The following is a 57671-nucleotide window of genomic DNA, read 5'->3' as shown; positions in this document are numbered from 1 at the left end:
ACCGCGCAGGGCGATCAGGCCGGCCCGGCGGACCAGATCCTCCAGATCCGCGCCAGTGAAGCGTTCCGTCCGCCCGGCGAGCGAATCCAGGTCGACATCGTCGGCCAGCGGCATCTTCTTGGTGTGGATCGAGAGGATGTGCCGCCGCCCGGCCTCGTCGGGGACGGGGACATAGATCAGCTCGTCGAAACGGCCGGGCCGCAGCAGCGCCGGGTCGACCAGCGTCGGACGGTTGGTCGCGCCGATGACGACGACCGACTGCAATTCCTCCAGCCCGTCCATCTCCGCGAGGATGGTGTTCACCACCCGCTCCGTCACCGCCGGTTCGCCAAGGCCGCCGCCCCGCACGGGAACGAGACTGTCCAGCTCGTCGATGAAGATGACGGTCGGCGCCACCTGCCGCGCGCGGGCGAAGAGGCGGGCGATCTGCTGTTCGCTCTCCCCATACCATTTGCTGAGCAGGTCGGACGATTTGGTGGCGATGAAGTTCGCCTGCGCCTCGCGCGCGACGGCCTTCGCCAGCAGCGTCTTGCCGGTGCCCGGCGGGCCGTAGAGCAGGAAGCCCTTGGCCGGACGGATGCCGATGCGGCGGAAGGCGTCGGGGTCCTTGAGCGGAAGCTCCACCCCTTCCTTCAGCCGCATCTGCGCGTCGCCCAGGCCGCCGATGTCGGACCAGCCGATATTGGGCGCCTGCACCATCACTTCGCGCATGGCGGAAGGCTGGACGCGCTTGATCGCGGCCATGAAATCCTCCCGCGAGACGGAGAGTTCCTCCAGCACGTCGGGCGGGATGATCCCATCCTCAAGGTTCAGGCGCGGCATGAAGCGGCGCACGGTTTCGATCGCCGCCTCGCGGGTGAGCGCCGCAAGGTCGGCGCCGACGAAGCCATAGGTCATGCGCGCCAGTTCGGTAAGGTCGACCCCCTCGGCCAAGGGCATCCCGCGGGTGTGGATGCCCAATATCTCCCGCCGGCCGCGTTCGTCGGGGACGCCGACGACGATCTCCCGGTCGAATCGGCCGGGGCGCCGCAGCGCCTCGTCGATCGCTTCGGGCCGATTGGTCGCGGCGATGACGACGAGGTTGGTGCGCGGTTCAAGGCCGTCCATCAGCGTCAGGAGCTGCGCGACGAGGCGCTTTTCCGTCTCGCCCGTCACCTGCCCCCGCTTGGGCGCGATGGAATCGATCTCGTCGATGAAGAGGATCGACGGAGCGGCCTTGGCCGCTTCCTCGAAAATCTCGCGCAGCTTCTTTTCGGATTCGCCATAGGCCGACCCCATGACTTCCGGCCCGTTGATGAGGAAGAATTCCGCTTCCGATTCATTGGCCACCGCGCGGGCGAGGCGGGTCTTGCCGGTTCCCGGCGGGCCGTGGAGCAGCACGCCCTTGGGCGGATCGACGCCCAGCCGCTCGAACAGTTCGGGATAACGCAGGGGCAGCTCAACCATCTCGCGCAACTGATCGATGGTTTCGGCCATGCCGCCCACATCGTCATAGGTCACGTCGGCGCGGCGCAGGTCGCGCGGCTCCTCATATTCGGCGCGCAGCTCGACTTCGGTGTCGGCGTCGATATGGACAACGCCCTTGGGGAGAGTCGACACGACGACCAACCGGATTTCCTGAAGCGCATAAGCGGGCGCGGCGAGCATCTGGCGTAACTGGGGCGGCATGTCGCCGGGGGGCACCTGCTGCTGGCCCGAGGTCGCGACGATATCGCCTGCCGTCAGGGGACGCTGGTAGAAGACGCGCTTCAACGCATCGGGATTGCCCTGAAGCCGCAGGTTGTTTTGTGCAGGTGCGAAGATAACGCGCTGGGCAGGGCGCGGTTCGACCTTGCGGATCTGCACGAAGTCGCCGGAGCCGACACCCGCATTGGCGCGCTGCAACCCGTCGAGGCGAAGCACGTCCAGCCCCTCATCCTCCTTGTAAGGCCGCACCACCCGCGCCGGAGTCGCACGCTTGCCCACGATTTCGATCACGTCGCCTTCCGCCAGCCCCAGATCGGCCATCACCGCCAGCGGCAGGCGCGCAAGGCCGCGCCCCGCATCCTCCGGCCGTGCATTGGCTACCTGAATCCTGCGTCCTGCATCTTCCTGCTCGGCCATCGGCACCCTCGCTCTTGTCTCCTGCGTAACGAGATAGGAAATGCGCGGGCAAAGGAAAAGGGCGCATTGCCCGTTCCCGCAGAACAAAAAAAGGGCCGGCCCAAAGGCCAGCCCGGAAAGTTTATAGGAGAGGATGCCTGAAAGGCCTTCCCTATGTGCGCTGCAACAGTTACCTTCGCAAGTGCGAAAGAGATCGTGCCGATTGCAAATAATGCATCTTGCCGGTTGACGGATTCTCCGGATCATTGGAGGGAGGGAACATGAAAGCGGCTGAAACTGCGCGGGAGCGGGATGACGCGGCGCGGCAGGCGGCTTTTTCACTGTTTTTGATGGACTATGCGTAGACTGCCGCCCCTCACGGCCCTGGAGGCCTTCGTTCAGGTTGCCCGCCTCGGCTCCGTCAAGGCGGCGGCGGAGGAGCTTGCGCTGTCCACGCCGGCGCTCAGCCGCCGGGTGCAGGCCCTGGAGCGCTTCATCGGCCGCCCGCTGTTCGACCGCAAGCATCAGGCGCTGGAAATCAACGCCGACGGCCAGCGGCTGCTGGACGATATCGCGCCCGCACTCGATTCGCTGAGCCAGGCGCTGGAGAATATCCAGAGCGGCGGCAACCAATTGCGCCTGCGCCTGGCCGTCATGCCGCTGTTCGCGACGCAGCGGCTCTTCCCGCGGCTGGGCGAATTGCGTCAGATGCACCCGCAACTGCATATCGACATCGAAACCACGCCCTATGCCGTTGCGCGGCTGGGCGAAGGGCTGGACGCCGCCATCGTGCTGGCGAAGGACATCGATCCGGCGCTCTACGCGCATGAACTGGACCATGACGAAGTCTATCTGATCGGGCGGAAGGCGCTGCTGGAGCCGCCCCATCCGCTCAACGCGCCGGAGGAATTGTCGCAGCATACGATCCTGCTGCATCGCGACATGGCGCTGGCCTTCGACGCGTGGAAAGAGGCGGTCGGGCTGCCCGACCTGCAACCGCTGGCGATCGACAATTATGATTCGGGCCAGTTGATGCTGGAGGCCGCCGCGCAGGGGCTGGGCGTTGCCGTCATGCACGCCAGCCATTTCCAGCAGGCCGCCGACAACCGCCTGGTGCGCCTGTTCCCCGTGACGGTCGAAAGCCCCTATCGCTATTTCTTCGTCTGCCGCCCGCGCGCTTTGCAGACGCGGGCGGTCCGCATCTTCCGCGACTGGCTGGTTTCGGCGGACATCTAAGGCGCGGGCGGCTGGAAAATTTGTTTGATGGGGGTTTAACCCTCTTCGCGTTCTGCCGTTCTCCATTGCATGAACGCACTATCCTCTTCTTCCGCCGGTCCGCAGCAGGGGCTTACCGATCGCCTGACGCGATGGGCGCGCGGCCTGTCCGGAAAAGCCGAAGCGGCGGACGACTCTCCGCCCGAACAGCGGGTGCGCGCCGGGACGGCCGCCAATCGGGAAGTCGTGCGCCGGCGCAAGCTGTATGACGATATCGGCGACTTCCTATTCGTTCACGATCTGGACCTCACGCCGGTCAATTTCTCGGTGGCGCTCGATTATCTGACCGGCACGAACATCGGCATCGAAAAGGCGGTGAAGGCCGTCATGATGGAGCGGGGCCAGGTCACCAACGGCTGGATCGAAACCGTGATCGCCGAACAGCGCGCCGACGAGATCACGCCCGAAGCGCTGGCGGCCATGCTGGACAAGGTGGAGGAAAGCCTGAGCCTGTTCACCGGTCTGATGCACGAATCGCGCAGCAGCGCCAAGGATTATGGCGCCGCGTTGCAGGAACAGGCCAAGGATCTCGCGTCGGGCGGCGACGCGGAAGCGGTGCTGGCCCGTCTCGTCAATCTCACCCGGTCGATGGTGGAAAAGACGCGGCAGGTGGAAACCCAGCTTCGCGATAATCAGAAGCAGACGCAGGCCCTGAAATCCAGCCTGGAAAGCGCGCGCCAGGCCGCCGAGCATGACTTCCTGACCGGCCTGCCCAATCGCCGCGCCTTTGAAGGCGCGCTGCGCGAGGAGCTGACGCTGGCGCGCGAACAGGGCGAGCCGCTCGCCATCGGCTTCTGCGACATCGATCATTTCAAGATCATCAACGACACGCATGGGCACGACACGGGCGACCGGGTGCTGAAATTCGTGGCGGGCCTGCTGACGAAGATTTCCAACGACCGCTGCCATGTGGCGCGCCATGGCGGGGAAGAGTTCGTCATGCTGTTCCGCGGCAAGACGGCAGCCGAAGCCTGCGCGCTGGTCGACAAGGTGCGCGAGGATCTGGCGGGCCGCAGCCTCGTCAACCGCGTCAACGGCGAGAAGATGGAGCAGGTCACCTTCTCGGCGGGCGTTGCCGACGTGCTGGAATATGAACATCCCCGCGCCGCGCTGCGGGCGGCGGACAGGGCGCTCTATCTGGCCAAGGAACATGGCCGCAACCGCGTCTATGTGGCGGTGGATACGGACTGATCCGTTTTCGCCCGCTCCTAGAAGTCCGGCTTCTCATAATGGGGCGGCGGGGTGATGACCTCCATCCGTTCCGACAGCAGCGGACGGAAGGACGGGCGCGACTTGAAGCCGGCATACCAGCGCTTCACCGTCTCATGCCCCGCCCAGTCGATGCCGCCCAGATAGTCGGCGACCGACAGATGCGCGGCCGCCGCGATGTCGGCGAGGCTGAGCGTGCCCCCCGCCATCCAGGCGCGATGATCCAGCAGATAATCCATATAGTCCATATGGACATTGGCCCGCTTCATCGCCTCCCGCAGGACGCGGGCCTCGGGCGGCGCCCGCTCGATGAGGCGCTTCTTCATCCGTTCGTGGATCAGCGGCCCGACCACGTCGCCATAGAAATTCTGGTCGAAAAAGGCGGTCAGCCGCCGCACTTCCGCCCGGCCCGCCGCCGTGCCGGAGATGAGCGGGAATTTTTCCACCGTCTCCTCGAAATATTCGCAGATCGCCTGGCTGTCGATCAGGGTCAGGCCCTTGTCCGCCTCCACCATGACGGGCGTGGTCCCGGCGGGGTTGAGGTCCAGGAACTCGTCGCGCATGGCCCACGGCGATTCGCGCACCAGGTCATAACCCACGCCCTTCTCGCCGAGCAGCAGGCGGACCTTGCGGGAGAAGGGACAGAGCGGAAATTGGTAAAGCTGCCACATGCCCTGTCTGTTAGGCGCGCGGCCGGCATTGGGAAAGCGGCAAAATAGGGAAATCCTGTAGCGTTTGCGAAACGATATACCGGAAAAGCGGGGCCGATCCGTCTTCCAGTTTTCGCCGTCCCGCCCTACTTAGGACGAAAGCGATACCCGCGATGAGGAAAGGATGCCCATGTCTGACGATTTCTTCCCGGTTCCCGCGGCATGGGCGAAAGACGCGCTGTTCGACCTGGAAGGGCGCGCGGCGGACTATAAGCGCTCGGTCGAGGACAGCCATGCCTATTGGCTGGAACGGGCGAAGCGGCTGGACTGGATCACCCCGCCCACGCGCACGGATGAAAGCAGCTTTGCCGAGGCGGATTTCGGCGTCCGCTGGTTCGCCGATGGGGAATTGAACGTCAGCGCGAACTGCATCGACCGCCATCTGGCGGCGCGCGGCGACCAGACCGCGATCATCTGGGAACCCGATTCCCCCGACGAAGAACCGCGCCGCTACACCTATAGGCAGTTGCATGAGGAGGTATGCCGCTTCGCCAATGTGCTGAAAGGCGCAGGCGCGAAGAAGGGCGACCGGATCACCATCTACCTGCCGATGATCCCGGAGGCGGCCTTCGCCCTGCTCGCCTGCGCGCGGATCGGAGCGGTCCACAGCGTCGTCTTCGGCGGCTTTTCGCCCGAAGCGCTGGCCGGACGGATCATCGATTGCGATTCGACGCTGGTCGTCACCGCCGACGAAGGACGGCGCGCGGGCAGGACGGTGCCCTTGAAGGCCAATGTCGATGCGGCGCTTGAGGAATGCACCAGCGTCAGGCATGTGGTCGTGGTGAAGGCCACCGGCGGCGCGGTCGCGATGAAGGACGGGCGCGACCGGTGGCTGCATGAGGAAGCGGCGCGGGTTTCCGCCGACTGCCCGCCCGAAACCATGAATGCGGAAGATCCGCTGTTCATCCTCTACACGTCCGGCTCGACGGGCAAGCCCAAGGGGGTATTGCACACGAGCGGCGGCTATCTGCTCTGGGCCGCGCTCACCCATGAGCTGTGCTTCGATTACCGGCCCGGCGACATCTGGTGGTGCGCGGCGGATATCGGCTGGGTCACGGGGCACAGCTATATCGTCTACGGGCCGCTGGCGAACGGAGCGACGACGCTGATGTATGAAGGCGTACCCAACTGGCCGACGCCCAGCCGCATCTGGGAAGTGGTCGACCGGCATCGGGTGCACACCGTCTTCACCGCCCCCACCGCGCTGCGCGCGCTGATGCGGGAGGGCGACGCATATGTGACCCGTACCAGCCGCCGTTCGCTGCGCCTTCTGGGCACGGTGGGCGAGCCGATCAATCCGGAGGCGTGGCGCTGGTATCATCATGTCGTGGGCGAGGATCGCTGCCCGATCATCGACACCTGGTGGCAGACCGAAACCGGCGCGGCGATGATCGCGCCCATGCCGGGCGCCACGGACCTGAAACCCGGCTCCGCCACCCTCCCCATGCCCGGCGTCGTGCCGCAGATCGTGGACGGCGAAGGGCAGGTGCTGCATGGCGCGGCGGAGGGCAACCTCGTCATCGCGCAAAGCTGGCCGGGGCAGATGCGGACCGTCTGGGGCGATCATGACCGCTTCTTCCAGACCTATTTCACGACCTTCCCCGGCAAATATACGACCGGGGACGGCGCGCGGCGGGACGCGGACGGCTATTACTGGATCACGGGACGCGTGGACGACGTCATCAACGTGTCCGGGCACCGCATGGGCACGGCGGAGGTCGAAAGCGCGCTGGTGCTGCATGAAGCGGTGGCCGAGGCGGCGGTGGTCGGCTTTCCGCACGACATCAAGGGACAGGGCATCTACGCTTATGTGACGTTGAATGCCCATGAGGCGCCGAGCGAGGATCTGCGCAAGGCGCTGAGCGCATGGGTGCGGACCGAGATCGGCCCGATCGCCACGCCCGACGCGATCCAGTTCGCGCCTGCCCTGCCCAAGACGCGCTCGGGCAAGATCATGCGCCGCATCCTGCGCAAGATCGCGGAAGGCGAAACGTCGGCGCAGGCGCTGGGCGACACCAGCACGCTGGCCGATCCGTCGGTGGTGGACAATCTGGTGGCGAATCGGGTGGGAGGATAGGAGAACGACTGGCGAGGCGGCCCTAAACCATCTCGCCTGTCAGCAGGCGGGGCAGCGCACCGGATTCGCCCCGCGCTTCGGCCATGAAGCGATTCTTGAGCAGCCCGGTGCGCTGCACTGCGGCGAGACCGGCGCGGCGGATGGCCGAGGGAATGCGGCCGGGAATGTCGAACAGACGGACAAGGCCGTCCATCGCCACGCTGACCGACAGGGAATCGAGGCTCCGCCAGCGCTGATAGCGTGCCAGAAGCTGCGCGTCGCCCGGATCGAGGCCAAGGCGCATCCCTTCCACCAGCACTTCCACCAGCGCCGCGACATCGCGGAAACCAAGGTTCAGCCCCTGCCCTGCGATGGGATGGATGGCGTGGGCCGAATCGCCCACCAGCGCAAGGCGCGTGTCGGTGATCCGCGCCGCATGATGGAAACCCAGCGGATAGGAGGATCGCGGCCCCGCCAGCGAAATCTCGCCCAGGAATCCGCCCATGCGCTTTTGCGCTTCGGCGAGCCATGCGCGTTCGGAGAGCTTCATCATCGCGGGCGCCTGCTGCGTCGGCACCGTCCACACGATGGCCGAACGCGTCCCCGGCAGCATCGGCAGCAGCGCGAAGGGGCCGCCGACATAGAATATCTCATAGGCCGTGTTGCCGTGCGGCACGGCATGATCGATGGCCGTCACCATCGCGACATGCCGGTAGTTCCAGCGCGTCGTGCGGATGCCCGCCGCTTCGCGCGTGGGGCTGTTGCGGCCCTCCGCCGCGACCAGCAGCGCGCCGCGCAATGGCGCGCCGCTGGCGAGCGTCAGCGTCACGCCGTCCGCGTTGCGATCCACGGCCACGGCGCGGTCGGGCTGGAAGCGGGTGAGGTTTTCCGCCTTCTCCGCCGCCTGGGCGAGCGCCACGCGCAGGTCGCGATTGGGGAACATGACGCCCATCACGCCGTCATCCGCATCCGGCGCGAAGTCGAGGGCGCCGGGCTGCAAGCCGTCGCTGACCCAGATGCGATCGATGGGGCACCCCTTGTCCGCCAGCAGATCGGCGACGCCGATGGCGGACAGCATCGCATGGCTGGTCGAGGAAATGGCCGACACGCGCCCGTCGAAACCGGCGGCGGTGGTTTCGACCGGATCGGCGGGGTCGATGACGGCGCAGCGCACGCCATGGCCCGAAAGAGCGATGCCAAGGGTGAGGCCGACGAGGCCCCCGCCCAGAATCACGACGTCAAAGCGTTGCATGAGGGCCTGTCTAGGCGGTCGGGCGGCGGAAGGGAAGCGGGCGCGATCCTCCCGCTTCCATTCGCCCTGCGCCTGTCGGATCGCAGGTCGGCGAAGCCAAGGGCCATTCTTTTCTTTTTGGGATTGGATAGCTTGCAAACCCGCGCTGCGATGACGGAGGAAAGAGGGCCTGCGCAACGCCCACTTCCGGCCAAACCCGATATCCACTGCGGGTGTGCAGGCTGCCCATCCCCAATCCAGTATCGAAATCCCGCGCGAAACCGCTATGAACTTGCCTTGAAGGCCGCATCGGCGTAGGTGCGGCCCCTATTTTGACCTGTTCGAAGGAGACTCGTCGTGGCGGCGAAGTGGACGCCGGAAAGCTGGCGTAGCCAAGAGGGCATCCAGATGCCCGAATATCGGGACACGGCGGCGCTTGCCGCGGTGGAGGCCCAGCTTGGCCAGTTTCCCCCACTCGTCTTCGCCGGCGAGGCGCGCAGCCTGAAGGCGGAGCTTGCCAAGGTCACGGCGGGCGAGGCGTTCCTGCTGCAAGGCGGCGACTGCGCGGAAAGCTTCGCGGAGTTCCACCCGGACAACATCCGCGACACCTTCCGCGTACTGCTCCAGATGGCGGTGGTCCTGACCTTCGCGTCGAAGCTGCCCGTCGTGAAGGTCGGCCGCATGGCGGGCCAGTTCGCCAAGCCGCGTTCGGCCGGGACGGAAACCATCGACGGCGTGGAGCTGCCCAGCTATCGCGGCGACAATGTGAACGACATCGCCTTCACGGCGCAAGCCCGCGAACCCGATCCGCAACGCATGATCCGCGCCTATAACCAGTCGGCCGCGACGCTCAACCTGCTGCGCGCCTTCTCGACCGGCGGCTATGCCAGCCTGGACCGTGTCCATGGCTGGATGCTGGATTTCATGGGCCGCAGCCCGCTCGCCGCGAAATTCGATGCGGTCGCGGACCGGATCGGCGAAGCGCTCGACTTCATGCGCGCCTGCGGCCTGTCGCCGGAGACGGTGCCGCAGCTTGGCGGAACCAGCTTCTACACCAGCCACGAAGCGCTGCTCCTCCCCTTCGAGCAGGCGCTGACCCGGCAGGATTCGCTGACCGGCGACTGGTACGACACGTCCGCGCACATGCTGTGGATCGGCGACCGCACCCGGTTCGAAGGGTCGGCCCATGTCGAATATCTGCGCGGCATCGGCAATCCCATCGGCATGAAGTGCGGCCCCAGCCTGGAACCGGACGCGCTTCTCCGCCTGCTCGACCTGCTCAATCCCGCGCGGGAGGCGGGCCGCATCACGCTCATCACCCGCTACGGCCATGAAAAGATCGAGGCGGGCCTGCCCCGCCTGGTCCGCGCGGTGATGCGCGAAGGGCATCCGGTGGTCTGGTCCTGCGACCCGATGCACGGCAATGTCATCAAGGCGGCGAACGGCTACAAGACGCGTCCCTTCGACCGCATCCTGGCCGAAGTGCGCGGCTTCTTCGCGGTGCACCGGGCCGAAGGCAGCTTCGGCGGCGGCATCCATTGCGAGATGACCGGCCAGAACGTCACCGAATGCACCGGCGGCGCGGTGGCGATCACCGACGAAGGGCTGGCCGACCGCTACCACACCCATTGCGACCCGCGCCTCAACGCCGCGCAAAGCCTGGAACTGGCCTTCCTCCTTGCCGAAATGCTGAACGAGGAACTCAAGGAACGCCGCGCCGCCGCCTGAGGCAAGGGGATGGAGCAGCTTGCAAACCTGCGCTGAATAGCGGGTTTGGTGGTTGGCGGACGTAGCGCAGGCTTTCTATCTTCCGTCATCCCAGCGAAAGCTGGGGTGACGAATTTGGAAGAAAACAAAGCCGCCCTCTCCCCTCTTTCAACGCCGCCCGGCCGTCCTCCATGCGCTGATAGGACGCCAAGCGCATCGCCGCCGTTCCGGACGCTCCGCGCCTCCGCGCCTCCGCGTGAAAAAAGGCGCAACGGCATGAATGCCAGCCGGCACCTGCGCCCTCGCTCACCCCGCCAGAACCGGATGCTTCAACCGCAGCTCGTCCGTCAGCGCTTCCACCGCTTCGATTTCGCCGACGCTGCCGGTCGGGCTGACCGACCAGTTGCAATGCGGATGGGTTTCGCGTGGATAGAGCCGCATCGCCCCGATCCGCTGCCGCCAGCGGTGCCTGGCCCCGCCGCGCTCGCGCACCAGCCGCGCGACCATCAGGTCGATCATCTGGTCAGCCGTCATCCGGCTCGTCCGCCTTGCCCGACCAGCAGCCCGGTTCGTCCAGATAGGCTTCCAGTTCGCGCCAGTGCCGGTCCCAGCCGGGGCCGCGGCGGCTGGCGGGCACCTGCGCCTCCACCACCCGCCGCGCCCGGCGCACGGGATTGTCCTCCGGCACGCGCAGACGGTCGAGGATCGTCTTCACCTTCGGATCCTTGCTGTCGTCCATCGCCACCTTCCTTCGCCGCCTGCGCCGCTATAGCATCGCACCGGCAAGGGGAACCGCTTTCGCCGCTTATTTCTCCTCAGCCCAGGGATGAGGCCAGCCCCCGGAGATCGCTCTGGAAGCGTTCTTCCTCTCTCGCGCGCGCCTCGTCCTTGAGGCGCAGCAGATAGCTGGGATGAACCGTCAGCCATAGCGGCGTCCCGTCCGCCAGCTCCATGGGCGCGCCGCGCTCCTTGCCGACGGCTGGCGTCCGCGCGAGGAAGGCACGCCCCGCGCTCGCCCCCAGCGCCAGGATGACCTGAGGCCGGAGCAGGCGGCGCTCGGAATCCAGCCACCAGCGGCAGATGTCGATTTCGCCCGCCGTCGGGCTTTGGTGCAAACGCCGTTTCCCGCGCGGCACGAACTTGAAATGCTTGACGGCGTTGGTGAGATAGAGGCGCGCCCTGTCAAGCCCGGCCCGCGCGAGATGTGCGTCGAGAAGCCGTCCGGCCGGTCCCACGAAGGGCCGTCCCGCCTGTTCCTCCTTGTCGCCGGGCTGTTCGCCCACGATCATCAGCCGCGTCCTCGCCGGTCCCTCGCCGGGAACGGCGCGCGTCCCGTTGCAGCCGATGGGGCAGCGGCGGCACGCGCCTATGGCGTGCGCGATCTCCTCCAGCGTGGCGGGCGGCTCTTCCTCGATATCCTTGCCGCCTTGCCTGACCATATCGCCTCCAGCGCATCCCGCCTTTCATCAACGCGCCGTCCCGGCAATGGATGCACGGGATCGAGAAAGGCGCGGGCGCGCAACCGCTTCGATCGCCCGGTCTCCTACACCCGCCGGAACGGAAACGGGCTGACTGTCCGTTCATAGCCATGCAGGTCCAGCGCCCGCGTCACCGGCGGCAGGGCGCGATCCGGGCAACCCCGCCGCTCGCACAGATGGCAGGTCGGACCGACCTCCGTGGGCGCGTCCTTCTCCACGTCGATGCCGTCCGCATGGACCAGCCGTCCGGCATGTTTCGCCTCGCATCCCAATGCGATGACCGGGCGGCTCCGCGCCTCGGGGGCGCCATCCGACGGCAGCGCCAGGAAGAATGTGACGAAGCGCCGCCCCTCCAGCGTCTCGATCATCTGCCGCTCGACCCGGTCGGTCCTGCCGGCGTCATGCGCGTCCCAGCGCGGACAGGTGCCGCCCAGCCGCGCGAAGGGCCATGCCTCCCCGTCGAAGCGTTTGGACACGATCCCCGCCCGGTTGAGCTTCGCCATGAAGAAGGGCACGCCCCGCGCGCCCGTCCGGTTGAGGCTGGTCAGCCGATGGGCCAGTTGCTCGCCCGACACGCCGAAGCGCGCGCGAAGCAGCGGCAGGTCGTATCGGCTCTGCTCCGCTGCCTGCCGGAAACGGTCATAGGGCATGATCAGCGCGGCGGCGGCATAGTTGGTGAGCGCGATGGCGGCGAGGCGGCGGCTGTCCTCGTCCGGCGGGGCGGCGCGGTTGACCTGCGCGGCGATGCTCTCCGCCATCTCCTGCGAACACAGATGATAGGCGAGCGCGAACAGCCGTCCCGAAGCGGGCAGCCGCTCGCTCAGCAGCAGGCGGCGGCGGTGCATGTCGTAATGGCGCAGCGTTCCGGCAAGCACATCGGCCCGCACCGTCTGCACGCCCATGCCGTGCAGCGTCTTGAGCCGGGCGCGCAGGTCCGCCTGCATCACCGCCGGATCGTCGTTCATCTCCACGGCCAGCGCCTCGGCGGCGGCGTCCAGTTCCGCGAAATGATTGCCCGCCCGCGCGATCGTCTCGCGCAGCCAGTCGATCGGCGCCAGCAGCGGCGCGGGGCTTCCCCCCGCCTCCGTCCGTTCGGGCAGGCGGCGCAGGTCGGAAAGCGCCCGATAGAAGCGGGCGATGGCTTCGCTGACGCCCGGATAATTCTCCGCGACCTCCAGTACCTCGTCCTTGGCGATGCCGATGTCGCGCACCAGCGCGTCGGACAATATCTCGCCCAGCGCATGGGCCGCGCCTTCCTGCGTGCTCGCGACGAAATCGCGGATGTCGATGTCGTAGGTATTGGCCAGCCGCAGCAGCATCTGCGCCGTCAACGGCCGCTGGTTGCGCTCCAGATGGTTGAGATAGCTGGGCGACACCCCCAGCTCCTCCGCCATCCGCGTCTGGTTCAGCCCCAGTTCCCGCCGCAATACGCGCAGCTTGGGGCCGAGATAGAGCTTGCGATTGTCCGCCATACCGTCACATTGTCATATAATGACATTATGAACAAGACTTCCCATGACACGGCGTCCGTAATCGTCATTCCCTCCCTATCTCATTCGTGCTTTTCAAAGGGCATCAGCTTCACAAGGAAGGGAAAGACCATGACCGATACGCCGACAGCGCCCCAGCCCGCCCGCTCGCGCGCGGTCTTCTCGCAAGAGGATTTCAGCCTGATCCGCACCGCCATCGCCCATTATCTGCGCGAAGTTCAGGACAAGCCGGAATCGGTCAAATACGCCAATCTCTACCACCGCCTCGGCCGCGTGGCCTGACGGTTCGACCTTTGGGGGAGGGAAGGGCGCGGCGGGCAACCGACCGCGCCCTCATCCCTGTCAGAACAGCCGGGTCAGCTCATAGAACGCCCCGCCGATCAGCGCGGCGGCCGGCAGGGTGATGACCCAGGCGACGACGATGCTCGACGCCACGTTCCACCGCACCGCCGACAGCCGCCGCGAAGCGCCCACGCCCACGATGGCGCCCGTGATGGTATGGGTGGTCGACACCGGCACGCCCAGATGCGTCGCCATGAACAAAGTGATCGCCCCGCCCGTCTCCGCGCAGAAGCCCTGCGCCGGGCTGAGCCGCGTGATCTTCGATCCCATGGTGTGCACGATCTTCCACCCGCCCAGCAGCGTGCCGACGCCCATCGCCGCCTGACAGGAGATCACGACCCAGAAGGGGACATGGAAGCCGCCCTCCAGCATCCCCTGCGAATAGAGCAGCACCGCGATGATCCCCATCGTCTTCTGCGCGTCGTTCCCGCCATGCCCCAGCGAATAGAGCGAGGCGGAAACAAGCTGCAACCTGCGGAATACCCGGTCGGCGCCCTGGGGCGTGAACCGCCGGAACACCCAACTGATGATGAGCACCAGCAGCAGCGCCAGCAGCAGCCCGATGGCGGGCGACATGACGATGGCCGCGCTGGTCTTGAACACGCCGCTCCACACCACGGCGGAAAGCCCCGCCTTGGCCGTCCCCGCACCCAACAGCCCGCCGATCAGCGCATGGCTGGAGGAGGATGGAATGCCCAGCGTCCAGGTGATGAGGTTCCACGAGATCGCGCCCATCAGCGCGCCGAAGATCACCTGCGGGTCGATGATGCTTGCTTCGACGATGCCCTTGCCCACCGTCTCGGCGACATGCAGGCCGAAGAAGAGGAAGGCGATGAAGTTGAAAAAGGCGGCCCAGGCCACCGCATATTGGGGCTTCAACACCCGCGTCGACACGATGGTCGCAATGGAGTTGGCCGCGTCGTGCAGCCCGTTCAGGAAATCGAAGGCGAGCGCGATGCCGACCAATGCGACCAGCAGCGGAAAGGCGATATGCGCTTCCATGATAGGGGGGCTTTCGTCCGGGTCCGGTCAGGCGTGGTCGATGACCAGGCCGGAAATCTCGTTGGCGACGTCCTCGAAACGGTCCGTCACCTTTTCCAGATGGGCGTAGATTTCATTGCCCACGATGAAGTCCATCGGATTGCCCTGCCGCGCCTGGTTGTACAGCGCCTTGAGGCCCGCTTCGTGCAGCGTGTCGGCATGGCCTTCCAGCGTCACCAGCCGCTCGGTCAGGTCGTGCAGTCGCGCCGAATTGAGGTTGAGCGACCGCAGCAGCGGCATCGCTTCCGCCGTAATACGCGCGCATTCGACGATGAGCGCGCTCATATCCTGCATCTGGGACGTGAATTCCTTTACCTCGAACAGCGCGACAGCCTTGGCCGTCTGGTTCATCTGGTCGATGGCGTCGTCCATCACGCCGATCAGGCCGGTAATGGCGCTCCGGTCGAAGGGGGTGACGAAGATGCGGCGAACGTCCAGCAGCACATCGCGGATGATGTCGTCCGCCTCATGCTCGCGCTCGGCAATCTCCCTGATCTGGGCGTCCATGTCCGGACCGCCCTTCATCAGCCTGGCAAGGGCATCGGCCCCGGCGACGAGCGTGGCGGCGTGATCTTCGAACTGTTCGAAGAAACGGCCCTGCTTGGGCATCAGCGCGTGGAACCAGCGCAGCATTGCTATCCTTTCGGTTCGCTTTTCTTGAATCCACAGCAGCATCCGGAAAAACCAGCCCGGATCGCCGGGCGGTTCGCGGAAGGCGGCTATGATGGATTGGAGGTCGGGTTCGTCGACGGCCCTGGCCGCTTCCGCCACCGGGAACCAGCGCAGTTCGCGCTGCCCCTTTTCGGGCCATTGGGCCAGATGATCGGTAACGGCCAACGGGAAGACTTCGACGACGGCTTCCCGCGCGCCGCCCTTGCGCCGCCGCTTGTCATAGCGATAGCGGCCCAGCGGCGCGGGGCAGGCGATGCCGTGAATGCCCGCTTCCTCATAGGCTTCGACCTCGGCCGCGCGGTGGCCGGCCATGCCCTTGATCCGATTGCCCTTGGGAATCACCCACCGTCCCGTGTCACGCGACGTGATGAGCAGTATCCGCATCGACCCGTCCGGATCTGTGGCATAGGGGAGCGCGGCGATCTGGCGCATTACCAGATACGTCCTTTTCCAGTCCCTGTGCCCCTGCTCGACATGGGGCGCCTTGTAACGAAATCGTCACATAGCGCAATCGGCCCCTTCACACCGGGGCGAAGGGACCGCGCACGATCAGATCGACAGGCACGCCGTGATGCGGATGTCGCGCCCGGCAAGCGGCGCATAATCCTTGAGGAAGCTTGCATGACGCCGCGCTTCCACATCGAAGATGTTGTTGGCCGACAGGGTGATCGTCGTACGGTCATTATCCTTGAGCGGCTTCCACGACAGCGATGCGTTGACCAGAGTGAAGCCGTCGGTCGGCGTTTCCGTCTCGGCAATGCGATCCTGTTCGAAGCTATGCTCCACCTCGCCGCGCAGGCTCAGGCGATCGCCCTGCAACTCCAGCCCGCCCAGCAGGCGCAGCGGAGGGATGCGCGGCGCGGGGCCGGCCTCCTTGACGGTTGCACGGACGTAATCGGCCACGCCGTCCAGATTGACGGCGTAGCCGCCGATCTCGCCCAGCTTGACCGAGGCTTCCGCCTCGAAACCCCAATAGCGGGCGTTGGCCTGCGAATATCGGTAGCATGGGAATTCCAGATCTTCCCCGCCATTGACCGCCATGCAGGGCGCGTCATCGACCAGCACATCATAGATATAGCCGTCGAACCAGTTGTGATAGGCCGACAGCGATAACGTATAGCCCGGCCCCTGTCCGCGCAGCGTGCCTTCGACGCCCCAGCTCTTTTCCTTGCTGAAATCCGGATTGCCCAGTTCGAAAGCCTGCGTCCCGGCATGATTGCCGCGGGCGAACAGTTCTTCGGCGGACGGCGCGCGCTCGGTGCGGGACAGGTTCAGGCCGACGCGCCATCCGGCCGCGATCTCCCGGCTGATGCCCGCCGATCCGGAAAAGGCGTCGAAGGTCCGCCCATAGGCAGGATTGAACAGCGTCTCATCGGCGACCGCGCTGACCCGCGTATGTTCGTAGCGGCCGCCCAGTTCCACGCGGGTCGAACCGAAATCGAGCGATTGCAGCGTAAAGAGGCCGAATTGCTCGGTCCGGTTCCGGGGCAGGAATTTCTCTTCGCCTTCGACATGGAAGTCGCGGGCGAAGAATTGCGCGCCGATGGCGCCGTCCCAGCCGCCGCGCTTGGCCTGCACCAGTTCCAGCCGGGATTCGATGGACTGGTTGTAGAAGGTCGTGCCGACCTCGCCCGTATCCTCGATCTCCTGATGCTGATAATCGGCGAAGCCCGCGCGCAGGCGGATGGTTTCAAGAAAACCACCGTTCACCGGCACTTCGGCGCGCAGGTCGGCGCGATCCTGCTTCATGTGCAGGCGGACCTGTTCGGCTTCCTCCCCCGGCCCCAACGCATAACGCACGGGCACGCCATAGAAATTATCGCTATGAGTAACCGAAAAGCCCAGATTGCCGCCATCGGTGATGATGGCCGCACCGCCGGAAACCTCCCATGTCTTCGCCGCGCTGTTGGGCAATTTCCCGCGCAGGCGGGCCAGTTGCGCGATTTCCGGATCGCCGCTGGCGGCCGCCTGGGCACGCAGGGCGGGCGTCAGAATATAGCTGCCGGTGTCGAGATTGCCGGACCTCGAATAGCTGCCGTCGAAATGGACGACCAGTTTTTCCCCGATCGGCGCTTCGACCTCGCCCGATGCCGTGCGTTCATTCGCCGCGCTCCCATAGGTGGCAATCCCGTCGACATGGACGGGTTCATCCGGCACGCGGCGGGGAATGCGGCTGTCGACCACATTGACCACGCCGCCAATGGCCGACGAACCGTAGAGCAGGGCGGCGGGACCGCGCAGCACCTCGATCCGGTCGGCGGTCAGCGGATTGATGGCGACGGCATGGTCCACGGACGTATTCGATACGTCGAAGCTGCCGATACCATCGGTCAGGATGCGGACCCGCTCTCCCTGCATCCCGCGCAAGATCGGGCGCGACGCGTTGGGACCGAAGGACGTCGCGGAAACGCCGGGTTGGCGCGCCAGCGTCTCGCCGATGGTGGGCCGCAGCGCCCGCGTCAACGCCTGCCCTGTCACAACGGATGTGCCTGACAATATATCGCCCTGCCTCCGGGGGATAAGGGCCGTTACGACGATATCGGCGCGCGGATCGTGATACCCCCCCTCCCCGTCCTTTTGGCCGGGTGCGGATTGGGCGAAAGCTGGAAGAGCAAGGCAAAGCGCGGACAACGCGCAGCCGGCACGCAACGGCGTGAAAGGAAACATGCGTCTTGTCGTCCTTGAAAAAAAGGAGAAAGGGAGCCGCCTCTTACCATTATGATATAATATATCAATACAGGCATCATGTTTTTTTGAGACGACCCGCTTGTGTCCTCCAGGTGGTTCGTGAGCCTGATGGCGGCAGGTGGTCGGGAAAATGAGCGATCCGGGGAGGACGGCTCGCGTCGGGCGAAAGGCGCGAATCGGCGCCCGTGCACCGGAAAAGAGCGCCAAGCCACCCTTTGCACCGGCGGTGGGCGGACGATTGCACGGCCACATGCGCCGCCGCCAAATATTGTTCCAATGACCCGAAATGGTCACATGGGAACGATAGGCGCACATTCGCCAGAGCACTGACCCGGCGCGCGCAAGCGCCCGCCCCGCCGACCGCCACCCCTAGCTCAAGAACCGTGCCGACAGGCCGGTTCTCCGGCTTTCCCATGGTTTTTACGATGCGCCTGCCCTGCCGTGCATGTCCTCCTCCACTGGCGGCGAATGTGCCGAATGCGGCGAAAGCGCGAAAAAATATAACGGCCTGCTCTGTCACAGGACCGACATACAGCCCTTCTAGTCGCGCCCCGTCACATCACCGGGGAGCCCAGAATGAACATTTCATCCGTTAGATATTTCCGCTCAGCCGCCCTGTTGGGCCTGCTCCTTTCCACGGCTATGCCCGCCGCCGCGCTGGCCCAGGACGCAGCGCCCGCCGCAGCCGAAGGGGAGGGCCTGGACGCCATCGTCGTCACCGCACAGAAGCGCGAGACCAACCTGCAAGACACGCCGATCGCCATTTCGGTGCTCAGTAACGAAGCGCTGACCGATCGTCACATCCAGTCGCTGATCGATCTGAGCGCCGGGGCTATCCCTTCGCTCCGCGTTGCGCCCTTCTTCTCGCGCAGCTCCGCGCTCATCATCAACATCCGCGGCATCGGCGTGTTGTCGGACTCCAACCAGCCGGCGCGCGATCAGGGCGTGGGCGTCTATGTCGACGGCGTCTATCTGGGCCGCGCGCAAGGCCTGGGCACCGCGCTCTACGACATCGAGAATATCGAGGTGCTGAAAGGGCCGCAGGGCACGCTGTTCGGCCGCAACACCGAAGGCGGCGCAATCAACATCGTGACCAAGAAGCCGAGCGGCGAATTCCACGTCAACACGACCGCCGGCATCGGCAATTACGGCAGCTACAAGGCCGAAACCCATATCGACCTTCCCGAATTCAATAATATCAGCCTGAAGTTCGACGGCGTCATCAGCCAGCGCGATGGCGTCGTGAAAAATCCGCTGCCGGGCCAGTGGGACTTCAACGCCTACGAAAAGCGCGGCCTTCGCGCCGAAGCGTTGTGGCAGCCGAGCGCGGATTTCAGCGCCGATTATGCGTTCGACATCGCCTATGACGCGTCCTCGCCGCTTTATCTGCAAATCACCGACGGCGGTTCGCTGCCCCGCGCGGAGGCGGCTCCGCTGGAACCTTCGCGCGCCAGTCGCGCGTCGGTCGGCGTGCCGCAGCAGCCCAGCATCGGCCGCACGCACGGCCATCGCCTGCTGCTCAACTGGCAACTCGCCCAGAGCATCGAGTTGAAGTCGATCTCCGCCTATCGCAAGCTGCGCCAGTCGCAATATGACAATGGCTCGGCCAACAGCTCGACAGTCAGCAGCAGCGGCGATTTCACTGATGCCCCCTTCAGCCGTTACAGCCTGGCCCAGTTCCGCCAGAACCAGCTAAGCGAGGAACTGCAGCTGATCGGCGATCTGCCACAGCTCAAATTCTTGGCGGGTGCGATGTGGTATCGCGAAAAGGTGGAGGACAACGCCCAGGCGTTCAATACCATGCGCTTCACCAATGCGTCGGGCAGCGCCTATGAAGTGCTGTCCAATCCCGATTTTTCGGCCATCCGCATCGACCGCGCCAGCAAGGTGAAGACCACCAGCATCGGCGTCTTCGGCCAGGCGACCTGGACGCCGCCTATCGCCGACGACATGTTCCATCTGACCGGCGGCGCGCGTTGGACGCGGGACAAGAAGGAAGGATCGCTGTTCACCATCAATGGCGCGCTGCCCGTCGTGAACGGCGTGACCGGGCCGGTCTATCTCGACGCGTCCTGGTCGCGCGTCGATCCGATGGTCAACCTGTCGATGGACCTGTCCCGCGACGTCCATGTCTATGGCAAATGGAGCACCGGCTACAAGTCGGGCGGCGCCAATTCGCGCTCGCTGACCTATGCACCGTTCAAGCCTGAAACCGTGTCGATGTTCGAAATAGGCGCGAAGACGGAATTCTGGGAGAACCGCGCGCGCCTGAACGTCGCGGCCTATACCGGCCGCTACAACGACATCCAGCTCGACTTCGCCGCCAATCTTCTCCAGCGCGGCCCGGACGGCGAGTTGATCCAGAACACGCGCACAACGCTGGAAACCCACAACGCGCCGGGCAAGGGCAAGCTGAAGGGTGCGGAAGTCGACTTCACCGTGAAGCCTATCCCCGAACTCACCCTGTCGGCGAGCTACGCCTATACCAGCGTGAAGATCCCCAACACGTCCAACCCCTTCCGGCAGAGCGACGGCAGCATCAACACCACGCCGATCCCGATCTATCAGGTCTATACGCCCAAGCACGCGGCCAGCGGATCGGTGGATCTGCAAATCCCGCAGGGCGACGTAAACCTGCGGGTGCACGCCGATGTCAATTACGACTCCGGCTTCTATGCCAACTACAACGATCCGCTGGTCGACCCCGCCACCGGCGCGGTCCTGATCGCCCAGCCCAAGGGCGACCGCGCCTTGACCGTCAACAGCCGCGTCGCGGTGACGGACATTCCGATGAGCGACTGGGGCGCCACGCTCAGCGTATCGCTGTGGGCGCGCAACCTGCTCAACGAACAATATGCCTTCTACCGGTCGTACAGCCCGCTGACGGGCACGTCGGTCTTCTTCAACGAGCCGCGCAGCTGGGGCGTCGAAGCCAATATCAAATTCTGATGACGACAGACTCGGAACGTGCTGGACTGGCGCTTTTCCGGGGCAACGATCCGCGAGACGAGGAACATAATATGTCAATGAAGAAAACCGCCGCCCTCCTGCTGTCGGGCATGACGCTCGTCATCGCCGGGTCCGCCTTCGCCCGGGCCGATAATGCGGCGGCGGAGCGCGTGGCGGCCGACCGGCTGCTGGTGACGTGGCAGGCGAAGGACCCGGTCGATGTCTATCTCAGCGACCGGATGGATGGGGATATCGCCTCGGCGAAGCTCATCTCCGCGAAAGATGACGATGGCCGCGCCGAATTCATGACCGATGGCATTGCCCGTCCCTATGTGCTGCTGCGCGATTCCAGGGACCGGAGCGTCGTGCGCGTGGCGGAAAGGGTGCTGCACCTGGAGCAGGGGTCGAATTTCCGCGACCTTGGCGGCTATGGGGCGGCGGACGGCAAGACCATCCGCTGGGGCATGATCTATCGCGCGGGCGGATCGGCGATGCTGACCGCCGCCGACCTTGCCCAGGTGCAATCGCTGGGCCTCCGCAATCTGGTCGACCTGCGTTCGGACGAGGAACGGGTGCTCGCGCCGACGAAGATCGACGGCGTGCCCTATTCGGCGGTGGGCTATTCCATGTCGGCGCTGGCCGCGGGCATGGGCAAGACGCCGCAGAACGGCGCGAACCTCTATCGCAACTTTCCCGCGATGCTGGCGCCGCAACTGCGGATCATCTTCGGGATGCTCAAGCGGCAGGAAGGACCGCTGGAATATAATTGCTCGGCGGGGCAGGATCGGACGGGCTTCGTCACCGCCATGATCCTGTCGTCGCTGGGCGTGCCGCGCGAAACCATCCTGCGCGACTATGCCCTGTCGACCCGCTACCGGCAGCCCAAATATGAAATGCCGCGCATCGATACGACAGTGTACGCGAATAACCCGGTCGCGATGATGTTCGCCCGCTTCCAGGACGATCCCAAGGCCGCCATGCCCCAGCCGCTGCAAGAGGCGGACGGACGCCCCTTCCTGACCGGCGCCTTTGAGGAGATCGACGCGAAATACGGGTCGGTCGACGCCTATCTGGAAAAGGAAGCCGGCGTCAGCAAAGTCGATATCGCGGCCCTGCGCCGCACCTATCTGGAATGATCCGGGCCCGCCTTGGCGGTCGGCCCCTTCGCTAGCATAGTGACGAACGGCGGGCGGCCGGACAGGGCGCCCGCCTTTGTTCGTGAGATGCCCTTTTGCTCCCCTTGCAATAGGTACTTTGACGTTGGGGCTGGGAGCCGCGAGAGAAGCCGTCAGTTTGAATCCGGCGATTCTGGTTAGACCATCCAAAAACGAACAGGCGTAAGCATCGAAGAACCCGGCATTGATTGGCCGCGAGCGATGCCGACGCAGGATATGGGAACGTTCGTTGATGAAGCAATAATGCGCGATTCACCGCGCAAAATCAATGCGATAAATCGCATGACTGGTGACCCCTACGGGAATCGAACCCGTGTTTCAGCCGTGAAAGGGCCGCGTCCTAGACCGCTAGACGAAGGGGCCACATGCAGCGCCGCGTGGCGGCGCTGTGAAGCGAGGCGGGCATTAGGGGCTGGCTTCGCGGCGGTCAAGCCCCTTGCGCGATGAAAATGCAGCTTTGTTTCAATCGGCCCAGGCGGCGTCTTCCAGATGGAGTTCGGCGGCGGGGCGCGCGCCCCAATCGTCGATCTTCGCCCGGCCAGCCACCCAAAGCCGCCGATCCCTGGGCGCTGCGAGAATGGCCTGCCCCAGTTCCGTTTCGGCCTTGCGGAAGGCGATGGTCTTGATCGACCGGCCATCGTCGCCCGCCATGATGGCGCGCAAATGGCCGTTGCCGACCACATCCGCCTTGATGACTCGCATCGGCCCGGACGCGATGAGCGGCGCGGGCCAGCCCGCCCCATAGGGACCGCCGGCTTCCATCGCCGCGACGAAATCGGGATTGACCCCGGCAGGCGCGAGCACGGCGTCTATCATCAGGGCGCGGTCGTCGCGGGAACGGGCCACGGCGGCGGAAAGGCGGTCGTCGAGGAAATCGATCAGCGCATCCAGCTTTTCCGCCGCAACGGTCAGGCCCGCCGCCATGGCATGGCCCCCGCCGGCGACCAGCAGGCCGCCGTCCTTGGCGGCGAGGACGGCGGCGCCCAGGTCGACGCCGGATATGGATCGGCCCGACCCCTTGCCGAGGCCGTCTTCGTCGAGGGCGATGACGATGGCGGGACGCCCCGCTTTCTCCTTGAGGCGGCCCGCCACGATGCCGATGACGCCGGGATGCCAGCCCGCGCCGGAAACCAGGGCAACCGCACGGTTGCCCTGCGCCTCCAGCAACGCCTCCGCCTGTTCCTGCACCAGCGATTCAATGGCGCGCCGCTCTTCGTTGAGACGGTCGAGTTCGGCGGCGATGCGGGCGGCTTCCAGCGGATCCTCGGTCGTCAGCAGGCGCACGCCCAGATCCGCCTTGCCCACGCGCCCGCCCGCATTGATGCGCGGCCCCAGCGCGAAGCCGAGATCATGGCACAGCGGCGCGCGGCTAAGGCGGCTGGCGTCCATCAGCGCGGCAAGGCCGATATTGCGCCGCTTCGCCATGACCTTCAGTCCCTGCGCCACAAAGGCCCGGTTCAGCCCCTTGAGCTGCGCCACATCGGCGACGGTGCCCAGCGCCACGATGTCGAGCAATTCCATGAGCGGCGGTTCGGATCGCGCCGCGAACCATCCGCGCGCGCGCAACGTCCGCACCAGCGCCGCGCCCAGCAGGAAGGCCACGCCCACCGCCGCCAGATGGCCATGCGCGGCGGCTTCATCCGCTTCATCGAGGCGGTTGGGGTTGACCAGCGCGAAGGCTTCGGGAAGCGCGGCGGCGCATTTGTGATGATCGACCACGACCACATCGACGCCGGCCTGCTTCGCTTGCAGCAACGCGTCGAAAGCCTGCGCGCCGCAATCGACGGTGACGATCAGGCTCGCGCCCTCTCCCGCCAGCCGCACCAGCGCCTCGCCCGATGGACCATAGCCTTCCATCAGGCGATCAGGGATATAGGGTTTCGCGTTCAGTCCCAGATCACGCAATAGCCGGATCAGCAGCGCCGCGCTGGTCGCGCCGTCCACGTCATAATCGCCAAAGATGCGGACATCCTCCTGGCTCTGCACGGCGTCGGCAAGCCGGTCGGCGGCGGCATCCATGTCGCGGAACAGGCTGGGGTCGGGCATGAAATGGCGGATGGTGGGATTGCGGTGCGCCTCCACCGCCTCACGCGGACAGCCGCGTGCCAGCAGCAATTGCGTCACCAGATCGTCGGGGCGATAACCGGGATCGCGGGCATCCGCCCCCTGCCCGCGCCAGCGCCAGGGTTGGCCCGATATGGAGCGGGAGATGTTCAGCGCGATCGTCATGGCACGGCTGTAGACCCGTCCCGCCGCCGAGGGAAGCGCGCCGTCGATCGTAACGGGTTTGGAACCTGCGCAAGACATTGAGCGTATTGTCAATTCCACGCTCCTGTGAAAGAGCGGGCATGAAAGGGGCAAAAGATTGACGGGCGACAGGCGCAGAACCGGGATGGGGCATGCCATCGGCATGGCTATGATCGCGGCGTGCCCACCCGCTCTGATGGCCCAGACACCGCCTCTCGCCAATGTAGACCAGCCCGCGCCCGAGCCTGAAAAGCCGATCCTGCCAGACGACCAGTTCGAACAGCGCCTGCCCCCTCTGGGCGACGCGCCATCGGACGCCGCATCGCCGCTGCCGTCCGTCGACAGCTGGCTGGATCAGCAGATGCCGCAGAGCGCCGCAACGCCCGGCGAATTGCCGCCCGCCACCGAGCCGGCCGCCGACGCGGAACTGGCCCAGCCCCTGCCCGCGCTCGACAGCGTGACGGTGCCCGCGCAGGTCGCCGAAGATGTTCCCGACGAAAAGCTGCCCGCCGTGCATTATGCGTTTTCGGTGGAGGGTTTCGACGGCACCGGACTGGAAGACGAATTTCGGGAAGCCTCCGCCCTGGTCGACGGCAAGGGCAAGGCGGACACCGCCGCCATGGTGCAGGCCCGCGCGCAGGAGGATGAGGCGCTCGCCGTGCGGCTGCTCTATTCGGAGGGCTATTATGACGGAACGGCGCTGTCCTCGCTGGAACAGTCGGGCGACGGCGCGCTGAAGGCGGTGGTTTCGGTGACGCCGGGGAAAAGATACCGGATCGGCGACATCGTCATCAACGCGGGGCCGACCGTGCCGCCGGGCCTGATCCGCGACAGCCTGCCGCTCAAGACCGGCGATTATATCGTGGCGGCGCAGGTGGAGGGCGCGGAGGCCAATGTCGCGCTCAAGCTGCCGGAGAACGGCTATCCCTTCGTGAAGGTCGGGGACCGCGATATCTTGCTCGATCCCGCCACCGTGACGGGCGACTATACGCTGCCGGTCGAAACAGGACCGCGCGGCTCCTTCCGGGGCATCACCACCAGCGGAAGGAAGCAGGCGTTCGGCGCGGATCATATGAAAGTCATCAGCCGCTTCAAGCCGGACGAGCTTTACGACAGCCGCAAGGTGGACGACCTGCGCCGCGCGCTGGTGGCGACGGGGCTGTTTTCCAGCGTCGCCGTCGATCCGGTGCAGACCGGCGCGCCGGGACCGGACGGCACGGAATATGTCGACCTGCATGTCGAGCAGGAAGCCGGGCCGCCGCGCACGCTGGCGGGCGAGCTGGGCTATGGCACCGGGCAGGGGTTCCGGGCCGAAGGGACATGGACGCACCGCAATCTCTTCCCGCCCGAAGGCGCGCTGATCGGCGGGGTGATCGCGGGGACGCAGGAACAGGGCGTATCGGGCACCTTCCGCCGGTCCAACGCAGGCAAGCGCGACCGGACGTTCCAGGCGGGCGTCAACGTCAATCACCAGAAATATGACGCCTATGAAGCCTTCACCCTGGGCCTCAACGCCAGCATCTCCCGCCAGTCGACGCCGATCTTCCAGAAGCGATGGACTTATACTTATGGCGTCGAAGTGCTGCTTTCGAACGAAAAGACCACGGTCGACGAAAGTACGGGCGACGCCAAGCGGCTGACCTATTTCATCGGCGCATTGCCGATGCAGCTTGGCTATGACCGGTCGAACGACCTGCTCGATCCCACCAAGGGATTCCGCGCCAATCTGCGCGTGTCGCCCGAAGCCTCCTTGCAGGGCAATGTGTCGCCCTATGTCCGGGCGACCTTCGATCTGGCGGGCTATTACCCGGTGTCCGACACTCTGGTGGTCGCGGCGCGCACGCGGGTGGGCACGATCACCGGGGCGGCGCGCGACGACATCGCCCCGTCACGGCGCATCTATGCGGGCGGGGGCGGATCGGTGCGCGGCTATGGCTATCAGGAGTTGGGGCCAAAGGACGCGAACAACGATCCGGTCGGCGGCCGGTCCGTGAACGAGTTCGCGGTCGAGGGGCGCTATCGGTTCGGCAATTACGGCATCGTCGCCTTTGTCGACGCGGGGCAGGTCTATGAAAGCGCCATGCCCAAATTCTCCGACATTCGGTACGGCGTCGGCATAGGCGGGCGCTTCTACACCAATTTCGGACCGTTCCGCGCGGATATCGCCATGCCGATCAACCGGCAGCCGGGCGAATCCAAATTCGCCCTCTATATCGGCATAGGGCAGGCATTCTGATGGCGGACGATACTCCCCCTCCCCCAGCCCGTCCGGGACGTCCGCTCTGGGCGAAGATCGCCATCGGCGCGGCGGGCCTGGTCGTGGCGCTGGCCGTGCTGGCTGTAGGACTTTTGCTGTTCCTCAATACCCAGCCGGGCAAGACATTCCTGATCCGCCAGATCGCCGCGCTCAAGATGGAATCCGGCATGGCGATCGAGGTCGGGCGGATCGACGGGTCGATCTACAGCGACATGGTGATCCATGACCTCGTCCTGCGCGATCCCAAGGGCGTGTTCGCCGTCAGTCCGCAAGTGCATGTGGTGTGGCGCCCGTTCCGCTACATCAACAATCATATTTCCGTGCAGTTGCTGGAGAGTCCGCTGGTGGTGCTGGCGCGCAGTCCGCAGTTCAACCAGACGCCGACCGATCCCAACGCGCCGATCCTGCCGGACCTCGACATCGACGTGGACCGGATGAAGCTGGCGCGGTTCATCCTTGCCAAGCCCGTCATCGGGCAGAAGCGGGAAATCGCCATCGACGGCGTGACCCATATCGCGGACGGGCGCGCGCAGCTTTCCGCCAATGCCGTGGTGGACAGCGGCGACCGTCTGGCCGCGAGCCTGGACGCCGTGCCCGCGCAAAACCGCCTCGCCATGAAGGGGACGCTCACCGCACCCAAGGGCGGCGTGATCGCGGCGATGACGGGATTGACCGACGGCGTCACCGCGACGCTCGACGGCAAGGGCACATGGCAGGCATGGGACGGGCGGCTGGTCGCGACATCGCCCAAGGGCGAGCTTGCGAATATCGCACTGGCGGCGCGGGATGGGAATTTCACCGCCAAAGGTCCGCTGCGGCCCGGCCTCGTCTTTGCCGGGACGGTGGACCGACTGACGACTCCCGCCCTCGACGTGGACCTGTTCGCGGGCCTCAACGAGCGGCGCGTGAACCTCAAAGGCACATTGCGTTCGCCTGCGCTGGCGGCGAACGCGCAGGGCCTCATCGACCTGGGCAAGAGCCGGTTCAGCGCGCTCAAGATCGACGCGGCGCTGCTGACGCCCGGCGCGATCATGGAAAAGGTGAAGGGCCGGGACGTGCGCGCCTCCGTCATTCTCGACGGGCCGATGGCGACGCCCTTTGTCGACTATGACATCACGGCGGCCATGCTCGCCTTCGACGCAACCGGTATCGAAGGATTGAAGGCCAGCGGGCGGGCGGTGATCGACGCGGATCGCATCCGCATCCCGGTGAGCGCCACGGCGCGGCGGGTGACGGGCCTTAACGCCGCCGCTGGGGGCCTGCTCGAAAATCTGCGCGTGAAGGGCGACTTCGCTTATGCAGGCGGAAAGCTCATCAGCGACAACCTCAAGATCAACAGCAACCGGATCGACGCGACGGCCATTGTCCTCGCCGACCTCGACAACGCCATCTATCGCGGCGCGCTCAAGGGGCGGGTCAATGATTACAAGGTCGACGGCGTCGGCATCGTGAACCTGACCACGGACATGGAGCTGGTGCCGGGGCCGAAGGGCGGCTTTGGCCTGTCGGGCAAGTTCGGCGTGCGGACCGCGCGATGGGACAATGCGTCGGTGCGCGATTTCCTGGGCGGCAACGCCGTCGCGAGCGGGCGGATCGGCATGACGCCGGAGGGCAAGTTCACGCTGGCGGGCCTCAAAGGCGCCGCGCCCAATTTCCGAATTCTGTCCGGCTCCGGCAGCTATGACACGGACGGCGCGATCACCTTCGACACGGCGGCGGCGTCGAAGCAATATGGGCCGCTGACGCTGGCCGTGCGCGGCACGATGGAGCGGCCGCAGGCGGTGCTGCGCGCGGCGCGGCCCAATGTCGGCGTGCAGTTGCGCGATGTGGTAGCAAAGCTGAACGGCGAGGCGGCGGGATACCGGCTGGAGGCGACGGGCGGGTCTGACTATGGCCCCTTCTTCGCCAATGTGCTGATCCGCACGGCGCAGGGACCGCTCACCATCGACGTGACCAGGGCGCGCTTTGCGGGCGTGGATATGGCGGGGACACTGCGCCAGACGCAGGCAGGGCCGTTCGCGGGCCAGCTTTCCCTGAACGGATCGGGCATCAACGGCGCCATTCGTCTGGCAGCGGTCGGCGAGGCGCAGGGCGTCGACGTGAACGCCACCGCCAGCAATGCGAAGCTGCCGGGCGAGGCCGATGTGGTGATCGGGCGCGCGCTCGTCAGCGCCTCCCTGGTGATGACGGACCAACCCCGCATCTTGGCCGATGTGCAAATGGCGAACGCGGCCTATGGCGACTATATCGTGCGGAAGGCACGAACCAGGATCGACTATCAGGGCGGACGAGGCCGCGCGCAGCTTGTCGCCGACGGGTCGAGCGGCGTGCCCTTTTCCATAGCGGTCAATGCGGCGCTGCGGCCCACGCTCTATGCCGTGGCGGTGCAGGGCAAGGCGAGCAATGTCGACTTCCGCCTCGCCAAGCCCGCGATCATCCGCATCGAGCAGGGTGGATACAGACTGGAACCGGCGACGCTGGTGCTGCCGCAGGGGAAAGTCGATCTGGCCGGCCGTTTCGGCGACCGCACGGCGTTGCAGGCGCGGTTCAAGGATTTCGACCTCGCCATCGTCAACATGTTCAGCCCCGGCATCGGCATTGGCGGGCGGGCGACGGGGACGCTGGACTTCGCGCAGGAAGGAAACGCCTTCCCCATCGCGACGACGCGGCTGGCGATCAGCGACTTCCGCCGTTCCAGCCTGACCGCCGTGTCCGATCCGGTGGCGATGAATGTCGAAGGCAAGCTGACGGCGGCGGGCGGCGACCTGCGCGGCGTCATCCGCCGCGGCAATGCGTCGCTGGGCCGCTTCATCGCAACGCTGGCGCCGCCCGGACCGGGCGCAAGCTGGTCCGAGCAACTGATGGCCGCGCCGCTGGGCGGAGGCATCCGCTATGCCGGGCCTGCCGATGTGCTCTTCTCCTTCGCGGGGCTGGCCGATCAGCGGCTGACGGGACCGATCGCGGTGGCGGCGGACTTTGGCGGCCGGGTGAACGATCCGCGCATCAACGGCCTCGTCCGCGCCAATGCGCTGACCTATGAAAATGAGACGTTCGGCACGCGGGTCACGCAAATGCGGCTGGGCGGGCGCTTCACCAACGACCGGCTGGAGATCAGGGATTTTTCCGGCCGGGCGGGCGACGGCACCGTGCAGGCGAGCGGGACGGTGGGGCTGGCGGCGGACAGCGGCTTCCCGATGAACATCGCGGTGAAGATGGACCGCGCCCGCCTCGCCCGCAGCGAAGCCATCACCAGCGTCGTCAGCGGCACGCTCGCCATCACCAACAGCGCGGCCGATGGCGGGCTTATCAAGGGCGACCTGTCGCTGCCCGAAACCCGCTACCGCGTGGCGTGGCAGGGCGGCACCGACATCCGCCAACTGCAAGGCGTGCGGCGCAAGGGCGAGGGCACGGATATCCTGGACCAGCGCATTGCGGCGCGGCAGGCGGCGGCCAAGCCCGCGGACTGGAAGCTCGATATCCGGGTGCGGGCGGACAATGAAATCTATGTGACCGGCATGGGCCTCGATTCCGAATGGAAAACCAACATGCGCGTCACCGGCACCACCGCCAATCCGCGCGTGGTCGGCAAGATCGAGGTGATACGGGGCCGCTACAGCTTCTCGGGCCATCAGTTCGAGCTGGAACAGGGCGTCATCACCTTTGAAGGGGAGATGATGAACCCGACGCTGGCGATCCGCGCGGAAACGAAGATCGACGCCGTCACAGCGGGAATCGCGGTCAACGGCTCGGCGCAGCGGCCCGACATCAGCTTCATATCCAACCCGACCTTGCCGCAGGACGAGATATTGGCGCGCATCCTGTTCGGCAGCAATGTGGCGAACCTGTCGGCGACGCAGGCGGTGCAACTGGCGGTGGCGCTGAACGGCCTGCGCGGCGGCAGCGGGGGCCTCAATCCGCTGGGCAAGTTGCAGGGCGCTTCCGGCCTCGACCGCATCGGCATTGTCGGTGGGGACGAGGCGACCGGGCGCGGCACGTCGCTGGCGGTCGGGCAGCATATCTCCAACAATGTCTATGTGGAGGTGATTACCGACCCCAAGGGCTTCACCGCGACGCAACTGGAGATCGCGCTGTCCAAGACGCTGAGCCTGTTGTCGAAGACGGGAACCAATGCAGGATCATCGGCAAACCTGCGCTATTCGAAGGATTATTGAGGGCGGCGGAGAGTATTATTCTCGCAGGATGCGGCTTGAATCCGGTTTGGGGATCGCGGACGGTGTAGAGGCTCTCTTTCTCCTCCCCCTCAATGAAAGTCCCGCGAGCCGGGAAGGATGCGGACATTGCGGGGGTGGCTGGATGCGCGGGCGCGGGCGCGGCCGCTCTGGCTTTCCGACAAATGATCGAGTTCGGCGGTGCGGTCATGCACGCGGGTCGCCATCAGGTGCACGACGCCTTCCTTGCTGCGTTGCACTTCGCCTTCCACCAGCATCAGGCGGGACGCCATGACCGGGCGGCGCTGCATTTCGAACAGGCGCGCCCAGAGCAGGATGTTGGCGATGCCCGTTTCATCCTCGATGGTGATGAAGACGGCATTGCCCTTGCCGGGGCGCTGGCGGACCAGCACGACGCCGGCGGCGCGGACCTGCGCGCCGTTCTTCGCGGCGCTGATTTGGGCGCAGGTGAGAGCGCCCTCGGCAGCGAAGACCGGGCGCAGGAATTGCATGGGATGGCCTTTGAGGGACAGGCGCGTCACCTGATAATCGGTCGCGACATGCTCCGACAGCGGCATGGCGGGGAGCATCGCATCGGGTTCCGCGCCCAGTTCGCGGGCAGCGGGATCGCGGCTGCGGGCGGCGGCGAACAGGGGGAGTTCGTCCGACGGCGTGCGGCGCGCTTCCCATAAAGCCGCGCGCCGGTCCTGCCCCAGCGAGCGGCAAGCGTCCGCGTCGGCCAGCAGACGCAGGGCGCGGGCGGGCAGCGCGGCGCGGCGGGCCAGATCCTCCATGCTGGTGAAGAGGCCGCCGGCGCGGGCCTTTTCCAGCCCGGCCGCCCACTCCTCGCGAAAGCCGTCGACCTGCCGCAGGCCCAGCCGCAGGGCAATCGCCCTGCCCTTTCCTTCGCCTTTCGCCGTGTCGCGAGAGCGCAGCAGCGGTTCAAGGGCATTGTCCCATATGCTCATGTTCACATCCACATCATGCACGGTGACGCCATGCTCGCGGGCGTCGCGGACGATCTGCGCGGGAGCATAGAAGCCCATGGGCTGCGAATTGAGCAGCGCGCAGGCGAAAATGGCCGGGTGATGGCATTTGATCCAGGCGGAGAGATAGACCAGACGGGCGAAGGACAGAGCGTGGCTTTCGGGGAAGCCATAGCTGCCGAACCCCTCGATCTGCTTGAAACAGCGTTCGGCGAAATCGCGCTCATAGCCGCGCGCCGCCATGCCGTTTATCATCTTGTCGCGGAAATGGTGGATGGTGCCGACATTGCGGAAGGTCGCCATGGCGCGGCGGAGCTGGTTGGCTTCTTCCGGCTTGAAATTGGCGGCGGTGATGGCAAGCTTCATCGCCTGCTCCTGAAACAGCGGCACGCCGCAGGTCTTGCCCAATAGCTGCTTCAACTCATCCTTGGGACCATGTTCCGGCGAGGGATAGGGATAGATCACCTCCTCCTCCCCGCAGCGGCGGCGCAGATAGGGATGGACCATATCGCCTTCGATCGGGCCGGGGCGCACGATCGCGACCTGAATCGTGAGGTCGTAGAGATTGCGCGGCTTCAAACGGGGAAGCATGTTGATCTGGGCGCGGCTTTCCACCTGGAACACGCCGATGCTGTCGCCCTTGCACAGCATGTCGTAGACCGCCGGATCGCTGGAATCGATATCGACCGTCAGCTTCGGGTCGCCCAGCCCTTGCTGCCGGATCAGGTCGAACGCCTTGCGCAGGCAGGTCAGCATCCCCAGCGCCAGCACATCGACCTTCATCAGGCCAAGGGCGTCGATGTCGTCCTTGTCCCATTCGATGAAGGTGCGGTCCTTCATCGCGGCATGGTGGAGCGGCACGGTTTCATCGAGCCGGTTCTGCGTCAGGACAAAGCCGCCGACATGCTGCGACAAATGCCGGGGGAAGGGCTTTTCGAGCAACTGGTCGACGATGGCGCGCAACTGCACGATGCGGGGATTGTCGAGCGCGAAGCCCGCCTCCGCAAAGCGCGCGGCGCCCATGTCGCTCGCATAGCTGCCCCAGACGGTGCCGGCGAGGCGGGCGGCGACATCCTCGCTGAGGCCCAGCACCTTCGCCGCTTCGCGCACGGCGCTGCGCGAGCGGTAATGGATGACGGTCGCGGCGATTCCGGCGCGGTGGCGGCCGTAGCGCTCATAGATATATTGCATCACCTCCTCGCGCCGCTCATGCTCGAAATCGACGTCGATATCAGGCGGCTCGTCCCGCTCTTCCGATACGAAGCGGGAGAAGAGCAGGTCGTGGCTGGCCGGGTCGATGGAGGTGACGCCGAGCAGGAAGCAGACCATGGAATTGGCGGCCGATCCGCGCCCCTGGCACAATATGCCTTCCATCCGGGCAAAGGCGACGATGTCGTGGACGGTCAGGAAATAATAGGCATAGTTGCGCTTGCGGATCAGGCCGAATTCCTCGTCCAGCAGCGCCCGGACCCTTGCCGGGATGCGGGGCCCGTAATGGGCATGGGCGGCGGTGAGGGTGAGTTCCTCCAGCCATTGCTGGGCGGTCCAACCCTCGGGCACCGGCTCATGCGGATATTCGTAGCGGAGCTGGTCGAGCGTGAAGCCGACGCGGCTGAGGAAGCGGGCGGTTTCCGCCACCGCTTGCGGGCAGGCGCGGAACAGGCGGGCGATGGCGGCGGGCGCATGGAGATGGCGCTCCGCATTCGCCTCCAGCCTGCGTCCCGCCTGCGCGATGGTCGTGCCTTCGCGGATGCAGCTCAGCACATCCTGGAGCGGGCGCTGGTCCGGCGTGGCGTAGAGCGCATCCATCGTCGCGATCAGCGGCGCGCCGGTGCGTGTGGAAAGGTCGCGATATTCCGCCAGCCTGCGCGCGTCGCGCCCGTCCCGGCGCAGCGCTGCGCCCAGCCACAGCCGTCCCGGCGCAAGGCGGGAAAGGCGGGTGAGCAGCGCCTCCAGATCGGCGGGCGGCGGCGGAGGCACGAGGCTGAGATGACCCTGCGTCACGGATTCCGGGGAGGGGCGGTCATCATGTTCATAGTCCACCGGCTTGCGGTGAGCGGTCTGATCGGTGGCAGTGGAATAAGGCAGGACGATCAGCAGCAGATCGTCGAGATAGGCGGTCAGATCCTCATATGTCAGGATGCAGTCGCCCTTGATCGAGCGCAGATTGCCGACCGTCAGCAATTTGGTGAGTTCCCCCCATCCCTGCCGCGTGGCGGGATAGGCGACGATGTCGGGCGTGCCGTCGACGAAAACCAGCCGCGCGCCCGTCAGCAGTCGCATGTCGGGGGCGCAGGCGGCTTCCTCCCGTTCCGTGAGCTGGGCCCCGGCTCCTTCGCGGGCGCGCTTGTCCGCCAGCATCGATTCGCGCGCATCGCCGATGATCCGCCTCAACGCCGACCAGGCGCGGACCACGCCCGCGACCGTGTTGCGATCGGCTATGCCCAGCCCCTTGAGGCCCAGCGTGACGGCCTGCCGCACCATGTCCTCGCCATGGGACGCGCCGCGCAGGAAGGAGAAATTGGTGGCGGCGGCCAGTTCCGCGAAGGGCGGCGGATCGGGCGGATCGGGATGCCGTGCGCTCATGCGAACAGGCCGTGCAGATACCAGCCGGGATGCGCCGCCTCCGTCCCATAGAGGCCGTGGCGGAATATCCAGTAGCGGCGGCCGCGCGCATCCTCCACCCGGTAATAGTCGCGCGTGTGCCCGGTCCCCTCTCCGTCCAGCGCGCCGTCCTTCGCCGTCCACCATTGGGGGGCGATCCGCTCCGGTCCTTCATAGCGGATGACGTCATGCAGCGCCCGCCGCCAGCGGAAGCGATGCGGCGGCCCGTCGGGCACCTCCGCCATCACGTCGATGGGCTGGGGCGGATCGAACAGATGGAGCGGGCGCATCGGGGGATCGCCGGACGCCTCCTGCCGCGGCCAGGGGGCAGGCGCGGGATTGTCCATGGCGGGGAGCGCAAGCTGGGCCTGTTCGGGGATATGGCTGTCGCGCGGATGGAGCCGCTGGACCTGCATCCGGCCCGCGCGGATCGAAAGCCGGTCGATCAGCGCGGCGGTCCCTTCCTCCCTGCGCGCCTCGCCGCCTTCCAGCGCAAGCTGGGTGGGCGCCATCGGTTCGGCGCGCGGGACGGTGAGGCGCAGCATGTCGAAGCCGAAACCGGGGTCGAGCGGGTCGGACAGGCCGTCGATCTTCTCCTCGATCAGGCGCAGGATCGCGGGCGCGTCGCGGACAGGCATGCTGGTTTCGACGCGCAACGGAAAAGCGAGGCCGTCGCTGCGGAAGAAGACTGCCTCGAACCGGCGGCCGCCCTGTCCCCGTTCGGCCAGCCGCTCGCCCGCTTGCGCAATCATGTCCGACAGGACGGCAAGGGCATGGGGCGTGCTGCCCATGGGTTCGGCGAAGCGGCGTTCGATGCGGATGGCGGGGCGCGGGCGGCGGGGCGCGAGGGGCCGCTTTCCCAATCCAAGCAGGCGATGGAGCGCATCCACCGCCCCCTCCCCGAAGCGCGCCGCCAGCGTGGCGGCGGGACGCGCGGCCAGATCGCCCACGGTCCGCAGCCCCGCGCGGCGCAGGGCCACCGCGCTTTCCTCCTCCAGGCGAAGCGCCTCCACCGGCAGGCGGCGCAGGGCGGAATCCTCGTTGGGCGCAGAGCCGATGGGAAAGCGGACGAGCGCATGGGCGGCTTCGGGCGTGGACGCCAGGGCATGACGCACATCCATGCCATGCCGCTCCAGGCGTCCGGCGGCCTCCTGCGCCAATCCGGCCTCTCCTCCCCAAAGATGCGCGCATCCGGTGATGTCGAGCATCAGCCCGGCAGGCGGGTCGAGCGCCGCGATGGGGGTGTAACGGGCGCAGCCGTCGCACAGGCGCTCCAGCCAGTCCTGATCGGCATGGGGGTCCGCGTCGAATACGGCCAGATCCGGCTCGCGCGCCCGCGCATCGGCCAGCGTCATGCCGGGGACAAGGCCCAGTTCCAGCGCATCGGCATCCAGCGCGGCCAGGCGCAGCGCGCCCCGCACCGGCTCCGCCATGGCCGCGGGCGCGCCGTCCGGCCGCGCGGCCCAGAGGTCAGGCCGCGCGATCCGCAGCCGGTCGAACGGCAGGAAAGGAAAGTGGAGGGCGAGATAGCGGCGCGCCGCCGTCTCGTCCCTCGCCTTGCCATCCATGGTCATCGCGTTCATCGCGCCCGTCTCCAAATTGGCTTCGTTCACTGTCCCAGATCAATCGCCACGCCATGCCGTCCCGCCCGCCGCGATGGCGCAGCAGGGTGAGATCGAAGGCGCTCATCCCCGGCGCGTTTCCGGGTAAGGGCGCGGAAGGCGCGGCCGCCACCCGCCAGCGCGTATCGGCGGCGCTCGGCACGGGATCGGCGTCCATGCGCACAAGCAGCGCGGTGACGCCCGATTGTTCCGCCGCCAGCGTCAGGCGGCGGCTGGCGGTCAAATCCAGTTGCGGCGCGCGCCCCCGGATTTCGAGCACCAGCGCGCCAAGAGCAGGGCATCGCAAGGCGTCCACGGCGGCGCGCAGCAGCATGGCTTCATCGCGCATCACGCCGATCAGCAGATGCGCCGGATCGATTCCCAAGGCCGCCAGCCCCGGTCCATAGGGCATCCCCTGGCGCGCGGCGGCGGAGGAACGAAGCCACAGGGTCGTGGCTTCCGGTCCCGCGAGGCGCGCAAGGATCAACGAAAGGCCCGTGACCGCCGCCTCCCCGCCTTCGCAAGCGAAGAATTCGTGAACCCGCCCGCGCGCCAACCCGCCGTCCAGCGCCCGGTCGATCGACGGATGGCCAAAAGGGAAATGCGCGTGGCGCGTGATTCCCGCGCTATCCAGCGAAGCGATGCGCCGCCTGAGGGCGGCAAGGGTGCGGGCCGACTCGATCATACTGTTCTCTATTTGTTCTTTTCGATCCTGCGCGCCTTCCTGTCAATCGCCCACTGCCTCTGGCGAAGCAAAGCCTGGGGGATCAACATTGCGCATGGAAAGGAAGACGAAGCGGACAGGTTCGCGCGGAGCCTCGCAGCCTCTGCTCAATCCGGCGAATAGACCAGAGCCAAAGGCCAGCGCAGCTAAACAAGTTCAGGGCAACGGCAGACGCCAATGGCGGCAATGGCCGCAAACAGCCATCGCGCGCGACGAGGGTCTGCAAGCTGCTCTATCCCCAAAGAAAAAGGGCCGCCAAGCAGGCGGCCCTTCTCGTTCCGTGTCCTGGCGGCAGGGCCGCAGGGCGTCAGTCGGCCTTCGACTGGAGGTTCACCGCTGCATATTTGCCGCGGCGGTCGACTTCCAGTTCGAAGTCGAGGCGATCGCCTTCATTGAGGGCGGGCAGACCCGCGCGCTCAACGGCGCTGATGTGCACGAAGGCGTCCGGCTGGCCATCGTCGCGCTGGATGAAGCCGAAGCCCTTCATCGCGTTGAAGAACTTGACCGTGCCGCTGGCGCGCTCGCCGGTGAGCTGGCGCTGCGGGCCGCGGTCGCCGCCGCGATCAGCGCCGAAGCCGCCCGCGCGGGGTTCACGCGGGGCGCGTTCCTCGACCGGAAGCGGCTCGCCCTCGATCTTGAGGTCGGTCGCCGACACCTTGCCGCCGCGATCGACGAGGGTGAAGCCAAGCGGCTGCCCTTCGGCCAGACCGGTGAGGCCCGCCTGTTCGACCGCGCTGATGTGCACGAACACATCTTCGCCGCCATCGTCGCGAACGATGAAACCGAAGCCCTTCTGGCCGTTGAAGAATTTCACGACGCCCGTGCCTTCGCCGACGACCTGTGCGGGCATACCGCCGCGACCGCCGCCGAAGCCGCCACCACCGCCGCCGCCGCCGCTGCGGAAACCACCGCCGCCACCGCCGCCGCCGAAGCCGCCCCGGTCGCCGCCGAAGCCGCCGCGATCAGCGCCGAAACCACCGCGATCACCAAAGCCGCCACCGCCGAAACTGCGGCCACCTTCGTAGAAACTGTCCTCGCCGAAACCGTCGCGCTTGTCCTTGCCGCGCCCGCCGCGGCGACCTCTATCAAAACTCATGCCCTGTTGGTCACTTTCGCTTCGCCCAAATGTCGAATCGGACAAACATGTCGGGCGAATGACATGCAGAATCCACCGCATGAACGCGGTTTGGGAATCACTATATCAACTTTTCAAGGGAGCGCGAATGATTTTAGCCTCCCGCATGTCAGATTCCGCCGACCCGTATTGCATCGGGGTCGGAGCGAAAAGAGAAGGAAGCGAAAGCGCCGATTGCGATATGCCCGGTTTCGCCATAGAGGGAGGCGATGACCGTCCATTTCCATGAAGAGGATCTGCCCGCAGGCGTCCTCGCCCCCGGCCCCATCGCCGTCGACACTGAAACCATGGGTCTCATCACCCCGCGCGACCGGCTGTGCGTCGTCCAGATCAGCGACGGCCAGGGGGACGAGCATCTGGTGCGCTTCAACCCCGGCAGCGATTATGCCGCGCCGAACCTGAAAGCCGCGCTGGCCGACCCGGCGCGCCTCAAGCTCTACCATTTCGGGCGCTTCGACATCGCCGCCATCAAGCATTATCTGGGCGTGGTCGCCGCGCCCGTCTATTGCACCAAGATCGCCTCGCGCCTGATCCGGACCTATACCGACCGCCATGGCCTGAAGGAACTGGTGCGCGAACTGCTGGGGCAGGAAATCAGCAAGCAGCAGCAAAGCTCCGATTGGGGCGCGCCGGTGCTGTCGGACGCGCAGAAGGATTATGCGGCGTCGGACGTGCGCTATCTCCACCTGCTCAAGGAGGAGCTGGACAAGCGCCTGATCCGCGAAGGCCGCATGGAGCTGGCGCAGGCCTGTTTCGATTTCCTCCCGCACCGGGCGGAGCTGGATCTGGCCGGATGGCCGGAGATCGATATCTTCGCGCATATGTAAGGACAAAGAGAGGCGCGCCGCCCATGTCGATCCAGGCCGAACAGCAACGCCATGCCCGCCGCCACTGGGCGCGGCCGGGCGGCAGCCATGACCGGCTGGTGAAGACGCTCAAGAGCTGGCTGCCGGTCGCGGTAGGGGTTCTGGCGGCATTGCTGGCGACCGCGCCTTTTACCGGCGGAGACAAGGTCAGCTTCCTGCTCGACAAGAACAAGGTCGAGATCGCGCATGAGCGGATGCGCCTCACCGAAGCGCTCTATCGGGGCGAGGACAGCAAGGGCCAGCCCTTTTCCCTGCGCGCGGGATCGGCGGTGCAGAAAAGCTCGCGCGAGCCGGTGGTGGACCTGAACGACCTGTCGGCGCGCATCCTGCTGTCCGACGGACCCGCCGTGCTGAGCGCGCAAAAGGGCCAGTATAATATGGACGATGAGCAAATCGGCATCGTCGGCCCGGTGCAGTTCCAGTCGGCGGGCGGATATCGCATGACGACCCGCGACGTGGGCGTCGACCTCCAGTCGCGCCGGCTCAAGAGCACGGGGCGCGTCGACGGGCGCATCCCCATCGGCACCTTCAGCGGCGATCATCTGGAAGCGGACCTCAACGCCCGCACCGTGACGCTGAACGGCAGGGCGCGCTTGCGTATCGAACAAAATGGCCTCAAAGGGCGGAATTGATGAAACGCACCGTCCTCCTCTTTTCACTGGGCGCGATCGGCGCCGCAAGCGCCATCTTCGCGGGCGCGGGCGCGGGCGCGCAGGTGATGAAGAATCACGACAGCAACGCCCCGGTGAACTTCTCGGCCGACCGGATCGAGGTGCAGGATCGCGCCGACCGCGTGGTCGTGTCGGGCAATGTCGTCGTGACGCAGGCGGGCATGACCCTGAACGCCGCGCGCATGACCGTCGCCTATCGCCAGACGCCGGGCGACAGCACCGGCAATACCGGCAGCGGCGTGGAGGTCGACCGGATCGACGCTTCGGGCAATGTCGTCGTGACCAAGGGGAATGAGACGGCGCGCGGCAATGTCGCCATCTACGACCTCAACAAGCGGCTCATCACCATGCTGGGCAATGTGGCGTTGACGCAGGGCGCGAATCGCCTGACGGGCGGGCGGCTGGTGATGGACCTCAACAGCGGGCTTTCGACCGTCGATGGCCGGGGCGGCGGCGGCGCGCCGGGCACGACGAGCAGTGCAGGCGGCCGGGTGTCGGGCACCTTCTCCGTGCCGCAGCGCAGGAACTGATCCCCCTCACTGCATTTTCGGACGGTTGATCCCGATCAGCCAGGGCTTCACCTTGCCGGTGGGGCGCGGCGTTCCGTCCAGCCGTTTGACGCGGACGATGCGGATCGGCTTCACGATCATCTGCCCGCGCATCGGGCCTGATCCGCAGCAGGTCGCCGCGGCCAGGATGCGCTTCACCACGTCCATGCCCGCGACCACATGGCCGAAGGCGGCATAGCCGATATAGCTGCCCCGCGCGTCCATGTTCGGCGTCGGCCCCACCGTGATGAAGAAATTGCCCATCGCCGAATCCGGGCGGTCGGGCCGCGCCATCGACAGCGTCGCGTCGAGATGGCGGATGCCGGTCTTCGTCGTCGGCTCGTGCGGGATGGGCGGCAGCGCGCGGCGCGCGTCGGTGTCGATGCCGCCCTGGATCAGGCCCAGATTCGGCGCGCTCTTGCGCCGGGCCGCGCGGTAGAAGGTGACGCCGTCGAAGCGTCCGTCATCCACATAGGCCAGGAAGTTGGCCGATGTGCGCGGCGCGCGGCGATTGTCGGTGGCGACGATGATCGTCCCGGCCGATGTTTCGATGGCGACGCGGGTATAGCCCGGCGTCGGCCGATTGGCGGGAAGGGCGCAGGCGAGGCCGGGAAGGAAAGCCGGAAACAGGAACAGGCAACGCAGGACAAGGGACATCGAGGGACAGGCACCGGATCAAGGGAAGGAAGGACGTCAAGGCTAAAGCCCGCGCTTCATGATCGCAACAGGCGTTCCTCGGGCGGCACGCGCCGTGCGATCCGCCTCGCGCATTTTGCAAGGCGCGGAGTCGCCTTTGCGCCCGATGGGTCGGATAGGCAAAAAATCGATCTATCCGCTCGCATATCGATCCCTCTGACCGGACGCGCTAGAGCCAGCCCGTCCGCTTGAAGCGCAGATAAAGCAGCCCGCAAATGCCCGCCATCACCGCCAGCACGACAAAATAGCCATAATGCATCCGCAACTCCGGCATATTGTCGAAGTTCATGCCGTATATGCCCGCGATGGCCGTGGGCACGGCCAGGATCGCGGCCCAGCTCGCCAGTTGCCGCGTGGTCGCGCCCTGCCGCTGGGATTCGAGGAGATGGCTGAACTCGAACACCGACGTCAGCACCTCGCGCAGATTTTCGACCATGGCCTCGACCCGCCGCACATGATCGTAGACGTCCTTGAAATAGGGCCGCACCTGCGCATCGAGACAAGGCAGGTCGAGATGGACGAGCCGGCTCGCCATTTCCGACATGGGGCCGAGGATGCGGCGGAAACGGATCAGTTCCCGGCGCAGGTGGAATATCCGCATGATGTCCGCCCGCTCAAGGAAAGTATCGAGCGCCCGGTCCTCCATCGCCAGCACTTCCTCCTCGATGGTTTCGACGATGGGCAGATAGCCGTCGACGATGAAATCCAGGATCGCGTGCAGCACATAGTCGACGCCATGGCTGAGCAGCGACGGCGCGGCCTCCAGTTGCGCCCGCAATTCCGTATGCGCGCGGGCCGAGCCGTGACGCACGGAGATGATATGGCGCGGCCCCACGAAGATCGCCGTTTCCCCATAGAGGATCTTGTCCCCTTCCAGATGGGCGGTGCGGGCGACGACGAAGAGTTGATCGCCATACACGTCCACCTTGGGAAGCTGGTGCGCCTTGAGCGCGTCTTCGACCGCGAGCGGATGCAGGCCATAATGTTCCTGCAACGTCCGCAATTCCTTCTCGGACGGTTCCACCAGCCCGATCCATACGAAATCGGACGGGTTCTGGATCGCCGGCGCATGATCGAGCGAAACGGGCTCGACCGGTTTTCCCGCGCTGTAGAGATAGGCGGCGACAACGCTCATGACTTCTCCCGGCATGATGGACGGATAAGCGGTAGCAGATCGCCGCCCCGGCCGGAACAAGCGGGCGTCCTGCGGGCAGGGGCTGGCATTCAGGCCCGCTTGCGCGCGGGCGCTTTCGCTGGCGTCCTGGCGCCCGCCTTCTTCTTCGCCGTGGTTTTGGCGCCGGGCTTGGCCGCAGGCTGCTTCGGGGCGGCCCGGCTCGTCCCGCGGCCCGTGCTCCCGAGCGAATTCTTGAGCGCGGCCATCAGGTCGACGACATTGGAACCGCGCGGATCGGCGCCCTTTTCGTCGGTATCGATATTGAGCGTCTTGCCCTTCTTCTTGCGCTCGATCAGCTCCTTGAGCGCATCGGCATAGCGGTCATGGAACTCGCTGGCGTCGAACTTGCCGGTCTTCTTGTCGATCAGCGTCGTGGCGAGATCGAGCAGCTCCTCGTCGGGATCGGCGTCGCCGATGTCGCGGAAATAGCTCGACGCCTTGTTCACCTCGTCGGCGTAGCGCAGCGTCTCCATCACCATGCCGCGCCCGCACGCCTTGATGCTGACGACATATTCGCGGCCGCGCATCGCGAGCTGGCCCAGACCGATCTTGCGAGAGCGGCGCAGCGCCTCGCGCAGCACGATGAACGCCTCTTCGGCAAGGTCGTCGGCCGGCACGACATAATAGGGCTTCTCGAAATAGATCATGTCGATGTCGTGCGCATCGACGAACTGGGTCAGCTCCAGCGTCTTCTTGCTTTCCAGCTTGACCCCCTCGATCTCTTTTTCGTCGAGCAGGACATATTCGCCCTTGGCATATTCGAAGCCCTTGACGATCTCGTCGACGTCGACCGGGCCGATGCCGGGGACCACCTTCTCATATTTGATGCGTTTGCCCGACGGTTCGTGGATCTGGTTGAAGGCAATGGTGGCGCCGCTCCTTGTCGCCGAATAGATCTCGACCGGTATGGACACCAGCGCCAGACGGATCTGGCCTCTCCAATAAGGGCGTGCAGCCATTTATCGTCTCCTTCGCGCAGACTCACTCAATCCCCGATGCGCCGCCTCGTTCCGCGCCAATCTACACGACCGCCTCTTTCAAATCGCCGGTTTCCGTATCAGCCGCCCGGAGCGCTGCGACAATGCCATGAAGAAGCGCAGCGCCGCCCAGCGGACCATCTGTCCGTCGCGGGCGTGGCGGGCGGCGATCTGCGCGAAGGGTAGCGGCGACGCGCCCTCCATCTTCTCCCGATAGCGGTTCAGATCGCCGCGCAGCAGGTGCAGGGACCGCTGCCTGCGATGCACACGCATCAGCCTCTTCGCCAGCTTCACATATTCGCGCGCCAGGAACAGCGCCACGAGCCGCCTGGTTTCCATCGATACATCTGGAATCGCGCGGATCAGATCCTCGCGGAATCCGGCCAGCGCATCGGCCAGTTCGTCATTGCGCCGATAATCGAAATCCGCGCGGATCTCCGCCAGGATGCTGCCGGGACGCGATCTGTAATAAATCCATGGCTGGGCCGCATAATAATAGCTTCGCGCGTTGAGCATCAGCCGGGGAATGGTGGCCATGTCCTCGAAATAGACACCTTCCGGGAAGCGGACGCCGTCGAGCACCTCGCGTTTCCAGACGCGCGACCAGGCATGGAGCCGCCGCCGCGCGAACACGCCCGCCACCAGCGCTTCCGTCCCCAACTGGAACTGCCGCGCGGGTCCGTCGAAGGTGGCGCAAATTTTTCCGTCGTCGCGTACATAGTCGCACAGCACCACGTCGGGCCGGCACGATCCGACGATGTCGCGCAAAGCGGCTATGGCGCCGGGCAGAATCGCGTCGTCGGAATCGAGGAACCAGACATAGTCGCCGCCCGCCTCCTCGATCATGCTATTGCGGGCAGCGCTGAGGCCGCGATTGTCCGCGTGGCGCAGCAGCCGCGCTCCGCCGCCGTGGCGGGCGATCAGCGCCTCGGCCAGATCCGCCGATCCATCGGTCGATCTGTCGTCGAGCAGGATCAGTTCGATCCCGCCGCCATCGCCGGTCTGGGAGAAGACCGACAACAGGCGATCCTCCAGATAGGGCAGGACATTGTAGACAGGGATCAGGATACTGAGCCACGGACGGCCAGTCGCATTTGCGGGCAAAGGGGTATCCTCTTCGACAGGATGACGGGCTGGAATGGAGTCGGAACGGGACGCGGCCTGCATGGCCCTTTGGTCAATGCGCCGCTTCCGGCTCCTCGATAGGCGCGACCGGGCGGGCGGCGAACAGCCCGAAGAGGAGGATCAGGCCATAGGCGATGGCCGGGACGATCAGCGCCGTGCGCAGCGTCGTCACGTCCGACACCCATCCCGCGATGGGCGGCAGGACCGCGCCGCCCACGATCGCCATGCAGATGACGCCCGATCCGTCCGCCGCGCGATGGCCCAATCCTTCGCAGGCGAGGCTGAAGATGGTCGGGAACATGATCGCGTTCATGAGGCCGACGGCGATCAGCGACCAGCCCGACACCGTTCCGGTGGTCGCCGCCGAAACGCCTAGCAGCAGCACCGCGCCCGTCGCGACGCAGGCCAGCACCCGTCCGGGCTGGAAGAAACGCAGCACGGCCGACCCGATGAAGCGGCCCACCATTGCGCCGCCCCAATAATAGGCGACCAGCTTGCCCGCGCTTTCCTGATCAAGGCCCAGCGTGCTGGACTGTACCAGATAGAGCACCATCAGGCTGCCGATCGTCACTTCCGCGCCGACATAGAGGAAGATGCCCAGCGTCCCGAAGGCGAAGCGCGGCCGCGACAGCAGGCCGAAGGCGGCGGCGACGTTCATCTTCGCCGCGCGCGTTTCCTGAAGCTTCGTGCGCTGGAACCACACCGCCAGCGCGACGATGACCAGCGCGATCGCCAAGCCGATATAGGTATGGACGACCACCCGCGCCTCCTGCGCGCGAAAGGCGGTCAGCGCCTCGCCCGAGAGGGTGGACGGATCGATCGTCGCGATGCTGCCCAGGATCACTATCGATCCCGCATAGGGAAAGACGGTGGTGCCCAGCGAATTGAACGCCTGGGCGAAGGTCAGGCGGCTGGAGGCGGTTTCGGGCTTGCCCAGCATGGAGATCAGCGGGTTGGCGACCACCTGGACGATGGTGATCCCGCTCGCCAGCACGAACAGCGCGAACAGGAAGGCGCCGAACAGGCCCGACCCCGCCGCGGGGATGAACAGCAGGCATCCCGCCGTCATGAACAGCAGCCCGATCACCGCCGTCCGCATGTAGCCGAAACGATGCACCAGCGCGGATGCGGGAATGGAAATCAGGAAATAGGCCGCGAAAAAGGCCGACTGGACCAGCAGCACCTGTGCGTTGGTGAGGGTGAAGAGATCCTTGAGCTTGGGGATCAGCACGTCGTTGAGGCTGGTGATGCCGCCGAATACGAAGAACAGCGCGAAGACGAATCCGGCCAGCCCCGCCGCCGCCGTGCCCGGTCCCCCTCGCGAAGCGGCAGTCTCCGCGCCCGATGTCATCGCCATGTCCGGCTTCCCCTCTTCGCCATCCCTCGCCACGACGCCCCCCGCCGCTTTTCCGCATCTATCGCCAGCAAGGCGCGCAAAGGCAATGGCCTAAAATGAAGGCGGCCGGGTAATTCGCAAAGCCGCGTTCCTGCAAGGCAGGCATGGATCGAGGAAGCGGCTTTTCCGATTCCAGATGAAGTCCGCCCCCATGAACGCCCCGGAATGGCAGAGCGAAACGCCATTTTCATCCCGCGCCGGGGGCGGGCGATGATTTTTCCCTTGCCCCGGCGATCCCGCCATGCACAAAGCTTGCCAATTGCCGCATTTCGGACCGACCTAAACCCTCGATTAACCAAAGCGGCCGCAAGGACAGACGAATGGACGATGTGACGATCATGGAGAGCAAGGCTCCGCAAGCCCATCCCGTGCCGCAGGAAGTGAGCGACGGCCTGTCGGTGATCTCCATCGCCAAAAGCTATGACAAGCGCGCCGTCCTCACCGACGTGTCGCTGACCGTGGGCAAGGGCGAGGTGGTCGGCCTGCTCGGCCCCAATGGCGCGGGCAAGACGACCTGCTTCTATTCGGTCATGGGCCTTGTCCGCCCCGACCATGGGCGCATCATCCTTGACGGGCAGGATATCACCGGCCTTCCCATGTATCGCCGCGCGATCCTGGGCCTGGGCTATCTGCCGCAGGAAACCTCGATCTTCCGCGGCCTGACCGTCGCGCAGAATATCGGCGCGGTGCTGGAACTGGCCGAACCCGACAAGAGCGCCCGCGCCGCGCGCCTGGAACAGCTTCTGGACGAATTCGGCCTCAAGCGCCTGCGCGACTCCGCCGCCATGGCGCTGTCGGGCGGTGAACGCCGCCGCTGCGAGATCGCCCGCGCGCTGGCGGCCAATCCGTCCATCGTTCTGCTGGACGAGCCGTTCGCGGGTATCGACCCGCTCTCCATCGCCGACATCCGCGACCTTGTGAAGCAATTGAAGACGCGCGGCATCGGCGTGCTCATCACCGATCATAATGTGCGCGAGACGCTGGAGATCGTGGACCGCGCCTGCATCATCTACAGCGGCCAGGTGCTTTTCGCGGGCAGCCCCACGGAGCTGGTCGCCAATGCCGACGTCCGGCGGCTCTATCTGGGCGAGAATTTCTCGCTGTGACATGACCGGGCGCGTCCTCCTTCCCCGCCTTCAAGGCCTCGGGACAGACTGATGGCGCTCGGTCCCCGCCTCGACCTGCGGCAGAGCCAGTCGCTCGTCATGACGCCGCAGCTCCAGCAGGCGATCAAGCTGCTGGCGCTCAGCAATCTGGAGATCGAGGCGTTCGTCGCGGGCGAACTGGAAAAGAATCCGCTGCTCGACGCGGGCAGCGCGGAGGATGACCGCTTCACCCCCACGGACGGCGTGGACCGCCAAGTCGAACAACCCGCCCTCTCCGCCGATATCGGGGAAGCCGACACGCTGATCGGGCAGGGTTTGGGCGAGGCCGACTCCCCCCTCGACGTCGACCACAGCGCCGAAACCTTCATCGACGACGGCCCCGGCGACCGCATGGCGGCGCAAGCCATCGGGACAGGGGCGGTGGGATCGGGCGGCGGCGACATGCTGCCGGGCCATGGCGGCGAAGCGCCCGACTTCGACAGCTTCGCCAATCCGGAACCGGGCCTTCAGGAACATCTGATGGAGCAGGCCGGATCGCATCTATCCGGCATGGACCTTCTCATCGCCACGCAACTGATCGGCCAGATCGGCGAAGCAGGCTATCTGGAAGCCAACCTCCTTGAAACCGCTCATGCGCTGGGCGTGCCGCTCCATGATGTGGAGCGGGTTCTGGACGTGATCCAGAGCTTCGATCCCACCGGCGTCGGCGCGCGGTCGCTCTCCGAATGCCTGGCGCTCCAGGCGAAGGAAGCCGACCGCTACGACCCCTGCATGGCGAAGCTGCTCGCCAATCTGGACCTGCTGGCGAGGGGGGCGCTGCCCCAGCTTCGGCGCATCTGCGGCGTGGATGAGGAGGACATGGCCGACATGATCCGCGAACTGCGCGGCTATGATCCCAAGCCCGGCCTGCGCTTCGGCGGGGAGCGCGCCGCGCCGGTCACGCCCGACCTGTTCGTCAACCCGACCAAGGAAGGCTGGGCGATCGAAGTGAACGCGGCCACCCTGCCCCGCCTGCTGGTCAACCGCAGCTATTATGTCGAACTGTCCGGCGGGGTGCAGGACAAGGCGGCCAAAAGCTGGCTCGCCGACTGTCTCGCCAGCGCCAACTGGCTGGTAAAGGCGCTGGACCAGAGGCAGAAGACCATCATCAAGGTCGCGAGCGAGATCGTGCGCCAGCAGGAGGATTTCTTCCACAAGGGCGTCGCCTATCTGAAACCCCTGACGCTCAAAGCCGTGGCCGAAGCCATCGAGATGCATGAATCGACGGTCAGCCGCGTGACGTCGAACAAATATCTGTCCTGCCCGCGCGGCCTGTACGAACTCAAATATTTCTTCACCAGCGGCGTGGCGGCGGCGGATGGCGACGGCGCCATTTCCGCCGAAGCGGTGAAGAGCCACATCAAGGCGCTGATCGCCACCGAAGACCCCCACGCCATCCTGTCCGACGACACGCTGGTCGACCTGCTGCGCGCCAAGGGCATGGACATCGCCCGCCGCACCGTGGCCAAATATCGCGAGTCCATGGGCATCGGCTCCTCCGTCCAGCGGCGGCGGCAAAAGGCGTTGCAGGGCAAGGCCGCCTGATGCGCGCCATGCCCGCCTATGACGGCGCGTTTTTGTCATGGAGGTAAGGCTTTTCCCACCATGCGGCTTCGCTTCCTTGCCGATAGCCGGATGGCGGCGGTGGGCAGAAGGCGGACGTGGCGCAGGCCCTCTTTCTGCCGCCATCCCGAAAGCTGGGATGACGGATGGTGAACGTCTGCACCTGCCCGCAAGCAGCCGTCGCCAAAAGAAAAAGCCCCGGACAATCCGGGGCTTTTTCCTTTCTTCCAAACCCGCTCAGGCGGCGGCGAGGCGGGCCATCTTGCCGAGGCGGTCGCCCGCGATCCGCATCATCGCCTTCTGGAGCTTTTCGAAAGCGCGGACCTCGATCTGGCGGACGCGTTCGCGGCTCACGCCATAGACCTGGCTCAGTTCCTCCAGCGTCTTCGGCTCCTCCGCCAGCCTGCGTTCGGCCAGGATGTGCTTTTCCCGGTCGTTGAGATCGTCCATCGCCTCGACCAGCATGTCGTGGCGCATGTCGCGCTCCTGCTCGTCGGCGACGCGCTCGTCCTGCAAGGGATCGGAGTCGGCCAGCCAATCCTGCCACTGGCCCTCGCCATCCTCGCGCATCGGCACGTTGAGCGACGTGTCGCCCCCCATCGCCATGCGGCGGTTCATGGAAACGACATCCTCTTCCGAAACGCCCAGATCGGTCGCGATCTTCTTGACGTCGTCGGGATGCAGGTCGCCATCCTCGAACGCTTCGATATTGTTCTTCATCCGGCGCAGGTTGAAGAACAGCTTCTTCTGCGCGGCGGTGGTGCCCATCTTGACGAGGCTCCAGGACCGCAGGATGAATTCCTGGATCGAGGCGCGAATCCACCACATCGCATAGGTCGCGAGGCGGAAACCGCGATCGGCTTCGAATTTCTTCACGCCCTGCATCAGGCCGATATTGCCTTCGGAGATCAGTTCGCTGACCGGCAGGCCATAGCCGCGATAGCCCATCGCGATCTTCGCCACGAGGCGCAGATGCGACGTCACGAGCTGCGCCGCCGCTTCAGGGTCCTGATGTTCCTGATAGCGCTTCGCGAGCATATACTCCTGCTCCGGAGTCAAAAGCGGAAATTTGCGGATTTCCGATAGATAACGGTTCAGGCTGGCTTCACCGCCCAGCGCTGGCACCGTTGGGACATTGCTTTTGTCAGCCATGTCGCTTCACCTTTCCCTTTCATGCGCGGCGGGACCCAGAAGAGGCGTCGCAGGCGCCGTCGCAAACTTTCCAAACCTCTATACGTGGAGCCGACTTAACAGTTCCTGCATATCGGCCGGCAAAACACTCTCAAAACGCAGGCTTTCGCCCGTTGCGGGATGTATGAACCCCAGCGTCTTCGCGTGCAATGCCTGCCTTTTGAAACCCATCGTTTCCAGTATTGATTTGAAACCTTTCTTGTCTCTACCGTAAACCTGATCCCCGATCAAGGGGTGTCCGATATGGGCCATGTGGACCCGCACCTGATGGGTCCGGCCGGTTTCCAGCCGGCATTCCACCAGAGCCGCGCCCGCGAGCCGTTCTATCGTGCGGTAATGGGTGACGGCATGTTTGCCGCGCCCTTCCCGATGAACGGCCATCTTCTTTCGATCGGCGTCGGATCGGCCGATCCATGTATCCACCGTTCCCTTGCCGGGCGTCGGAACGCCATAGACGATGGCGGCATAAAGCCGGTCGATGGAATGATCCTTGAACTGGCGGGCGAGTCCCTCATGGGCCTTGTCCGTCTTGGCAACGACCAGCAGGCCGGAAGTATCCTTGTCGATGCGATGAACGATGCCGGGCCGTGCAACACCTCCGATGCCTGACAATTGGCCCCGGCAATGATGCAGCAGCGCATTGACCAGCGTGCCGTCCAGATTGCCCGCCGCCGGATGGACGACAAGGCCGGCGGGCTTGTCGATGACGATCAGGTCCGCATCCTCATGCACGATGATGATCGGAATGTCCTGGGCCGCCGCTTCGGCTTCGACGGGCGGCGGCAGGGCGATGGTGAAGGATTGGCCGGCGGCCACCTTCGCGGAAGGATTGGGATGGCGGCCATCGGTCGTCACCAGCCCCTCGCGGATCAGCGCCTTCAAACGCTCGCGCGAAAGGTCGGGCAACAGGTCCGCCAGGGCACGGTCGAGCCGCATCCCGGCCTGCGCCTCTCCGATCGTCGTTTCGATGATGGAAACCCCCGAACCCATTGCTAGAGATGTGGGCATGAGAGTCTCCATTTCAAGGGAATTGCTGGAACAAATCGCGCATCTGGCGGACTGCGCGACGGTGGAGGTCTGCGGGCTGCTGCTGGGCGAGGAAGGGCGGATAGAGGCGATCCGCCCCGCCGCCAATATCGCCGCCGATCCGTCCCGGCATTTCGAGCTGGACCCCGCCGTCCTCATCGCCGCGCACCGGGCGGCGCGCACGGGGGGGCCGCGGATCGTCGGCCATTATCACTCGCATCCGAGCGGGGTGGCGGTCCCTTCGGCCATCGATGCCGCCAGCGCGGCGCCCGACGGCAGCCTCTGGCTGATCCTGGCGGACGGCGCGGCGCGGCTCTGGATCGCCGGGCCGGGCGAAGGGGCGGCGGTGCATTTTACGGAAGGAACGCTCGATATCATGTGAGGGAAAGGGGGTGAGCCGGGCTTGCATCGGCGGGGCGGGCGGCGCATTAGCGTGATATTCCCTTTCTGTTCAACCCATCGAGCGGCAGCCATCCTTCATGACCCATCCGACCGACAGCATCGAATTCGCCAGCCTGCTCTGTTCGCGCCTGTGCCACGATCTGCTCAGCCCGGTCGGCGCGCTGAACAACGGGCTGGAGCTGATGGCGGACGAGACGGACCCGGAGATGCGGCAGCGCTGCCTCGACCTGCTGACGGACAGCGCGAAGACGTCCGCGAACAAGCTCAAATTCTTCCGCCTGGCTTTTGGCTCGGCGGGCGGTTTCGGCGATGCGGTGCCGACGCATGAGGCGCGGGTCGCGATCGAGGGGATGTTCGCCACGGCGGGGCGCGTCAAGGTCGGCTGGATGGTCGAAGACGACATGCTGGGCAAGCTGCCGGTCAAGATATTGCTCAATCTCGCGCTGATCGCGGGGGATGCGCTGGTGCGGGGCGGGCAGCTCGACATCGGGGCGGAGCAGCGGCCCGGCGTGACCGAGATCGTGGTGCGGGCCGAAGGGCCGAAGCTGGTGCTGGACCCGGATCTGCGGTCGGCCCTGGCGGGCACCCTGCCGCCCGAAGGACTGGCTTCGCGGACCGCCGCCGCATGGATGGTGCGCGAACTGGTGACGAGCGCGGGCGGGGATGTCGCCTTGTCGCCGCCGGGCGAATCGATGCTGCTGTTCGGCGTTTCCATTCCCCGATAGGCTGAGCGCCGCCCCACGGGGCAATACAATTTGCGACAAATTCCCCTCCGCTTTGCGGGAATTGTGCGACAACCGCCTGTTACCAGCGCGACATTCAGGTCTGTTTTTGGGGGGTCTGCGTGCAGCGTTCCGTTTCCTTTGTCCTCTTCACCCTTCTGTCCGGCGCGGCGCCCGGCGCGCTGATGGCGCAGGAGGCGATGCGCGAACCGCCGGTCCAGATGGACGAAGGGGATGAGATCGTCGTCACGGGCCAGCCGGAACGCGGGGCGGTGCTGGGCGACGTCCGGCCCGAACAGCAGTTCCACGCCGCCGATATCCGCGCGCTGGGCGTCGCGTCGATTTCGGAGCTGGTGTCGGAACTGTCGGCGGAAACCAACGGCACGCCCATCATCCTTCTGAACGGCAAGCGCATCTCCAGCTTTTCAGAGATACAGGACATTCCCTCCGAAGCGGTGGCGCGGGTCGATGTGCTGCCCGAACAGGTCGCGCTCTCCTATGGCTATGCGCCCACGCAGAAGGTCATGAATATCGTGCTGCGCCAGCGGTTCCGCGCGGAATCCGCCGATCTGCGGGGCGGCGTGACGACCGATGGCGGGCGCGAGAACGGATCGGCCCAGGCGGGCCTGTTGCGTATCCGGGGCGACAACCGCTTCACGCTGAACCTGGAATATAGCCGCGCGGCGCATTTGCTGGAAAGCGAGCGCGGCATCATCCCGACCGCGCCGTCCAGACCCTATTCCCTGGGCGGCAATATCACCGCCATGACGCAGGGCGAGGAAATCGATCCGGCGCTTTCCTCCCTCGCCGGGCAGGTCGTGACGGTTGCCGCCGTGCCGGACGGCGCGGCGGTTGCCATGCCGGGCTTGAGCGATTTCGTCGCGGGCGCCAATAATGCCGGCGTCAGCGATCTTGGCCGCTATCGCACGCTTAGCCCCGCGACGGAGAATTTCTCCGCCAACGCCACGCTGGCCCGCGCGCTGGGCGGCGTATCCGCCACCATCAACGGGCGGCTGGCGCTTTCCGACAATGATTCGCTGCAAGGGCTGTCGGCGGCGGCGCTGACGCTGCCGGGGGGCAATCCCTTTTCGCCTTTCGCGGGCGATGCACGGCTCTATCGCTATCTCGCCCAGGCGGGGGCGCTGGGGCAGAATATCCGGGGCACCACGGGGCATATCGGCATTTCGCTGAGCGGTTTGCTGGGTGGCGGATGGCAATGGTCCTTCACCGGCAATGGCGACATTTCCGACACCCGCACGCGGACGGATCGCGGCATTTCCACCGGAGCGATCCAGGCGGCGCTGGATGCGGGCGATGCGTCGGCGAACCCCTATGGCGGCATGTCCGGCGATCTGCCGGCCACGCGCCTGACCGACCGGGCGCGGGCCAAGTCGCGAGCGATTTCGGGCGACCTGTTGCTGAGCGGCCCCCTGTTCGACCTGCCCGCGGGAGAGGTCACGACATCGCTCAGCCTTGGCGGATCGGCCAATGGCTTTGAAAGCTGGTCGATCCGGTCCGGGGTCGAACGCAGCGCGGACTATAACCGGGAAATCGCGAGCGGCCAGATCAGCGTGGACGTGCCGCTCACCAGCCGGTCGCGGGACGTGCTGGGGATGCTGGGCGACATCGGCGTCAACATGAACGCCGCCGCGCAGCGCCTGTCGGATTTCGGCACGCTTTCGACGCTGGGCTACGGCCTGCGCTGGAAGCCGGTGCGCGCCGTCCAGATACTGATGTCCGCCAATCAGGACCGCGCCGCGCCGACCGGATCGCAGATCACCGATCCGCTGATCTCCACGCCGAATATGCCCGTCTTCGACTATGCGACGGGGCAGACGGTGTTCGTGACGCAATTGTCCGGCGGCAATGCCGCGCTCAAGGAAAGCGTGCGCGACCAGTTCCGCCTGAGCGCCACGGTCAAGCCCTTCGACAAGCCGAACCTGACGCTGACGGCGACCTATCTCAACAGCCGCACCCGCAATCCCATCGCGGCCTTCCCCACGCCCGCGCCCGCGATCGAAGCCGCTTTCCGGGATCGCTTCCTGCGCGATGCGGACGGCGCCCTGACGCAGATCGACGCGCGGCCGATCAATTTCCTGCGCTCGCAAAGCGAGGAACTGCGCTGGGGCTTCAACCTGTCGATCCCGCTCAAGTCGCATGTGCAAAAGCTGATGGAAGCATGGCGCGCGGCGGGCGGAAAACCCGAAGACCGGCCGGTCGAACTGCAATCGCTGTTCGGCAATCGCCGTCCCGGCGGCGGCGGCGGAGAGGGCGGCGGCGAAGGCCAACCCCGACGCGATGACGGTGCGGGCGGACCGGGCGGGACGGGCGGCGGCAATGCGGGACCGGGCGGAAGGCCGGGCGGCGGCTTTGGCGGTCCGGGCGGCTTCGGCGGCAGGCGCGGCGGCGGCGGCGGACGCCTCAGTTTCAGCCTCTATCACACCTGGCACCTGACCGAGAGCATCCTGATCGCGCCGGGCGTGCCGGAACTCAATCTGCTGAGCGGCGATGCGACCGGCTCCTCGGGCGGACAGCCCCGCCATGAGATCGAAGCGCGGCTGGGCTATTCCAATAACGGCATCGGCGGAAGGCTGAGCGTCAACTGGGAAAGCGGGACGCATGTGGATGGCGCGCTGGGCGGCACGTCGCGCCTGAATTTCGCAAGCCTCGCCACCGCCAATCTGCGCATCTTCGCCAATCTGGGACAGATGCCGGGGCTGGTGCGCGACCATCCCTTCCTGCGCGGCGCGCGTGTTTCCATCGGCATCGACAATATCTTCAATGCCCGGCGGGACGTGACGGACGCGGCCGGCGCGACGCCGCTGCGCTATCAGCCCGACTATCTGGACCCGCTGGGCCGCGCGGTGACGATCAGCTTCCGCAAGCTGTTCTTCTGAGGACCATGCCGCCGCGCGCGGCCTGACCGCTTCGCCGGCCATGCTCCAAAGGGAAAGGAATGACGCAGCTCGCAAACCCGCGTTGCATGGCGGTTATGGGTGGATTCCCGCCGCTCATCCGTCCGTCCGCAACTGGCCGAAACCGGCCGTCAGGCGAGGGCCGTTTGCAAGCGGCATATCGCCATCGCATTCCCCGTCCGCCTTGCCTCTTGAATCCCGCGCCCTACCGGCGCATGGCTGCTCCGCAACAAGGAGACGCCCCCGATGTTCCGCCAGCTTACCCCCAGCATCCTCGTTTCGCCGCAGATCAGCGTGGCGGATGTCGAACAGGCCAGGGCGCAGGGCGTGACCGTCATCATCAACAACCGCCCCGATGACGAGGAGCCGGGCCAGGTGAACGGCGCGGAAATCGAAGCCGCCGCCAAGGCCGCCGGCATCGCCTATGCCGCCGTCCCCGTCGCCCATGGCGGCTTCGCCCCGTGGCAGCTTGACGGCATGGCCGCCGCCCTCGCGCAGGCGGGGGAAGGCAAGATCCTCGCTTATTGCCGCTCCGGCACGCGCAGCACGCTCCTTTGGGCGCTGACCCGCGCCCGCGCGGGCGACCACCCCGCCGCGCTCACCGAACAGGCCGCCAATGCGGGCTATGACGTGACGCCGGTGCGCCAGATCATGGACGCGCTCGCCGCGAACTGACCCGCCGATTGCCCCAAAGCGACACCCATTATGACGTGATCGTCCTCGGCGCGGGCGGCGCCGGGCTGCTATGCGCCGCCACCGCAGGCCAGCGGGGCAGGCGCGTGCTGCTGATCGATCACGCGCCCGAAGCGGGCAGGAAAATCGTCATCTCCGGCGGCGGCCGCTGCAACTTCACCAACATCCACACCGCGCCGGACCGCTATATCTCCGCCAATCCCCATTTCGCCAAGTCGGCGCTGGGCCGCTACACCCCGTCCGATTTCCTCGCCCTCATCGAGCGCCACAGGATCGCCTGGCACGAAAAGACGCTGGGCCAGCTATTTTGCGACGGCTCCGCGCGGCAGGTGGTGGCGATGCTGCTGGACGAATGCGCGGCAGGCGGCGTCGACATCCGCCTCGACCATCCCATCACCGCCATAGACCATGCCGACGCCCGATATCGCGTCACCCATGGCGCCCGAACGGCCACCGCCCCCGCGCTGGTGATCGCGACCGGCGGCCCCTCCATCCCGAAAATGGGCGCGACCGGCTTCGCCTATGACCTTGCCCGCCGCTTCGGCCTCAAGGTCGTGGAGCCGCGCCCCGCGCTCGTCCCCCTCACGCTGGGCGGCGAGGATGTGCTGTTCCGCTCCCTCTCCGGCGTCTCGACCGAAGTGATCGCCCACAGCGGCAAGACCGCCTTCCGCGAAGCGGCCCTGCTCACCCATCGGGGCCTGTCCGGCCCGGCGATCCTCCAGATTTCCTCCTACTGGCGGCACGGAGAAGTGATCGCGCTCGATTTCCTGCCCGATCGGCCGGACGGCTGGCTGATCGACGCCAAGCGCCACAAGCCCCGCGCCACGCTCGCCCAGAGCCTGCGCGCCCATCTGCCCGACCGCCTTGCCGATGCGCTGGGCGAACGCCTTGCGCTCTCCGGCGACCTCGCCAACCTCCCCGACCGCAAGCTGGCGGAGGCGGAGCGCCGCCTCGCCCGCTGGTCCTTCACCCCCAACGGCACCGAAGGCTATGCCAAGGCGGAGGTGACATCGGGCGGCATCGCCACCGACGGCCTGTCCTCCCGCACCATGGAGGCGCGCAAGATGCCCGGCCTCCATGCGATCGGGGAGGCGGTGGACGTCACCGGCTGGCTGGGCGGCTATAATTTCCAATGGGCCTGGGCCAGCGGCTGGGCGGCGGGGCAGGCGGTGTGAGGAGAAGTTCGAGGATGCGAATGCGTGCTGCAAACGACCAGTTGCGGACATCGGAGTGAAGACGTGGGGCGCGATGTCCCTTGGCCATTGTCTGATTGGTATTCTCGGATACCCCCCGCAGCAAAGGACGCTCACGACCCGAACGTAGCCGAAAGTGGAGCCACACCTCCAAGTCGTTCGCTTGACAAAGCAAGTATGCGTTTTTCACGATACCGGCGGAGGTCCAAGGCATGCTTCCAGTTCGTCCGGCCTAGTCAAAATGGCACTTCTTCTACTTCAAGAGCCAAATCAAACTGCTGGCTGAAGGCGCCTTCTGTCGTGTAGACTTCAAGTATTATGTAGCCAGAAAGATTGTATTTCTCTCTCAATTCCTCACCACCCCACTTCGACCAAACACGCTTTTTACCATTTAACTTAATTTGTGCCCATGCACCGGGCGACAATCTGGGAACAGGCGATTTAATAAAATGAAGATATTTTGACTTTTCGTTTTCTGAATTTGATGAGGGGCAGCCTTCGCTCGATTGAGTGAACTTCCAATCTGGCCCCGTATGTAAGTAAATAGCTTCAATATCAGGAGATTTTTTTCTGTCTTATTGGATATATTAAATACGAACTCTACAACGGCATGTGCACTATAATTATCTTTCTCAAGTTCGCCATCATGGTTCCTTATTTCTATCGTAAATGCGCTTGTTGTCTGCTTCTCTCTTTCCGCTTTCAACCAATTCATTTCAGACTTTAGCTTAGACTTCAGTGTCTGAATGGATGATCCGTATTCAATGTGGCGATGATGGCGGAGATCGAACGGAATATCATCAACCGACTGCGTTAGGAGAGTGCAGAGTTTGCCGCGCGCATGGGCATATCCCACTTCATAAAAGACATTCGGATTTCTCCCTGTCATGTCGGCAATCACAAAGTCGGCCGTTTCAATCTGGCGATAAATGCGTTCTAGGATCGTTTCGGAAAAGTTTTGTTCATCGACTCGCTCAGCGATCACGTCACATTCGTTGGCAACAGCTTGGATGCCTAGCTTGTAAATGTCATCGAATGCCGAATCGAACGGCATTAACACAAATGCGAAAGGCTTGACGGGCAATTGTCCAACTCCCAAGGCGTCGTCCTGTTGGACACCATCTTCGACGTTGAACTAGCAATCGGTCAAGCGGCGCAGTCACAGCGACTGTGCTTCTCGATCGCCGTTCTCCGACCTAGCCCGCCTTATTCACCAAAAGTGTCCTGAAGGGTTGGCGGGAGTGGCGTAAGCCTCTGATCTGAATTAGGAACTGGGTGTCTAAGCCGAACCTGCCGCAGGGCAGAAAATGCCACGGGCCACACCCGCCATGAACGATGATATCGCAAGCTCATTTGGATTCCCAGCAGTCGGCCGCAAGAAAATCACAGCTGCGTTCGACGGTGGCCGGCTTACCTCGGATGGCGGTGTTCTACTGCTTGCACAGGCCGAGCGCGCGATGGGGATTTGCCAGCGCCTGGCGGCTTGTATTGCCGATCCGCGCGATCCAGCGCGGGTGATCCATCGCCTGGATGACATTCT

The 57671-nt window shown here is 65.7% G+C and carries 43 protein-coding genes and 1 tRNA gene (1 of these 44 running past the window's edge); 20 read left to right on the top strand and 24 right to left on the bottom strand.

Annotated elements, in window-relative coordinates; genetic code table 11:
* Positions 1–2103, bottom strand: partial view of a CDC48 family AAA ATPase gene (locus IQ35_RS15355; RefSeq protein WP_021247443.1) — the 5' portion only. The gene continues 192 nt to the left of window position 1, outside the view; the window shows 2103 of its 2295 coding nt (coding positions 1–2103); the start codon lies at positions 2101–2103; the stop codon falls past the left edge of the window.
* A 336-nt stretch (positions 2104–2439) separates the two neighbouring features.
* Here IQ35_RS15355 and IQ35_RS15350 point away from each other — a divergent pair, with 336 nt between their 5' ends.
* Both IQ35_RS15350 and IQ35_RS15345 read left to right on the top strand, forming a co-directional pair.
* Positions 2440–3318, top strand: a complete 879-nt coding sequence (locus IQ35_RS15350; protein WP_021247442.1) for a LysR substrate-binding domain-containing protein — start codon at positions 2440–2442, stop codon at positions 3316–3318.
* Positions 3319–3387: 69 nt separating this feature from the next.
* Complete coding sequence (locus tag IQ35_RS15345; protein ID WP_021247441.1) at positions 3388–4548, top strand: GGDEF domain-containing protein; 1161 nt, start codon at positions 3388–3390, stop codon at positions 4546–4548.
* A 17-nt stretch (positions 4549–4565) separates the two neighbouring features.
* Here IQ35_RS15345 and IQ35_RS15340 read toward each other — a convergent pair whose 3' ends face one another.
* A complete protein-coding gene (locus IQ35_RS15340; protein ID WP_021247440.1) occupies positions 4566–5237 on the bottom strand; it encodes a glutathione S-transferase family protein in 672 nt (223 codons plus the stop codon).
* 169 nt (positions 5238–5406) lie between these two features.
* Here IQ35_RS15340 and acs point away from each other — a divergent pair, with 169 nt between their 5' ends.
* Positions 5407–7353, top strand: coding sequence for an acetate--CoA ligase (gene acs / locus IQ35_RS15335; RefSeq protein ID WP_021247439.1), 1947 nt, complete (start codon positions 5407–5409; stop codon positions 7351–7353).
* A gap of 22 nt (positions 7354–7375) precedes the next feature.
* On the opposite strand, the gene IQ35_RS15330 is transcribed toward acs, so the two are convergent.
* Positions 7376–8584 (bottom strand): FAD-dependent monooxygenase, encoded by a 1209-nt coding sequence (locus IQ35_RS15330; protein WP_021247438.1) that lies wholly within the window; start codon positions 8582–8584, stop codon positions 7376–7378.
* Positions 8585–8920: 336 nt separating this feature from the next.
* On the opposite strand from IQ35_RS15330, the gene IQ35_RS15325 reads away from it, so the two are divergent.
* The gene (locus IQ35_RS15325) at positions 8921–10291 is read left to right on the top strand and encodes a class II 3-deoxy-7-phosphoheptulonate synthase (protein WP_021247437.1); all 1371 of its coding nucleotides are present in this window, start codon (positions 8921–8923) and stop codon (positions 10289–10291) included.
* Positions 10292–10576: 285 nt separating this feature from the next.
* On the opposite strand, the gene IQ35_RS15320 is transcribed toward IQ35_RS15325, so the two are convergent.
* The 4 genes from IQ35_RS15320 to IQ35_RS15305 all read right to left on the bottom strand — a co-directional run bounded on the left by IQ35_RS15320 (position 10577) and on the right by IQ35_RS15305 (position 13220).
* A complete protein-coding gene (locus IQ35_RS15320; protein WP_021247436.1) occupies positions 10577–10804 on the bottom strand; it encodes a hypothetical protein in 228 nt (75 codons plus the stop codon).
* A complete protein-coding gene (locus IQ35_RS15315) occupies positions 10794–11009 on the bottom strand; it encodes a hypothetical protein (protein ID WP_021247435.1) in 216 nt (71 codons plus the stop codon). The genes IQ35_RS15320 and IQ35_RS15315 overlap by 11 nt, the downstream gene beginning before the upstream one ends.
* Before the next feature lie 76 nt (positions 11010–11085).
* Positions 11086–11709, bottom strand: coding sequence for a UdgX family uracil-DNA binding protein (locus IQ35_RS15310; protein ID WP_145074584.1), 624 nt, complete (start codon positions 11707–11709; stop codon positions 11086–11088).
* A 104-nt stretch (positions 11710–11813) separates the two neighbouring features.
* Positions 11814–13220, bottom strand: a complete 1407-nt coding sequence (locus IQ35_RS15305) for a helix-turn-helix domain-containing protein (RefSeq protein ID WP_145074581.1) — start codon at positions 13218–13220, stop codon at positions 11814–11816.
* Between the two features lie 129 nt (positions 13221–13349).
* On the opposite strand from IQ35_RS15305, the gene IQ35_RS21270 reads away from it, so the two are divergent.
* Positions 13350–13520, top strand: a complete 171-nt coding sequence (locus IQ35_RS21270; RefSeq protein ID WP_021247432.1) for a hypothetical protein — start codon at positions 13350–13352, stop codon at positions 13518–13520.
* Between the two features lie 60 nt (positions 13521–13580).
* On the opposite strand, the gene IQ35_RS15300 is transcribed toward IQ35_RS21270, so the two are convergent.
* The 3 genes from IQ35_RS15300 to IQ35_RS15290 all read right to left on the bottom strand — a co-directional run bounded on the left by IQ35_RS15300 (position 13581) and on the right by IQ35_RS15290 (position 17960).
* Complete coding sequence (locus IQ35_RS15300; protein ID WP_021247431.1) at positions 13581–14582, bottom strand: inorganic phosphate transporter; 1002 nt, start codon at positions 14580–14582, stop codon at positions 13581–13583.
* Positions 14583–14609: 27 nt separating this feature from the next.
* A complete protein-coding gene (locus IQ35_RS15295) occupies positions 14610–15725 on the bottom strand; it encodes a DUF47 family protein (protein WP_021247430.1) in 1116 nt (371 codons plus the stop codon).
* 117 nt (positions 15726–15842) lie between these two features.
* Positions 15843–17960, bottom strand: a complete 2118-nt coding sequence (locus IQ35_RS15290; RefSeq protein ID WP_145074578.1) for a TonB-dependent receptor domain-containing protein — start codon at positions 17958–17960, stop codon at positions 15843–15845.
* Between the two features lie 597 nt (positions 17961–18557).
* On the opposite strand from IQ35_RS15290, the gene IQ35_RS15285 reads away from it, so the two are divergent.
* Both IQ35_RS15285 and IQ35_RS15280 read left to right on the top strand, forming a co-directional pair.
* Entirely contained in the window at positions 18558–20930 is a 2373-nt protein-coding gene (locus tag IQ35_RS15285) for a TonB-dependent receptor (protein ID WP_145074575.1), read from the top strand.
* A gap of 71 nt (positions 20931–21001) precedes the next feature.
* Positions 21002–22066: a tyrosine-protein phosphatase gene (locus IQ35_RS15280; protein ID WP_242003363.1), complete on the top strand. Its 1065-nt coding sequence runs from the start codon at positions 21002–21004 to the stop codon at positions 22064–22066.
* Positions 22067–22392: 326 nt separating this feature from the next.
* Here the strand turns inward: IQ35_RS15280 and IQ35_RS15275 are convergent.
* Both IQ35_RS15275 and recJ read right to left on the bottom strand, forming a co-directional pair.
* Positions 22393–22468: transfer RNA gene (locus IQ35_RS15275), tRNA-Glu, on the bottom strand.
* 99 nt (positions 22469–22567) lie between these two features.
* Positions 22568–24334 carry a single-stranded-DNA-specific exonuclease RecJ gene (recJ, locus tag IQ35_RS15270; RefSeq protein WP_031292563.1) on the bottom strand — a complete coding sequence of 589 codons (1767 nt, stop codon included), beginning with the start codon at positions 24332–24334 and terminating at the stop codon, positions 22568–22570.
* A gap of 181 nt (positions 24335–24515) precedes the next feature.
* Here recJ and IQ35_RS15265 point away from each other — a divergent pair, with 181 nt between their 5' ends.
* On the top strand, positions 24516–26588 hold the full coding sequence (locus IQ35_RS15265; protein WP_376699487.1) for a BamA/TamA family outer membrane protein: 2073 nt from the start codon (positions 24516–24518) through the stop codon (positions 26586–26588).
* Entirely contained in the window at positions 26588–30781 is a 4194-nt protein-coding gene (locus tag IQ35_RS15260; RefSeq protein ID WP_145074572.1) for a translocation/assembly module TamB domain-containing protein, read from the top strand. Before IQ35_RS15265 ends, IQ35_RS15260 begins: the two co-directional genes overlap by 1 nt.
* Positions 30782–30870: 89 nt before the next feature.
* On the opposite strand, the gene IQ35_RS15255 is transcribed toward IQ35_RS15260, so the two are convergent.
* The 4 genes from IQ35_RS15255 to IQ35_RS21755 form a co-directional block, all read right to left on the bottom strand.
* Positions 30871–34350, bottom strand: coding sequence for an error-prone DNA polymerase (locus tag IQ35_RS15255; RefSeq protein WP_145074569.1), 3480 nt, complete (start codon positions 34348–34350; stop codon positions 30871–30873).
* Positions 34347–35942 (bottom strand): Y-family DNA polymerase, encoded by a 1596-nt coding sequence (locus tag IQ35_RS15250; RefSeq protein WP_059140361.1) that lies wholly within the window; start codon positions 35940–35942, stop codon positions 34347–34349. The genes IQ35_RS15255 and IQ35_RS15250 overlap by 4 nt, the downstream gene beginning before the upstream one ends.
* Entirely contained in the window at positions 35839–36654 is an 816-nt protein-coding gene (locus IQ35_RS15245) for an ImuA family protein (protein WP_145074565.1), read from the bottom strand. The genes IQ35_RS15250 and IQ35_RS15245 overlap by 104 nt, the downstream gene beginning before the upstream one ends.
* 346 nt (positions 36655–37000) lie before the next feature.
* Positions 37001–37789, bottom strand: coding sequence for a cold-shock protein (locus tag IQ35_RS21755; RefSeq protein WP_145074562.1), 789 nt, complete (start codon positions 37787–37789; stop codon positions 37001–37003).
* A 248-nt stretch (positions 37790–38037) separates the two neighbouring features.
* Between IQ35_RS21755 and IQ35_RS15235 the strand changes: the two genes are divergently transcribed.
* From IQ35_RS15235 to IQ35_RS15225, 3 genes are read left to right on the top strand one after another with little or no spacing between them, the layout of a single operon-like run.
* Positions 38038–38655 (top strand): ribonuclease D, encoded by a 618-nt coding sequence (locus tag IQ35_RS15235; RefSeq protein WP_145074559.1) that lies wholly within the window; start codon positions 38038–38040, stop codon positions 38653–38655.
* A 23-nt stretch (positions 38656–38678) separates the two neighbouring features.
* Positions 38679–39326: an LPS export ABC transporter periplasmic protein LptC gene (lptC, locus tag IQ35_RS15230; RefSeq protein WP_145074556.1), complete on the top strand. Its 648-nt coding sequence runs from the start codon at positions 38679–38681 to the stop codon at positions 39324–39326.
* On the top strand, positions 39326–39895 hold the full coding sequence (locus IQ35_RS15225) for an LptA/OstA family protein (RefSeq protein WP_021245102.1): 570 nt from the start codon (positions 39326–39328) through the stop codon (positions 39893–39895). The genes lptC and IQ35_RS15225 overlap by 1 nt, the downstream gene beginning before the upstream one ends.
* A 6-nt stretch (positions 39896–39901) precedes the next feature.
* On the opposite strand, the gene IQ35_RS15220 is transcribed toward IQ35_RS15225, so the two are convergent.
* From IQ35_RS15220 to IQ35_RS15200, 5 genes are all read right to left on the bottom strand, one after another.
* The gene (locus tag IQ35_RS15220) at positions 39902–40570 is read right to left on the bottom strand and encodes a peptidylprolyl isomerase (protein ID WP_145074553.1); all 669 of its coding nucleotides are present in this window, start codon (positions 40568–40570) and stop codon (positions 39902–39904) included.
* Between the two features lie 208 nt (positions 40571–40778).
* The gene (corA, locus tag IQ35_RS15215; RefSeq protein ID WP_145074551.1) at positions 40779–41744 is read right to left on the bottom strand and encodes a magnesium/cobalt transporter CorA; all 966 of its coding nucleotides are present in this window, start codon (positions 41742–41744) and stop codon (positions 40779–40781) included.
* 89 nt (positions 41745–41833) lie between these two features.
* On the bottom strand, positions 41834–42742 hold the full coding sequence (gene ku / locus IQ35_RS15210; RefSeq protein ID WP_021245098.1) for a non-homologous end joining protein Ku: 909 nt from the start codon (positions 42740–42742) through the stop codon (positions 41834–41836).
* 78 nt (positions 42743–42820) lie between these two features.
* The gene (locus IQ35_RS15205) at positions 42821–43864 is read right to left on the bottom strand and encodes a glycosyltransferase family 2 protein (RefSeq protein ID WP_158636672.1); all 1044 of its coding nucleotides are present in this window, start codon (positions 43862–43864) and stop codon (positions 42821–42823) included.
* Between the two features lie 73 nt (positions 43865–43937).
* Complete coding sequence (locus tag IQ35_RS15200) at positions 43938–45242, bottom strand: sugar MFS transporter (RefSeq protein ID WP_145074617.1); 1305 nt, start codon at positions 45240–45242, stop codon at positions 43938–43940.
* Between the two features lie 359 nt (positions 45243–45601).
* On the opposite strand from IQ35_RS15200, the gene lptB reads away from it, so the two are divergent.
* Together lptB and rpoN are read left to right on the top strand one after the other, a co-directional pair.
* A complete protein-coding gene (gene lptB / locus IQ35_RS15195) occupies positions 45602–46387 on the top strand; it encodes an LPS export ABC transporter ATP-binding protein (RefSeq protein ID WP_145074545.1) in 786 nt (261 codons plus the stop codon).
* A 51-nt stretch (positions 46388–46438) separates the two neighbouring features.
* Positions 46439–47971 carry an RNA polymerase factor sigma-54 gene (rpoN, locus tag IQ35_RS15190; protein ID WP_021245094.1) on the top strand — a complete coding sequence of 511 codons (1533 nt, stop codon included), beginning with the start codon at positions 46439–46441 and terminating at the stop codon, positions 47969–47971.
* A gap of 255 nt (positions 47972–48226) precedes the next feature.
* On the opposite strand, the gene rpoH is transcribed toward rpoN, so the two are convergent.
* Positions 48227–49141, bottom strand: coding sequence for an RNA polymerase sigma factor RpoH (gene rpoH, locus IQ35_RS15185; RefSeq protein ID WP_021245093.1), 915 nt, complete (start codon positions 49139–49141; stop codon positions 48227–48229).
* A gap of 78 nt (positions 49142–49219) precedes the next feature.
* Positions 49220–50170 (bottom strand): RluA family pseudouridine synthase, encoded by a 951-nt coding sequence (locus IQ35_RS15180; RefSeq protein ID WP_021245092.1) that lies wholly within the window; start codon positions 50168–50170, stop codon positions 49220–49222.
* A gap of 16 nt (positions 50171–50186) precedes the next feature.
* On the opposite strand from IQ35_RS15180, the gene IQ35_RS15175 reads away from it, so the two are divergent.
* The 5 genes from IQ35_RS15175 to IQ35_RS15155 all read left to right on the top strand — a co-directional run bounded on the left by IQ35_RS15175 (position 50187) and on the right by IQ35_RS15155 (position 56113).
* A complete protein-coding gene (locus IQ35_RS15175) occupies positions 50187–50588 on the top strand; it encodes a M67 family metallopeptidase (protein ID WP_145074542.1) in 402 nt (133 codons plus the stop codon).
* 97 nt (positions 50589–50685) lie between these two features.
* Positions 50686–51333, top strand: a complete 648-nt coding sequence (locus IQ35_RS15170; RefSeq protein WP_021245090.1) for a histidine phosphotransferase family protein — start codon at positions 50686–50688, stop codon at positions 51331–51333.
* A gap of 119 nt (positions 51334–51452) precedes the next feature.
* Positions 51453–54227, top strand: coding sequence for a TonB-dependent receptor (locus tag IQ35_RS15165; protein WP_145074539.1), 2775 nt, complete (start codon positions 51453–51455; stop codon positions 54225–54227).
* Between the two features lie 264 nt (positions 54228–54491).
* Positions 54492–54920 (top strand): TIGR01244 family sulfur transferase, encoded by a 429-nt coding sequence (locus IQ35_RS15160; protein ID WP_062063206.1) that lies wholly within the window; start codon positions 54492–54494, stop codon positions 54918–54920.
* Positions 54921–54928: 8 nt separating this feature from the next.
* The gene (locus IQ35_RS15155) at positions 54929–56113 is read left to right on the top strand and encodes a BaiN/RdsA family NAD(P)/FAD-dependent oxidoreductase (RefSeq protein ID WP_145074536.1); all 1185 of its coding nucleotides are present in this window, start codon (positions 54929–54931) and stop codon (positions 56111–56113) included.
* Positions 56114–56522: 409 nt separating this feature from the next.
* Here the strand turns inward: IQ35_RS15155 and IQ35_RS21265 are convergent, their stop codons facing one another.
* Positions 56523–57215, bottom strand: a complete 693-nt coding sequence (locus tag IQ35_RS21265; RefSeq protein ID WP_199739968.1) for a TIR domain-containing protein — start codon at positions 57213–57215, stop codon at positions 56523–56525.
* Positions 57216–57438: 223 nt separating this feature from the next.
* On the opposite strand from IQ35_RS21265, the gene IQ35_RS15145 reads away from it, so the two are divergent.
* The coding region (locus IQ35_RS15145) for a transposase (RefSeq protein ID WP_199739967.1) at positions 57439–57671 on the top strand (233 nt) is incomplete at its 3' end.

The organism is Sphingobium wenxiniae (genome assembly GCF_007830065.1).
In the GTDB taxonomy this organism is placed as follows: domain Bacteria; phylum Pseudomonadota; class Alphaproteobacteria; order Sphingomonadales; family Sphingomonadaceae; genus Sphingobium; species Sphingobium wenxiniae.
Note: the sequence above shows the minus strand (reverse complement) of the source record. Positions and strands in the feature narration are given on the sequence as shown.

Bases quoted from the DNA above. Each gene is read 5' to 3' on its own strand.
- IQ35_RS15350 (WP_021247442.1), top strand. From the start codon at position 2,440: ATGCGTAGACTGCCGCCCCTCACGGCCCTGGAGGCCTTCGTTCAGGTT.
- IQ35_RS15345 (WP_021247441.1), top strand. From the start codon at position 3,388: ATGAACGCACTATCCTCTTCTTCCGCCGGTCCGCAGCAGGGGCTTACC.
- IQ35_RS15340 (WP_021247440.1), bottom strand. From the start codon at position 5,237: ATGTGGCAGCTTTACCAATTTCCGCTCTGTCCCTTCTCCCGCAAGGTC.
- acs (WP_021247439.1), top strand. From the start codon at position 5,407: ATGTCTGACGATTTCTTCCCGGTTCCCGCGGCATGGGCGAAAGACGCG.
- IQ35_RS15330 (WP_021247438.1), bottom strand. From the start codon at position 8,584: ATGCAACGCTTTGACGTCGTGATTCTGGGCGGGGGCCTCGTCGGCCTC.
- IQ35_RS15320 (WP_021247436.1), bottom strand. From the start codon at position 10,804: ATGACGGCTGACCAGATGATCGACCTGATGGTCGCGCGGCTGGTGCGC.
- IQ35_RS15315 (WP_021247435.1), bottom strand. From the start codon at position 11,009: ATGGACGACAGCAAGGATCCGAAGGTGAAGACGATCCTCGACCGTCTG.
- IQ35_RS15310 (WP_145074584.1), bottom strand. From the start codon at position 11,709: ATGGTCAGGCAAGGCGGCAAGGATATCGAGGAAGAGCCGCCCGCCACG.
- IQ35_RS15305 (WP_145074581.1), bottom strand. From the start codon at position 13,220: ATGGCGGACAATCGCAAGCTCTATCTCGGCCCCAAGCTGCGCGTATTG.
- IQ35_RS21270 (WP_021247432.1), top strand. From the start codon at position 13,350: ATGACCGATACGCCGACAGCGCCCCAGCCCGCCCGCTCGCGCGCGGTC.
- IQ35_RS15300 (WP_021247431.1), bottom strand. From the start codon at position 14,582: ATGGAAGCGCATATCGCCTTTCCGCTGCTGGTCGCATTGGTCGGCATC.
- IQ35_RS15295 (WP_021247430.1), bottom strand. From the start codon at position 15,725: ATGCGCCAGATCGCCGCGCTCCCCTATGCCACAGATCCGGACGGGTCG.
- IQ35_RS15290 (WP_145074578.1), bottom strand. From the start codon at position 17,960: ATGTTTCCTTTCACGCCGTTGCGTGCCGGCTGCGCGTTGTCCGCGCTT.
- IQ35_RS15285 (WP_145074575.1), top strand. From the start codon at position 18,558: ATGAACATTTCATCCGTTAGATATTTCCGCTCAGCCGCCCTGTTGGGC.
- IQ35_RS15280 (WP_242003363.1), top strand. From the start codon at position 21,002: ATGTCAATGAAGAAAACCGCCGCCCTCCTGCTGTCGGGCATGACGCTC.
- recJ (WP_031292563.1), bottom strand. From the start codon at position 24,334: ATGACGATCGCGCTGAACATCTCCCGCTCCATATCGGGCCAACCCTGG.
- IQ35_RS15265 (WP_376699487.1), top strand. From the start codon at position 24,516: ATGGCTATGATCGCGGCGTGCCCACCCGCTCTGATGGCCCAGACACCG.
- IQ35_RS15260 (WP_145074572.1), top strand. From the start codon at position 26,588: ATGGCGGACGATACTCCCCCTCCCCCAGCCCGTCCGGGACGTCCGCTC.
- IQ35_RS15255 (WP_145074569.1), bottom strand. From the start codon at position 34,350: ATGAGCGCACGGCATCCCGATCCGCCCGATCCGCCGCCCTTCGCGGAA.
- IQ35_RS15250 (WP_059140361.1), bottom strand. From the start codon at position 35,942: ATGACCATGGATGGCAAGGCGAGGGACGAGACGGCGGCGCGCCGCTAT.
- IQ35_RS15245 (WP_145074565.1), bottom strand. From the start codon at position 36,654: ATGATCGAGTCGGCCCGCACCCTTGCCGCCCTCAGGCGGCGCATCGCT.
- IQ35_RS21755 (WP_145074562.1), bottom strand. From the start codon at position 37,789: ATGAGTTTTGATAGAGGTCGCCGCGGCGGGCGCGGCAAGGACAAGCGC.
- IQ35_RS15235 (WP_145074559.1), top strand. From the start codon at position 38,038: ATGACCGTCCATTTCCATGAAGAGGATCTGCCCGCAGGCGTCCTCGCC.
- lptC (WP_145074556.1), top strand. From the start codon at position 38,679: ATGTCGATCCAGGCCGAACAGCAACGCCATGCCCGCCGCCACTGGGCG.
- IQ35_RS15225 (WP_021245102.1), top strand. From the start codon at position 39,326: ATGAAACGCACCGTCCTCCTCTTTTCACTGGGCGCGATCGGCGCCGCA.
- IQ35_RS15220 (WP_145074553.1), bottom strand. From the start codon at position 40,570: ATGTCCCTTGTCCTGCGTTGCCTGTTCCTGTTTCCGGCTTTCCTTCCC.
- corA (WP_145074551.1), bottom strand. From the start codon at position 41,744: ATGAGCGTTGTCGCCGCCTATCTCTACAGCGCGGGAAAACCGGTCGAG.
- ku (WP_021245098.1), bottom strand. From the start codon at position 42,742: ATGGCTGCACGCCCTTATTGGAGAGGCCAGATCCGTCTGGCGCTGGTG.
- IQ35_RS15200 (WP_145074617.1), bottom strand. From the start codon at position 45,242: ATGGCGATGACATCGGGCGCGGAGACTGCCGCTTCGCGAGGGGGACCG.
- lptB (WP_145074545.1), top strand. From the start codon at position 45,602: ATGGACGATGTGACGATCATGGAGAGCAAGGCTCCGCAAGCCCATCCC.
- rpoN (WP_021245094.1), top strand. From the start codon at position 46,439: ATGGCGCTCGGTCCCCGCCTCGACCTGCGGCAGAGCCAGTCGCTCGTC.
- rpoH (WP_021245093.1), bottom strand. From the start codon at position 49,141: ATGGCTGACAAAAGCAATGTCCCAACGGTGCCAGCGCTGGGCGGTGAA.
- IQ35_RS15180 (WP_021245092.1), bottom strand. From the start codon at position 50,170: ATGGGTTCGGGGGTTTCCATCATCGAAACGACGATCGGAGAGGCGCAG.
- IQ35_RS15175 (WP_145074542.1), top strand. From the start codon at position 50,187: ATGAGAGTCTCCATTTCAAGGGAATTGCTGGAACAAATCGCGCATCTG.
- IQ35_RS15170 (WP_021245090.1), top strand. From the start codon at position 50,686: ATGACCCATCCGACCGACAGCATCGAATTCGCCAGCCTGCTCTGTTCG.
- IQ35_RS15160 (WP_062063206.1), top strand. From the start codon at position 54,492: ATGTTCCGCCAGCTTACCCCCAGCATCCTCGTTTCGCCGCAGATCAGC.